We start from the raw sequence: 57,671 nt of genomic DNA on the forward strand, positions 1-57,671 counted from the left end.
TCCAAAACCAAATCCTTCGGATGGTACGGTTGATATTGAGTATGCTGTTGAAGAGAAACCTTCTGATCAGGTAGAATTATCAGGTGGTTTTGGTGGTGGCCGTGTGATCGGAACAATTGGTTTAACTTTCAATAACTTCTCTTTAAGAAATATTTTAAATCCAAAAGCTTACAGACCGCTTCCTAAAGGTGATGGTCAGAAATTAAGTCTTCGTGGACAGACTAACGGTAAGTACTACCAGTCTTACAGTTTCTCTTTCTCTGAGCCTTGGTTAGGTGGAAAGAAACCAGTTAGTTTTGGTGTGAGTGCATTTACTTCACTTTCATCTGCAAATGGTCTTTCTTCTGGTCCGAATGTTCAGCGTATCCGCCTAAACGGTGTGACTTTCAGTTTGGGTAGAAGATTGAAATGGCCTGATAACTATTTCCAGATCTCACATGCGATCAACTTGCAGCAGTATATCCTGAATAACTATCCTGGATATTTATTCTCTACTGGTACATCATATAACTTAAACTTAACACAGGAGATCAGCAGAGATTCAAGAAATTCTCCGATCTTTCCAACCGAAGGTTCTTATTTTAAATTCACTATACAGGCAACTCCTCCTTACTCGTTGTTAAATAATACAAACTATGCAACAGCATCAGATAAACAACGTTATAAGTTCACTGAATACCACAAATGGAAATTTGAAGGTCAGTGGTTCCAGAGAGTTGGTGGTAAATTGGTCTTCAAAGGTCAGGCTCAGTTTGGGTTCTTAGGATCATACAACCAGGCTGTAGGCCAGTCGCCATTTGAAAGATTTAAACTGGGTGGTGATGGTATGCAGGGATTTGACTTCCTTCAGGGTTCTGAGATTATTACAATGCGTGGTTATGCGAATAACGTAGTTACTCCGGCAACGGCTACTACCGCTCAGCAGATCCAGACAGCAACAAACTCAGGAAGTCCGGTATATGCTAAATATGTAATGGAATTAAGATATCCGGTTATTGCAAGTCAGCAGGCAACTGCGTATCTTGTGGGCTTTGCTGAGGGTGGTAATACCTGGAACAAGTTCGCAGAATTCAATCCTTTTAACGTGAGAAGGTCTGCGGGTATTGGAGCTAGGATATTTTTACCGATATTTGGTATGCTGGGTATTGATTACGGATTTCCGTTTGATAGCATTCCTGGTCAGGCTAACGGAGGTAAACAAAACTTCACGTTTAGTATTGCTCAGCAATTGGGTGGATTTAATTAATATAGAAATGAAGAAAATTATTTTAATCGGGGTTTTGGTTTTCGCAGGTTTTGGTGCCTTTGCACAAAAGTTTGCTTATGTTGATACAGAGTATATTCTTAAAAATTTACCTGAATATAAGTCCTCGCAAAACCAGTTGAACGTATTATCTCAACAGTGGCAGAAGGAAGTTGATGCTAACTTTACAGCGATCGACAAGATGTATAAAGCTTATCAGGCAGATCAGGTGTTATTAACTGATGATATGCGCAAACGCAGAGAGAATGATATCATTGAAAAGGAGAAAGCAGCTAAAGAATTTCAACGTCAGAAATTCGGTCCTGAAGGAGAGCTTTTCCAGACGAGAGCAAAGTTGCTTAAGCCTATTCAGGATAAAGTAACCGGTGTGATTGCCGATCTTGCAAAAACTAAGTTTCTGGACTTTATCTTTGATAAAAGCAGCGAAGCTACTATGATGATTTATGCGAGCAGCAATTATGATCTGAGTAATGACGTTATTATCAGATTAGGTTATAAACCAAACACCGTAAAATAAACACACCAAATAAATTATAAAAACAATTATTAAGAACAATAGAAATGAGAAAGTTAATTAACGTATTTTTTGTGGCAGCTGGCCTTATGTTTACTGCTAATGTTGCTAGTGCTCAACAAAAAATTGCACATTTGGATTCTGAAGCAATCTTTGCTGCTATGCCTGAAGCAAAAACTGCCTCAGCTACTTTAGAGACTCTTCAAAAACAAAAACAAGCTGAAATCGAAAAAATGAGAAGTGAGTATACTGTGAAATATGAAGCTGCAGTTGCTAAGAACAAAACTTTGAGTGAAGCTAATAAAGAAACAGTTGGTAAAGAATTACAAGCAATGGGTGTTGAATTACAGGATATGGAAAAACGTATCGGTGAAGCAAGCCAAAAAGCTCAACAAGATATCGCTACTAAACAAGGTGAGTTATTAGCTCCTTTAAACGCTAAATTCCAAACTGCAGTTAAAGCTGTAGCTAGAGAAAAAGGTTTAGCTTATGTTTTTGATAGCTCAGCTCAGAATGGTGCAAACAACCTGTTAGCATGGGAAGGTGGTGACGATGTTACTGCTTTAGTTAAAGCTAAATTAGGTATCTCTGCATCAGCAGCAGCTCCTAAAAAATAGTATTTAAAAAATATTTAAATTGCGGCACCGGGAAAATACCCGGTGCCGCTTTTTTTTGTTATGATGAGTAAGAAATCTATAGGTATTTTCGATTCGGGTTATGGTGGCCTGACTGTCTTTGAGTCAATCGCTAAGTTATTGCCTGATTATAATTATATCTATTTTGGGGATAATGCACGTGCTCCTTATGGTGACCATTCTTTTGAGACGATTTACCAGTATACACTGGAGTGTGTGGAATGGTTGTTTGCGCAGGGTTGCCCGTTAGTGATTCTGGCCTGTAATACGGCTTCTGCAAAAGCACTGCGCACGATTCAGCAAAAGGTGCTTCCGGTGAAGTATCCGGGGTACCGGGTTTTAGGGGTGATCAGGCCTACGGCCGAAGTGATCGGTTCTTATACAAAGACGAATAGTATTGGAGTGATGGGGACAAGAGGGACGGTGAAGTCAGAGTCTTATCTGATCGAGATTCATCATCAGTACCCGGAACTGAATGTGATCCAGCAAAGCTGCCCGATGTGGGTACCGCTGATTGAAAATAATGAGCATGTGAATGAAGGGGCAGATTATTTTGTGAAGAAGTATATTGATAATTTGCTGGAGAAGTCGGGAGATATTGATGCGATATTACTGGCTTGTACACATTATCCGTTATTAGTGCCTAAGATGAAAGATTATCTTCCTGAAGGGGTTTCACTAGTATCACAGGGTGATATTGTTGCAGATAGTCTGGTTGACTACTTAAACAGGCATCCGGAGATTGAAGGTGAGCTGACAAAGGAAGGGGAAATGAGTTTTTACACGACAGGGGATAATTTAGTGTTTGACCATAATGCTTCGATTTTTTTTCCGGGGGAAGTGGTTTCTTCTCAGGTTCGGTTGAACTGCGGATCTTCGAAAAAATAGAAAAAGCTGCTTCACATTTCAAGCTGCGCCCATCTGAAGAGATGGCCAATGCTTGAAATGTGAAGCAGCTTTTTCTATTTTCCATTCTCCACGCCTGGTTTGGTGGTTGGTTAGGAGGCGAGGTTGGTTTTTATTTCTGGATCTTGATTATAAGTTGTATTCTAAGGTGTTTAGATAATATTCTAATGTTCTGAATCTGGTGGTGTTTGCTCCAACTATGATTTTTTCGTAGTCGATTACCTGTGGGAAACTATAGGCTAACTGATCTAATACGTAAACCGTGCTTGATGGGTTATAAGGTTTGTTATAATCTGAACGTGTCTTGTCTGGCGCCCACCCGGTGTTGACAAATTCAATGTGTACGTTGTTAACCGGATCTATCAGGTAGGGCTCCCAGAAAGTTACGGTGTTTGGGATGCTGATGTTGATGTTATTGGCTTTGTTTAATAAGGTGTTTCCGGCTGTCTGACCTTCATATAAGCTGACTGCTCTTAGGGCTCTTGCATAGAAGTAGAGGTTGTAGGCATGGTAAGCAAAGGCATCTCTGTTTACGTAGTCTTCGGTTTTGCCTCCGGCAAACAAGTTTGCATTCAGCTGTACGTTATAGGCGTTTTTGACATGGGTAAGGATCGCTGTGTCGTTCAGGATATAGCCGATGTCAAAAAGGATGTTTAATCTGATGGTTTCCCAATTGTTCTTTCTGCTGGTGAAACCGGATGCATTACTGATGTAGTAGTTTGCTGTCTTTTTTAACCACGCGTCTATGGTTGCTTTATTGGTGTCAGGAATGCTTGCCCTGATGATTGAATAAGCTTCGAAGATTTCTATAAAGGCCGCCTCTGTCGGGGTACTGCCTGATGGACTGTTTACTGCTGCCCATGCGAGCAGATTGGCTTTTGCCTTGTCAAGATATTTGGTCGCGGTATCTCTTCCGGGAGAGATGGTGTATTGCAGCGCAAGGCATTTTAGTTCGGTACCCTGAGTGCCTACTGTTGTTGTGTTTGGCGTTTTTGTGAGTGCAGCATAGGCAGGATTGGTGATTAGTTTTTGGATTTGTCCCTGGTTTGGCCCAGCTAGATCTGATGCAATTTTGTTGAGTCCGGTGGCACTGAATACAAGGTTTTTTGTAAAGGGTGCCGTGTCTCCGGTACCTTGTGTTTCTGTGAGTGGATCTGAAGATCTGTCTTGCTGGACTGACTGTTTTTTACAGCTTGTAGTGCATACCGTTAATGCGATAGCTGCTGAGTAGATTAATTTTTTCATCGTTGTTTTATTATGAATTTGATATTGCAAATTCGCCAGATCATTGGGATCAGAGAGGATGAAATTCTAATTAAAGAGGGGTGAAAATCTAAATAGTTGAATTGATATTGTTGCTAAGTACAGGTTTGCTGGCCAGGAGAATTTTCTTTTCTTTGCCATGAGGAGATAAACTATGATGGACGAAGTTAAAAAAGAGAAAGATGAGCAGTTTTGCCCAGCCTGTAAACGTGGTGTCGTGGTGTCATCACGTTATCCAAATTATGTTTGCAGGGACTGTGTTTTATTGGCAACTGATGAGGAAGGGAAAGCCCTGGAGTTTTTTAACTCAGATATATTTGGGCATGGATGTGTTGGGAGCTATAAGGATAGTGAAGAGGTTTATGGTTCCAATATTTGCTATATCAAGGGGATTAAATTTGAGGCTAATGAAGCTTATATGGGCGGGATTGTAGTTACACCGGTTTTGTCGCTTCAATAGCCTCAATTATTGTCTTTGTTTTTTTAGTGGGTCTTGATATACCTGAAAAGCAAAATTGCAATTGAAATAACCCCCCATGCGATGCCCCAGTATTGTAATGGGATAAAATAAAGATCGTTAACTGATTTTTTGTTTAATCTTAGACCCGTGATATAAACCAGGGGTGCTGAACACAGTAGGCTATACAAGAATATTTCGAGACTTGCATTTCCATTGGTGCCAAAAAAGAATATTCCAATCAGAATTGTGCAAACTGGTGTCAGAAGGGCTAGTGGCCCCCAACCTTTGTAAATAATCATATTGTTTTATAGGGATTGTTTTTATGCTTTGTTGATGAGTTGATCCAGTAGGGAGACGAAACTTCTGCCACTGAAAATACCGTTGGTAGATGTACTGAAAACAATGTTGTTTTCTTTGTCCTGTAAACTGATCTGACTAATCCAGTTGTTTACTGAGAAATGATTGAGATCTGAAATCATGATCTTTTTTGAATCGATTACCAGGTAATCTTTATTGACAGCAATTTCTTTTGGTTGTACGTTTAAGAAGGAGTTTGTACCTGTAGCAAATAGCTTTTTGCCCATTGCTGTACTGTAGTTGATGTATTGAAATGTAATGGTCTTATTCTGCTCCAGTTCCTTTAGTACTTTGGGTACATAGAATTTTTCGTGCTGGGTAGTCATCAAATTAATTGCGCTGATGACATTGGTGTAGCGAGGGGTAATAGTTTCCCAACTGTCTTCTTTCCCGGAACGGAAAGCGATGTTATTAGTTAAGAATGAACGTCCGGAACTAAATAAGTAAAGGTCTTCTAAATCTTCAAAAAGCTGTACTTTGTTTTGTCCTTTTCCTGCTGTCAGGATACCTTTTTCATATAAAGTATAGGTCTTGCCCTGGCTAAGTTTTAAGGCCAGCAATAAGATGGCAATTCCCATTCCCATGATGAATGCAATGCACCAGTAAAGTATGCTGATGTCTCCTGAGAAATTCATCTTTCCTTCTTTAACTGCAAGTATGGCTCCGAAATAAATGAAGGCTGAAATGGCTGAAAATAAAATAAGGATAAAAACTGCGAAGTAAGTGAAGCCTTTTCCGGGATTGTGTTTGCTTTTTAAGGCACCCAGCTCTTGTACGTTATTTATTTTAAATGATAAGGTGTTTATTATTAGTTAATTGTAGTTTAATTACTATTTTGTAAATTTCATGAAACTATCGTTGCGCAAATTGTGTACCAATATGGAGCTATTCCGCATCAGTTGATGAGATGGGAATTGAATGTTGGATAGGATTAGGGGTAGGATTTTTAAGGTAATTGCTAGCGGATTATTTCAAAAGCAGTTTTTCCTTTGGGGATATGGAGATAGAGTTTATAGAAATTTCCTATAGTACTCCCTTTTTTATTTTTGTATTTACCCCATAGAGCAGACTCACCTCTAAATCTGATATCCATTGAATTTTGTTCTAAACATACCAGGTTACCATTTCCATATAATGAAGAAGTCTTCAGTTTGATGTTCATCTAATAGCACCCATAAAAGTCATCCCATCTGGTTTTTTAGGGCTATGATGTTCTGGTAACAACTTTTTACGCAGATAAGGATCTTTTCCTGTTTTATCTATTTTTAACAAAATAAGTTCCACGCCTGTCCAATCGGGTAAAGTATGAATAGCATCACCATTTTCTTTGACCAATAGGATATAACCTATATGTTATTTTCTGAGGTCCGCTTTTTAAAATATAATGCTGGATATCTATTTGAGAAGTTACCTGGCCATCATCGTAATACTTAAAAACAGGTACATCGTTTATTAAAATTTCCTATGCACAGCCAACTACTTTATTGAGTTCCAGAAAGTAATAAGGTTCTTCGGGATAATGCTTTATAGCTTTAGATATTGTCTCTATGTAATGGTGTGCTGTAAGATTTGACTTTGCAGGCAAAAAGACATTTGGAAGCTCCTTTTCCCGTTTACACGAAAAAAAGAAGCTTACTAATATTAGACAAGAGACAATTAGAGTTTTCTGCACAAGGTTATCTGATTATTTCAAAAGCAGTCTTCCCTTTGGGGATATGCAGGTAAAGTTTACGGAAATTTCCAATAACACTTCCTTTATCATTTTTGTATTTACCCCATAGGGCCGACTCACCTCTAAATCGGATATCCATAGAATTTTGTTCCAGGCATACCAGTTTACCATTTCCATATAATGACATTTTGTAATTTGCCAACGGTTCCAGCTTATAACTTGATTTTGTGAATGGTTTTAAGTAAGCATCTAATGTCTCCTTTAAGTCTTCGTTTGAACTATATTCACTTTGGCAAGTTTCGATTTCCTTGGCATATAGATATCCGAAGAAGTCTTCAGTTTGATGTTCATCTAATAGCTGCCATATTAACTTATAAGCTGTTTCAGTTTTTTGAAGTAATTCTTTCTGGTCCATTTTACTTAAATCGACACTGTTGGCCCATCCTTTATTTTCATAAGGTAATTGGGCATCGAAAGTGAAACTATTTTCATAATATTTGAGCCCAGCACCCATAAAGGTCCTCCCATCTGGTTTGTTAGGACTGTGATGTTCTAGTAAGACCTTTTTACGCAAATAAGGATCTTTTACGGTTTTATCTATTTTTAACAAATTAAGATCCACGCGTGTCCAGTCAGCTAACGTATTAATAACATCACCATCTTCTCTCTTACCAATTGGATATAGTTTATATGTTATTTTCTGAGGGCCACTTTTTAGCATATAGTATTGTATATCTATTTGAGAAGTTACCTGCCCATCATCGTAATACTTAAAAACAGGCACATCATTTATTAAAATTTCATATGCACATCCAACTATGTTGTTGATCTCCAAGAAGTAATAAGGCTCTTCGGGATAGTGTTTAACAGCCTTAGACATGGTCTCTATGAAGTTTTTACTGGTAAGTTTAGGGTTTGTAGACATAAGTGTGTTTTTATCATTAATTGTTTTCGTAGGTTCTGTACAGCCCATAAGCATATAAATAACCCCCAAAAAGAAGAACATTTTTTTCATAATCGTTTAGAATTTTTAATACAATTGGACATCAGCAATATCAATATTTTGAGGCTCAAATAATACAAAGTCCAGTTTCTCATCATCTGGATTTAATTCGAGCACTTTTTCACCATCAACTGTTAATTTTGATTTAAGAGTAACGTATCCTTTTATACCAGAAAAATAGATTTGATCTTTATAGTAAGGACCCCTGCTAACATCAACACCATAAGTTCTTTTATGTGTAATATAGCCCTCTAAATTGAGCTTCAATGCTCCGTCAATTCCTATTGGAGGAACATATTTTCTTAAGGGCTTCCATATCTGAATTACTCTTTTACCAGTGGCTTCAAGGAATATTCTAGCTTTAATTGTATCCTCGCCAATAACTTCACCACTACTATTGCTTAATGCACTATTCAAAAGATTAAGTACTGTGATTTTTTTATCTCCTGCATTAGCAGTCATTGGAAGTGCAATTTTTAGTTCATAATTGGCCTCAATCCTTCCTATAAATTCTAAGGTGAGCTCTGCATCCCCCCCAATTTTATTTAAAACTGCCTGAACTTCTTTACTTATTTCTGTTTTAGCCGCAGCATTCTCTTCAATGGTTGCTTTAGCATTTTTTTTATGCTTAACAGATGCAACAAGATCAGCCAGTTTAAACGTCTTCTTATATTGAATGGCAATCAAAGGTTTTGCGCTCACATTATCTTCTATCATATAATAGATATTGCCATCACTGCCTTTCTTAAGATATAGGCCTCTGTTCATCGCTACTTTAGGGAAGATGAATTCAAAGCCAAGATCCTCCATTTTATCTTTTACAGCTTTTGCCTCTTTTAAGAAACGGGCTGCCTTTTTTAGTTTCGGTAATTTGGCTGCTGCAGTCTCTCCACCAGTTAATACCGCAATAACTACTTCGACTACGATTACGAGTATGGTCAGGGTCAGGATAGCGATCTCAGTTACGATTCTGTGTTTCTCTGTATAGTCGTCTTCTCTGGCAAAACCATCAAAAGACCCGCCTGTCCAGTTCCATCTCTTGTGATAACCTAAACCATACATTTTAGATTCTTCTCTGATATAATTTACCAGCCATTCCTGGGCATATGCACTTATTGTAAACATAGGTACCCATTTAATTGCACTGAAGTACATTTCCAGGTATTTCTCTACTTTACCATATAGTGTCTCTATGCCTTTTACAATCTTTACCTTTTGCTCTTTTCCTTCTTTTTTAAAGTAGAAAGATTCATCATAGTCATAGCTTGCATGAAAGATCCATAAAGCATCTGTAAATGCTTGTACAATAACGGTTGGCTTAGTCTTATCAGGAAAATAGTTACATGAATTAATCGAAACCTGAAAACGGTTTGGGGTCAGTGTTCTTAAAGGGGGTAGAACAATGGGTAACATCGGTGCGATATCAGCAAATACGGGGATCTTTAATAATCCTCCATTAATATCTACATCCTTTGCAACGGTCCTGATAGATTCTTCGTTCGTTAATTCAAGATATTTTGCTTTCTTTTCATCATGTTTTTTTGCCGGATCACTGGCCATCATACAGTTTTTGATATTGAAATTCGTTATACGAAAGTCTAATACTGTCGGTGTTTCCAGTGTCGGAACAATGGTATTATAAAATATAGCCTTGATACCAGGGGTGTAAAAAGTAAGCTCGGTGTAGCGGTTCAATTTATGAATAGGGGTATCTATATTTGTTTCATAGATAAACTGCTTGGCCTTCGATGAGCCATACCATTTTGTGGACAATTTATTGGTAACTCCATGTGTATTCAGGTAGCTTAAAACACCATTTGCACGTTTTTCGGTAAGATCCATATTGTACTGGGCATCTTTCCGGATATCTGCATACGATTCAATTAAAAGTGAAATCTGCGGATTTGATTTTAAAAGCTTTGCCAGGTTATCCATCACAGGTTTTGCATCTGCTCTGATATCGTACTGGTCAGTATCATAGTATATCTTCAGGTCGAATTTGAACTTAGGTTCATTAGAACCGAATGTCAGTTTCTCGCGTTCGTCAAAAAGTAGTTTAGGTTTACCGCGGTCGGTAACATTTATACTCTGGAATTTACAGCCATGCATCACATAAGACTCAGCCTGTTGCCCGGTTTTTGCCGGGGTACTGGTCTTGGCAGGCATGATCTGTTCAATAAAAGTACCCATTTTATTGTTGATGTAAAGATGAGTAGCATGTTTGTCCTGACCTTTTTCATCAGTTACATAACCTTTGGCGGGGTCTCCTTTTACCTTAATGAAAAAATGTTCTTTAGGTTTTCTTAGCCCTCCCAATTCATTGTACCAGGCCATGGTATCTACTGCCGGAATCTGAAGTTCGATATCTCCATTAACACATTTTATACCGTATGTTTTTCTCATACGTTTAATAGTCCCTAATGAAGTATTATAGATCTCTACTACACAATCATCGCCATTTAAGCCTTCTAATTCCAGATGAAGTTTAAGTGGTACACCATAAATAGTGGGGTTGTCTGTGGTAATCTGATTATCATTGCCAGGCTCATCAACTATCCATGATGATTTGATCAGTTTCTGTTCACAATATCCGCCAACTAAAAGCCCGGTATTGTTTTTTGCATCCTTAATACCTGACAAGGTAGCTTCTATATAAAAGTTATAACTGCCGCATTGTTTTCTGGTAATTTGATAACCATAGATGTCTCTTGCGGGAATTACTGTCTTCTTGAATTCTATCTTTTTGTCCCCGCTCTGTCTTACCCAGGTTACTGTCTTTTTTTTATCTTCCTCAGTGGTTCCGGGAAACCATTCGCCGACTATAAAATATACCCATTGATCAGGGGCTATTGTAAGCTTATAATTGGGAATGGACAGGTTTCCGAAAACCTTACCTGTACCTTCCCATTTAATCTTTTTTACACCTTTTAACATAATTATTATACCTGAGGATTTGTTATTGCTTTTTCAGTATTTCCGGCGTCATTAAACTGAGGCTGGGTTAGTTCTTCTAGATCTACAGCAGGGTTTAATGCTTTGGATACTGCTGGTTTAGCACGCTGCATAGTCTGTTTACTTAATTCGGCAGTTTGTCCATGGTCAATGATCAGGATACAATCTTTCCCACCTACAGGACAAGTGGCCTTACTATCTTCTAATAAGATCTTCCCGCCATTGGTTAAAGTTGTCTTTTCATAAAAGCCTGTCCATTCAGTAATGATTGCAGTACATGGTTTCATGAGTTGTTTAGCGCAGTTGCCGAATGTGTTCTTCTCCAGTGTAGAACCAATATCCTTATTACTGGCAATGAGTTTCTTCCCGCTATCCTTATCATTAGCAAACTCTCTTTTATGTGTGAGTACTTTTAACTTGTCGGGGGCTGTACCAAAATTACACAGGCATGTGGCCCCTTGTACTACTAAATGTTTCTCTGCCATTGTATCTCAATTTCTGTTAACCCACTATTTCTTGAAGAATGAGCTAATTATACGTGTAATACTATTTTCTGATTTCTGAGAGTTGTTCCCATCTAAAAAGACAAGACTGCTGCCTTGCTGCTCTTCTGACATTAAATTATCGGAATCCTTCTCTTCATCAATCCTGAATAACCTGATCTCTATAGATTTGTTAATGGGCTCCTCTAAAACCCATTTGGCTACTATTGATTCTATTGATTTTGTGTTTGCAGCTAATTTATAAGTAGCATTATAGGTCCCGGAAATTGTCCGTGCACCCTGACCTTCGAGTATAAAATGATAACCATTCTCTATATTGAATTTAGTTCTTTTATCATTTACAGTGCCTTTATGGATGATTTCAATTTCTTCGTAATCATTTAATAAGGGCTTAACCAACTGACTGGTTTCAAAACTAACCTGGTTTCCTTTTGCAGCTACCGGAAAAAACACATCTTCCTGAATTTGCAGATCGGGAGTATAAGACTTATAAATATCATTGAAATAGGCCCTGAACAGCAGATCGTTCCTGAAACTATCGGCTAGCAGCTCTGATGAATTGATCGTAACATCCATCAGTTCGATATATCGGGTGACCAGATCTCCGAGAAAATACTTCTTTACGCGCTCTTTAACCTCTTTCCATCGCTCAATGATTTCCTGTTCGTTGTAAATGCCTGCAAACTGTCCGTTGAAGCCCACTTTAACATCAAGCGGATAAAATACTTTCCCGCATTCATAGGCAAGCTGATCTACTAAGAGGTCAGGAACAACATTGTTTATAAAGACTTCGGTAAGTCTTTCCAGTCTGAAAATTCTTATATCCTGCGAAACAGTTTTTATATATTTTATTTCTAACTCGTACTTGATTGCATTCTCTTCATCCTGGTTTTTGAAAATTTGCAAATAGCCATACTTTCTGGAAAAGAACGGAGGCTGTAATTTTAAATTCAGCTTATGGTTACCAGAGAAAGTTACGGGGAGGTGTTTTTTAATGAGGTCTTCAGTTTCCATTAAATAATACGGGCTCTAAATTTTCGGTCGGTACGCTCTTGGTCATCATGAATACCTTCTTCTAGTGTAATTCTGTTTTAAATATTTGATTTAAAGTCTAAAGACCTATTTCTTACTTCACAAAAATTTAGCCAATAAGAATAAGTTGAGATCTATTTGCGTAATAAGCATGCACTTATCTCCTGTATTGAATGAATGAAATTAAACTTTCGGGCATAAAAAACAGCCTTAAACTGTTTTTAGCATCTTAAAAGCTGTAATTAAGAAAGATCAGATTTTTGAATAGTAAAGGAAAAAATACAGCTGCAGGATTAAACGGCTGGTACAAAAACCTTTAATTGTCCTTTTCATTATAGTATTGTAGGTATTTCTGGTCTGGCAAGTATTGAACTTATTGCGTCGTTTAATTATCATTCGTAATCAAGCTTTAACCACTAACCAACAGAAGTCCGCAGAGTAAAAAACAAACTGTCTCTAAATTATATAATTCTTCATCTGCGCTATGTCGTTTTTTAACAACCTGCAAGGGATGGAATTTGAAAAAATAAAAGTATACCAATACAAAGAGCATAGCATGTCGTTACCCTTTTTTGGTATAAGTAAATGCAGCTCGGGCATAGTATGTTTTTATTTTTCCTCAAATCCCTTACAACACCCCCCAAAAACAAACATTTCGCTGATGAAAGATTGTATTTTTAGCTAGGTTCTGATTTTTATTAAAGGTAAATTTGCGGCTCAAACCACAAACAAATGAGTGACCAGATAAAACACGAGTGCGGAATTGCTTTTATCCGTCTTTTAAAACCTCTCTCATTCTACCAGGAAAAGTATGGTACAGCCCTTTACGGACTGAATAAACTATACCTTTTGATGGAGAAACAACACAACAGGGGACAGGATGGCGCAGGAATTGCAACAATCAAATTAGATGTAAAACCAGGTCACCGGTACATTAGCCGTTACAGGTCAATGGCGCAGAATGCCGTTGCCGATATCTTCGGATACGTCCAGGGTAAATTTGCAGACATTCAAAACGAGACACCTGAATTAATGCAGGATGCAGAATGGCTGAAACAAAATGTAAGTTTCATAGGAGAGGTATTGTTAGGACACCTTCGCTACGGAACACATGGTCAGAACAGTATCGAGAACTGTCACCCATTCCTTCGTCAGAACAACTGGATGACACGTAACCTTGTTATTGCCGGTAACTTCAACATGACTAACGTTGATGAGTTATTAGAGCAATTGTACGAACTGGGACAACATCCAAAAGAACAAGCTGATACAGTTACTGTATTGGAAAAAATCGGTCACTTCCTTGATGATGAAAATCAGGAATTATTTGATACCTACAAAAAAGAAGGATTATCAAATGTAGAGATTACCGCTAAAATATCTCAAAACTTAAACATCGCGAATATCCTTACCCGTTCTGCTAAGAACTGGGATGGTGGTTATGCTATTTCCGGAATCGTTGGAAATGGTGATGCATTTATTCTGCGTGACCCATCAGGAATCCGTCCGGCGTTTTTCTATCAGGATGATGAAATTGTTGTGGCAGCTTCTGAGCGTCCGGCAATTCAAACTGCATTTAATGTAGGCATCAACAGTGTTCAGGAAATAAAACCAGGACATGCACTGATCGTTAAAAAGGATGGTACAGTAACACAGGAAATTTTCAGAGAGCCTCAGGAAAAAAGAGCATGTTCATTTGAACGTATTTATTTCTCTCGTGGCAGTGATGCTGATATCTATAAAGAAAGAAAACAATTAGGAAGATTACTGATTGATCAGATTTTGAATGCAGTAAATTCAGATTTGAAAAACACAGTTTTCTCTTTTATCCCGAATACTGCTGAAATCTCATTCTACGGTTTGGTAGAAGGAGTGCATAAGCATATTAAAAAAATCCAGAAGAATACGCTTATTGAGCGTAAAGAAACGCTGACGGATGCAGAATTAGATGAACTGTTATCTATGGCTCCGCGTGTAGAGAAGCTGGCTATTAAAGACGTGAAGTTACGTACTTTCATTACCGCTGATGCTGACCGTAAAGAAATGGTAGCACACGTTTATGATACTACCTATGGGGTAATCAAAAATAATGTGGATACACTGGTAGCAGTGGATGACTCTATTGTAAGGGGAACTACACTGAAACAAAGTATTATCAAGATTATTGACAGGTTACATCCTAAGAAAATCATTATTGTTTCTTCTGCACCTCAGATCCGCTATCCGGACTGTTACGGAATTGACATGTCTAAATTAGGTCAGTTCGTAGCTTTCGAAGCAGCTATCCAGTTATTAAAAGAACGTGGATTGGAGCATATCATTGAAGAAGTATATCAGAAATGTAAAGCTTCTCTTTTATTGCCTAAAGAGGAAATTGTCAATCATGTAAAAGATATCTACAGACCTTTCAAACAGGAAGAGATCTCTGCACAGATTACAAAAATCATTACTCCTAAAGATACGGTTGCACAGGTTGAAGTAATTTACCAGACACTGGATAATTTACATATCGCTTGTCCTAATCATACAGGTGACTGGTATTTCTCAGGTAACTACCCAACTCCAGGTGGAAACAAAGTTGTTAACAAGGCTTTTGTGAACTGGAAAGAAGGAAATAACCAGAGAGCCTACTAATTACAGTATATTTTACTTAAAAGCCGGTGCTGTTTTCAGCACCGGCTTTTTTGTTCTTAAATAATTAATTAAAAGTTATTTAGCTGACATATATCGTTGGATCCCATTGATAATATCCATAAAGCTGCTGTGTTTCACCATCTCCGGCTAAAGTATAAAGCGCAAATTGAATGATATAAGATTCAGTTCCCTGTTTTTGTACTGTAGAGTTATAGGAATAGAAGGTTATACTTGTTGTTGTAGTATTAAAGCCATTGGAGGACTCTATAACAGGTACTACGGCATAAGCTCTGGTTACCATGTCATAATGGAATGGATTGAGTACGTTGCCTTTAGGGTCTGAATTCATAGGAATGATACCATAGATGATTATAGCATCGTCAGAATTATTATAGGCTGACACACCTCTAAAAGAAATCCTGTCATTTGGTTTGGCGCTAAATGTAATATCTGCTTTCCCCTGATTGGTGATATTATTTGCACCTGCAGCTACGACATATTCTGAATGATGATCGATGGCATATGGCTTGCTTTTGTCCTGGTCATTAATACCGTGGATACTGGCGCAGTTTTTTTTTATATAATCGGTATCGATTACAACAAGAATGTCAATAATTTTTCCTGTAGAGTCTGATTCTCCTGGATTCCCTTTGGTTGTCATGGTAAATAGTTTTAGGTAATTCGGCCTACTCTGTCTGGTTTTCGGCTTTCCCAATCTTCTGTCGCTGTGCTTCCAGATGACAATGTAAAGGAAGAAAGAATGGGTCTGATAAGAAAGAGTGTAAATACTGGCTTTAATAATTAAGTATATTTACGTTTAAGATTATATTTTTCTTGAAAATATGCTTTGTAGCTACTTTAGAGCTTTAAGGAGTAGGGTGATTTCACCCTTTTGAAATTAACTGTAATATTTGATTGCGACTTCGATAAACAATCTGATAGCGAAAATGATGATGACTGCGCCTGCAATCCGGTTCAGGATCTTGATGTTTTTCTCTTTAATCCGGTACCTCAGTTTAGCTGCATAATAGGTTTTAATGAAGTCTACAAAGAGTTGGGTACACATGGCTACTACAAAAAAGACTACTTTTTCGGCCATTGCATAATGCAGCTGACCAGAAACAATACCGCCTACCATAATCCAAAACATTAATGTAGTGGGAGAGAGCAGGCACATTAAGAATCCTTTAATGATATATCCGCGCTTGCGCACCTTTACTATTTCAGAAGTTTCGTAATTTACCTTGACTTTATTGATCAGGTAATACAAACCAATTCCTAAAAGAAAAAGACCCCCGATAATGCCTATGTATTGATTATAATCTGCATTATAATCTACAAACTGTGAGCTGAAAATCGTGAGGCTGATAAATATAATGTCACTTAAGATCACGCCAATGGCCAAAGAAAAACCAGCTTTAAAGCCCTTTTCAATGCTGGTTTTGATCATGGAAAAGAAGACTGGGCCCGTTAAAAACGAAAACAAAATACCCGCACCTATCCCTTGTAATATTGCTTCAATCATTCAACTTACATATAATTCGCGCTAATATCTGATTTTAAAGTATAATACCGCCTATTTTTTTTGCTTCATTTATTGTGTACACTATACACAATATTTTAATTATGTTTATGCCTTGTATTATCGACACTAAGTATTGATAATATTATAGCTATAATTATACGGAACAATCATAACCATAAGATAGTTTCAGACAACCAAAAAAAAACTTGCATAATCAATGGAAAACCAAAAACAAAAAAACTATGGAACGGCGTTGTATTCAATCATCACCGTGTTCTTTTTCTGGGGCTTTGTGGCCGCATCGAACGGTATTTTTATACCCTTCTGTAAGTCACATTTTAACCTGACACAATTTGAATCGCAACTGATTGACTTTACGTTTTATGGCGGATATTTTATTGGTTCATTAATTTTATACTTTGCTTCTCAGGCTAGCAAGGTCGATATCCTTAACAAAATAGGTTATAAGAAAGGTATTATTCTGGGGCTGATTATCTCGGCAGGCGGTGCTTTATTAATGGTTCCTGCAGTTCACTCAGGGTCATTCCTGTTTATTCTGGTAGCTTTCTTTGTGATTGCCATAGGGTTTTCTTTACAACAAACAGCTGCACAGCCATTCGTGGTAGCTTTAGGTGCCCCTGAAAGTGGTACACACCGTTTAAACCTTGCTGGTGGTGTAAATAACTTCGGTGGTTTAATGGGACCTGTAATTGTAAGTCTTGTGCTTTTTGGTTCTGCAAGTGATGCAGTAGCTAAAACAGTAGAAATTTCATCAATCACTACCTTATACTATGCATTATCTGGTTTATTCTTATTGGTTGCTGGTTTCTATGCCATCACTAAATTACCAGAAGTAACGAGTAAAGAAACAATGGAGGCAAGTCCAAAGTCAAACGGACCGCTTTTAGTGATCATTCTTGGATTTTTAATGGTACTTGCAGCTAAACCATTAGCTGGTTTAACTAACCTGCCTGAAGCAAATTTTGTATATTCTTCACTGGCTATTATTGTTGGTGCATTAATCTTTGTACTGCTTAAAAAGAAAGAAAATGGCAATCAATGGGGAGCAATGCAATATCCTCAGCTGATTATGGGAATGATCGCCATCTTTACTTATGTAGGGGTTGAGGTAACTATTCAAAGTAACCTGGGTGCTTTATTACACCTGAAAGAATTTGGTGGTTTCCCTGAATCTGCAATTAAACCATATATCGCTTTATACTGGGGAAGTATGATGATTGGCCGTTGGACAGGTGCTGTGAGTGCTTTCAACTTATCAAAAATTACTAAAAATATATTAACGGTTATTGTTCCTTTTGTTGCTTTTGGCGTGATCCTTTTAGTAAATCATTTTACAGGAACGGACGTAGGTAACTTATATATTTATGGTGTTTGTGTGGCTGTACTGATTGTAGGCTTCTTCCTGGGTCAGGAGAAACCAGCTAAAACACTGGCAATTTTTGCTACTCTGGGCGTAGTTTGTATGCTGGTTGGTTTAATGACTACTGGCGAGGTTGCTACTTTCGCATTTATCAGCGGTGGTTTATGCTGCTCAATTATGTGGCCTTCTATATTTGCCTTATCTATCACCGGACTGGGAAAATATACAAGCCAGGGTTCATCATTCCTGATTATGATGATTTTAGGTGGTGCTATTTTGCCACCGGTACAGGGACAGTTAGCGGATACACATGGTATCCACCATTCATATATTATCCCGCTGTTTGGGTTTGTTTACCTGATATTCTTTGCATGGAAAGTGAGTTCGGTATTGAAAAGACAAGGAATTGATGTAGAACATATCGAAGCAGAAGGAGGCCATTAATTTTATGACAGTTAAACCTGGTTTTAATGATATTTATATGAATCTGGCGGTAGATCTTGCCGCCAGATCTCATTGTGTAAGGGCACAGGTTGGTGCTGTATTGACAAAAGATACCCGGATCATTTCTATCGGGTATAACGGGCCGCCGTCGGGTACCCATAATTGTGATGAAGAATGGCCCGGTCAGGGCTGTGAAAAAGATTCCCGGGGTAGTTGTTCGCTCGCCCTGCATGCAGAAGAAAATGCAATTCTTTATGCTTCCAGAAATGGTTCTAAGATTGAAGGCGCTACTTTATATACGACGCTTTCCCCTTGTATTGCCTGTGCACGATTAATCCTTTCGTCTGGGATAAAAGTTGTTTATTTTAAAGATTCATATGCAGCCTATAAAGGTTTGTCCAGTGATGAGGGTGTGGATTTCTTAAAAAGATTCGGTGTTGAAGTGAATAAATACTAACTTTGGCCATGCTAGAAAAAATCATCATTATCGATTTTGGATCTCAATTCACACAACTGATAGCCCGCAGGGTACGTGAGCTAAATGTTTATTGCGAAATACATCCATTTAATAACATTCCGGAAACCTTATCAGATGTTAAAGGTATTATCTTTTCAGGTAGCCCGTATTCTGTGCGTCAGGAAGATGCACCTCAAATAGATTTAACACGCTTTCACCAGAAATTTCCGGTGCTGGCTGTTTGTTATGGTGCACAATATCTTGCGCAGCATTCAGGTGGTGAAGTTCAGGCTTCTTCAACACGTGAATATGGCAGGGCAAATCTGAATTTTGTTCAGTCAGATAATAAATTATTAAAAAACATAGGTTTGGATTCTCAGGTTTGGATGTCACATGGTGATACCATCACTGTAGTTCCTGAATCTTTTGAGATCATAGCAAGTACTGAAAGCGTAAAAGTTGCCGGTTTCCATGTGAAAAATTCGGATACTTATGCAATTCAGTTCCACCCTGAGGTAACACATAGTACTGACGGAAAACAATTACTGGAAAACTTCCTGGTAGATATTTGTGGCTGCAGCCAGAACTGGACACCAGATGCTTTTGTTGAAACTACAATTGCAGACCTGAAAGAGAAACTAGGCGACGATAAAGTTGTTCTTGGTCTTTCTGGTGGTGTGGATTCGAGCGTTGCAGCAATTCTATTGCACAAAGCTATCGGAACTAACCTGCACTGTATTTTTGTAGATAATGGCTTATTACGTAAAGATGAGTATGAAGCTGTTTTAGAACAATACAAACACTTAGGTTTAAATATTAAAGGGGTTGATGCAAAGGACCGTTTCTTAAGCCAGCTTGCTGGTATTAAAGATCCTGAGCTGAAACGTAAAGCTATAGGCCGTGTATTCATCGAAGTATTTGATGATGCAGCGCATGAAGTACAGGATGTAAAATGGCTTGCACAGGGTACGATCTATCCTGATGTAATTGAGTCAGTTTCTGTAAAAGGCCCTTCAGCAACAATTAAATCTCACCATAACGTGGGTGGTTTACCTGATTTCATGAAACTTAAAGTAGTGGAACCTTTGAATACTTTGTTTAAAGATGAAGTAAGAAGAGTAGGTAAATCATTAGGCTTAGAAGACTTTATCTTAGGCCGTCACCCTTTCCCGGGCCCAGGTTTAGCGATTCGTATTCTGGGTGATGTAACCGCAGAAAAAGTAGCTATCCTTCAGGAAGCTGATGCAATCTATATTAATAATCTTAAAGAAGCAGGCTTATACGACCAGGTTTGGCAGGCAGGAGCAATTTTCCTTCCGGTTCAGTCTGTAGGTGTAATGGGCGATGAACGTACTTACGAAAACGTAATTTGTCTTCGTGCTGTAGAGTCTGTGGATGGAATGACTGCTGACTGGTGTCATTTACCTTATCCGGTTCTTGCGAAAATTTCGAATGAAATAATCAATAAAGTAAAAGGTATTAATAGGGTTGTATATGATATTAGTTCAAAACCACCTGCAACGATTGAGTGGGAATAGATTCTGGTGTCTGATATTTATTTGTTTTTGTCTGGCGGCCTGTTCGCCAAAGACAAGAACAAATAAGTCACCTAAAAAAGAAATCGGAAAAACGGATGATAAAAAAGATATGGCGTCAGAGAAGAAATTCACTGAGGCTAATATCTCTTTACTGATTCCGCTGAACCTGAATAGTGTCAGAATAAAATCGGGTACTAAAGCTGAACTGGAGAAATCTGCCATGTCCATTGATTTTTATCAGGGCTTTAAAATGGGCGTTGATTCTGCAGCCGCAACAGGGATGAATTTTAAGCTGAAAGTGCTGGATACACGTGATAATAATGTTCAGATTACTTCTTTAATTAAGTCGGGCCAAATTAAAGGCACTAACTTAATTGTTGGCCCTGTATTTCCTGATGGGGTTAAATTTATTACCAACTATTCTATCGTGAATAATGTTCCTGTGGTTTCGCCTCTGGCAGCTACACATCCTGCTGAATTTAATAATCCAAATCTGATCTCTGTTGTGAATAATATCGATCTGCACGCTGATAAAATCGGGGATTATATCAGAAGGGAATATGACCCTGGAAAGGCTATTATTGTGCTGATTAACCCAAAGAAATCGGGTGATGAAGTATTAGGTGATCCTTTGCGTGATTATTTTCAGAAGGGCAGGGGCTCACGTTATACGTTTCAGGAATATAGTTCTGTGTATACCATGGAAACTAAAATGGTGCCTGGTAAACAGTATGCAGTGCTGATTTCTTCGTCTGACAGAGCTTTTGTTGTAGCAAGTTTAGATAAACTGGCTAAAATGCAGGGTGCTGGCAATGCGATTGAGCTATTTGGTCATCCAAACTGGATCAAACAGAATTATAATACAGAAAAGCTGCAATTACTGCGTACAAAAATCACCACCTCTTACTGGGTTGATTACAAAAGCCGGGATGTCATTAATTTTATCAAAAAGTACCGCCAGCTTAATAAATTTGAACCTGCTGAATATTCATTTAAAGGGTTTGATATAGGATTTTTCTTTGGAAAACTCTTCGCTGAATATGGTGCCGGATATCTGAAACACCTGACCACAGAACGGTATAACGGATTGGGTAACTCTTTCCGTTTTATAAAAGATGAAAAGCTGGGTTATATCAATACAAGCCTGTTTTTGCTGGAGTATAAAAACTATACTTTAGACCCGATAGAATAGGGTGGGCTTCATTACCGTTGAAAAACAATAGATACTAAATGAAACCTGCATAGTTCATGCAAGCTTCATTACCGTTGAAAAACAATAGATACTAAATGAAAATCGAATATCAGATACGTTCCTTTGAGGATGTCTTCAAACAATATGACGGTATTTTACCTTTGCACAGGTTCCTGGTTACTTATTTTAAGCAGCACAAGCAAATGGGCTCGTCAGACAGACGCTGGGCTACCAGGTATCTGTATAGCTATTTCCGTTTAGGCCAGGCTTTAAAGAAAGAAAAACAGCTGTTGCGTCTGGCTATTGCCGACTTTTTATGCAATCAAACAGACAGTCTGATGATTGATCATTATCTGCCTCAGTTTAAAGAACAGCTGTTATTGCCGATACAAGCTAAACTGAAGCTCGTTGAAGATGCCTTCCCGAAATTTAAGTTAACGGATGTCTTTTCTTTTGGCGCTGAATTATCTGAGGGGATCGATCAAACGGAGTTTTTACAATCGTTCTTTATCCAGCCAGATTTATTTCTGCGGATTAAGTCTGTACATCATCAAAAGATTTTCGATCTGCTGGTTGCAGCAGAGGTTGCTGTCAGAGAGATCAGTGAGCAAACACTGGCCTTGCCTAATGGGACCAAATTGGAGAAACTGCTTCCGGAAGATCAATATTATCAGGTGCAGGATTTGTCTTCTCAAAAAACAGGTGAATTGTTCGCTCCGCAGCCCTATGATTATTGGTGGGACTGTTGTGCTGCTTCGGGCGGAAAGTCTCTTCTGCTCCACGATATGCAACCTAAAATAGAACTGCTGGTTAGTGATGTCAGAGAGAATAGCCTGCATAACCTGGATGAGCGTTTTGCTGCTGCGGGTATTAAGAAATATCATAAGAAGGTACTTGACCTGCTGCAGAATAATGAGCAGGATTTACATGATTATAAATTTGACGGGATTATCCTGGATGCACCTTGTACAGGTTCCGGAACCTGGGGCCGTACACCAGAAATGCTGGTTCATTTTGATACCCACAGAATTGAGTACTTCTCTAAATTGCAGAAGGGGATAGCCGAACGTATAGTGAAATACCTGAAAGTTGGTAAACCACTGATTTATATCACCTGCTCGGTTTTCAAGAAAGAGAATGAAGAGGTCATTGCTTACCTGCTGGCTAACTTACCGCTTACTTTAGAAAGTATGCAAAGTGTAACAGGTTATAATGATAAGGCCGATACGATGTTTGTCGCAAGGCTGATTAAAAAAGATTAATGATTGGAAAGGTCTGTCTGAAATTTTTTAGGACAGACCTTTTTTATAGGTTCCCTGTTTTATAAACCTGTGTTACTTCTGAAAAGCTTAATCGCAATAGCTAATAAGATCACTCCAAATGCCTTTCTCAATACGTTTAAGCCTGATTTTCCAAATAGCTTTTCTAAGCGTTCTGTGTTTTTCAACACAAAATAAACGAACATCATATTGATTAAGATACCTACGATGATATTCTGAGTTGCATATTCAGTTTTAAGGGATAATAAGGTGGTCATTGTTCCTGCACCTGCAATCAGCGGGAAGGCAAGGGGAACGATAGAAACTGTTTCAGGGGCCTCTTCATGAAATAAGGTTAGCCCCAGTACCATTTCCATAGCAATACAAAAGATCACAAGAGAACCGGCAATCGCAAATGATTCTACATCCAGTCCGATAACTTTCAATAAGGTTTCTCCGGCAAAAAGGAAAATGATCATCAGGCAGGTAGCTACAATTGTCGCTTTTTCTGATTCGATATGACCTGCTTTACGACGCAGCTGAATAACCACGGGAATTGCACCTAATATATCAATGATTGCAAACAAAACCATTGAGGTGGAGAGTATTTGACTTAGATTGAATTCCATGGTATATTTTTGTGTAAATGTAAAATGAATTAAATAAAAAAGCCACTTATAAGTGGCTTTTTTATTTAATTCATTTTATAGAGAGCTTACTTTAATAAGCTGTCATTATATTCATTTCTGATCTTGCTATGTTTCTTACTGTAAGCATAATAGATGATTACGCCTAAGGCCATCCAGATCGCTAAACGCTCCCAGCTTACAATAGGTAAAGAAGCCATCATCAGTACACAAACCACAATACCTAAGATAGGGATTAATGGAACCCATGGGGTACGGAAAGGTCTTTCTAACTCTGGATTGGTTTTTCTTAAGATCAATACACCAATACAAACCAGTGAGAAGGCAAATAAAGTACCGATACTCACCATGTGGCCTAAGTCTGATACAGGTACAAATCCAGTGAAAATACTTACAAAAACCATGAACACAAGATTGGTTTTCCATGGAGTCTGGTTTTTAGGGTGTAAATCAGAGAAGATTTTAGGCAATAACCCGTCTTTACTCATGCTATAGAACACACGGCTCTGACCTAATAACATCACCAGGATTACTGAAGTATAACCAGCAAGAATAGCAATCATTAAGAACCTGTTTAAGAAAGTATAGCCTGTTTGTGCAAAGGCAGTCGCAACCGGTTTAGCATCACCAGCAAATTTGGTGTAGTTTTCCAGTCCTGTCATTACATAAGAGAACAGTACATATAATAAGGTACATACAACCAATGAACCGATAATACCAACTGGCATACCTTTTTGCGGGTTCTTAGCTTCCTGCGCAGCAGTACTTACGGCATCAAAACCGATAAAGGCGAAGAAAACAACCCCTGCACCACGCAGAACACCACTGATACCGAAATGTCCGAAATCATCACTTGAAAAGAATTCCATGAAACCTCTTGTACCAGCTTTTACAGCATCTTCTCCCGGGTTAACAGGAATAAAAGGATGATGATTGGCAGGGTTGATGAAACTCCATCCTAAAACAATAAAGATCAATACAACAGCTACTTTCACAATAACCAAAACGTTATTTACAGCTGATGAATCCTTTGTACCTTTCATTAATAAAAGGGATAAAAGACAAACAATGACGATTGCCGGTACATTGACAATTCCACCTTCCCATGGACCGTGTAAAAGGTTTTGCGGGAAATGAATACCGAATTCTAAGAGGAACTGCGAGAAATATTGTGACCAGCTGGAAGCTACTGTAGCTGCACTTAATGCATATTCAAGAACTAAGTCCCATCCGATGATCCAGGCCATAAATTCTCCCATAGTGGCATAAGAGTAAGTATAGGCACTTCCGGCAACGGGAATCATAGAAGCGAATTCTGCATAGCAAAGACCTGCGAAACCACAACCAACTGCAGCGATGATAAAGGAAAGTATTACTGCAGGGCCGGCATTATCTGCGGCTGCAATACCTGTAAGGGAAAATAAACCTGCACCAATAATAGCACCGACGCCTAAGGCTACAAGATTGAAACTGGTTAGGGAACGTTTCAATGTACCCTCGCCACTCTCATTTGCTTCAGCTAATAATTGTGGAATAGATTTTTTAAATAACATAAGTTAATTGATAGTTTTTTTAAGATTGTTTTGTTTTTAGGATTGGATTAATTGAATCTCAAACCTAATTAAAATATATTTAAAAATAAAAGGGATTCTCGTTGAAAATCCCTTTTATTCAATATAATATATGGAGTGGTTAAAGATTAACCTTTTGTCTGTCACACAGATAACCTTTAAGAAATATGTTCGTTTCTGATCTTACTATGTTTCTTACTGTAAGCATAATAGATGATAATACCCAGCGCCATCCAGATCGCTAAACGCTCCCAGCTTACAATAGGTAAAGAAGCCATCATCAATACACAAACGATAATACCCATGATAGGCACCAATGGAACCCATGGGGTACGGAAAGGTCTTTCTAACTCTGGATCAGTTTTTCTTAAAATCAATACACCAATACAAACCAGGGAGAAGGCAAATAAAGTACCGATACTTACCATGTGGCCTAAGTCTGATACAGGTACAAACCCGGCAAAAATACTGACGAAAACCATAAAGGCAAGATTGGTTTTCCAGGGGGTCTGATTTTTAGGGTGCAGCTCTGAGAATACTTTAGGCAATAACCCGTCTTTACTCATACTGTAGAACACGCGGCTCTGTCCTAATAATAAAACCAGGATCACTGAGGTATAACCAGCAAGAATGGCAATCATTAAGAACCTGTTTAAGAAAGTATAACCTGTTTGTGCAAAAGCAGTCGCAACCGGCTTAGCATCACCGGCAAATTTGGTGTAGTTTTCCAGTCCTGTCATTACATAAGAGAACAGTACATATAATAAGGTACATACAACCAGTGAACCGATAATACCAATAGGCATACCTTTTTGCGGGTTCTTGGCTTCCTGCGCAGCAGTACTTACGGCATCAAAACCGATAAAGGCGAAGAAAACAACTCCTGCACCGCGCAGAATACCACTGATCCCATAATGTCCGAAATCATCACTGGCGAAGAATTCAAAGAAACCTTTCGTACCCGATTTCACTGCTTCTTCACCTAAGTTAACAGGGATGAATGGATGATGGTTAACAGGATTGATAAAGCTCCATCCTAAAGCAATAAAGATCAATACAACAGATACCTTCACAATAACCAATACGTTGTTTACTGAAGAAGAGTCTTTTGTACCTTTCATTAAAAGCAGGGATAACAGGCAAACAATGATAATCGCTGGCAGGTTAACGATACCGCCTTCCCATGGGCCATGAAGCAGGCTGGTGGGGAAATGGATACCGAACTCTAACAGGAATTGTGAGAAATACTGTGACCAGCTGGAGGCGACTGTTGCTGAGCCTAATGCGTATTCCAGGACTAAATCCCATCCGATGATCCAGGCCATAAATTCTCCCATAGTGGCATAAGAGTAAGTGTAGGCACTGCCGGCAACGGGAATCATAGAAGCGAATTCTGCATAGCAAAGACCTGCAAAACCACAACCAATTGCTGCAATAATAAAGGAAAGTATGACTGCGGGGCCGGCATTATCGGCTGCAGCAATACCTGTAAGGGAGAATAATCCAGCACCAATAATAGCGCCGACGCCCAGGGCCACCAGGTTGAAACTGGTTAAGGTACGCTTTAATGTACCTTCGCCACTCTCATTCGCCTCAGCTAATAGTTGTGGGATTGATTTTTTAAATAACATAAGTTAAGTTGAGTTGTTTTATTTTAGGGTAAGGTTAGTTCGAAATCAAACCTAATTAAAATATATTTAATAATAAAAGGGATTTTTGTTGGAAATCCCTTTTATTCAGAACAATATATGGTTTACTTAAGGGTGAACCAGGGTATCTGTCACATTTTTGACAGTATCTATCTTTATTTTTCCTTTAGAATCGGTTGATTTGCTGATTTGTATCTCTTTTCTAATCTCTGTTGTACCCGGATTACTGATTCCAACGGCAATATGAGGGGCAATGATGAGTGAAACGATAGACATCAGCTTAATCAGGATGTTCATGGATGGGCCTGAAGTATCTTTAAACGGATCTCCGACAGTATCACCGGTGACAGATGCCTTATGAGGATCTGATCCTTTATATTCCATTTTACCTTCGATCATCACTCCTTTTTCAAAGGATTTTTTAGCATTATCCCATGCTCCGCCGGCATTGGACTGGAATATTCCCATCAGTACGCCCGAAACTGTTACGCCTGCAAGCAATCCGCCCAGCACTTCGGGACCAAATGTAAAACCTACTATAATCGGTACGATTAAAGCGATTGCCCCGGGCAGCATCATTTCGCGAATAGAAGCTTCGGTGGAAATAGCCACACATTTTTCGTATTCAGGTTTAGCTTTGTATTCCATGATTCCCGGAATTTCTTTAAACTGCCTTCTCACTTCCTGTACCATCGCCATTGCCGCCCGGCCTACTGCGGCAATGCAAAGAGAAGAGAAGATGAAAGGGATCATCCCGCCTACAAATAACCCGGCAAGTACATTTGCTTTATAAATGTCAATCGAAGTGATACCCGAAATTCCTGCGAATGCAGCAAATAACGCAAGAGAGGTTAATGCGGCAGAAGCAATAGCAAATCCTTTTCCTGTTGCTGCGGTTGTATTTCCTACAGCGTCGAGCATATCCGTTCTTTCTCTTACTTCTTTTGGTAATCCGCTCATTTCTGCAATTCCGCCTGCATTATCTGCAATTGGCCCGAAAGCATCAATAGCGAGCTGCATGGCAGTAGTAGCCATCATCCCTGCTGCGGCAATAGCCACACCATAGAAACCTGCAAAATAATAAGAAGTATATATTCCGGCTGCAAGTACAAGGATTGGTAATACCGTAGATTCCATACCTACAGAAAGACCACCGATAATGTTTGTAGCATGGCCGGTTGAAGATTGCTGGATGATTGAATTGACAGGGCGATTGCCCATTGCGGTATAGTATTCTGTAATCAGGCTCATCAATGTCCCAACGATCAGGCCAATTAAGATGGCATAAAAGACGGACAGGGATGTAAATTCGAATCCGCGGATGGACATTACCGGGGGCAACAGCCAGCGGACAGCGAAATAAGAAGCAATAGCGGTCAGTATAATAGATAACCAGTTGCCCATATTCAATGCGTTTTGTACGCTGTCAGTCTCGTTCTTGATTTTGACAAACAGGGAAGCAACTATAGATAAGATTAGCCCTAATCCGGCAATCAGCATAGGTAACAGGACCGGAGCCATCCCGCCAAACATATCTTTAGAAACGATTTCCTGTCCCAATACCATGGTGGCCAGGATTGTGGCTACATAAGAACCAAATAAATCGGCCCCCATACCTGCTACGTCGCCAACATTGTCTCCGACATTATCTGCAATGGTTGCCGGGTTACGTACATCATCTTCGGGAATTCCTGCTTCTACTTTCCCAACAAGGTCAGCGCCAACATCTGCTGCTTTGGTATAAATCCCTCCGCCAACTCTGGCAAACAGGGCGATACTTTCTGCACCTAAAGAGAAACCTGCTAAAACTTCAATGGTTTTTTTGAGTTCTGCTGATGATTCCGGGCCTCCGGGATGTACGAAGGTATGATAGAGAACGATGAATAAGGTTCCTAAACCCAGAATGGCTAATCCGGCAACACCGAAACCCATCACTGTGCCGCCTCTGAATGAAACTTTTAATGCTTGTGCTAAACTGGTTCTGGCTGCCTGTGTGGTTCTTACATTGGCCTTTGTAGCGATCCGCATACCTAAATAACCTGCAAAGGCTGAAAATACTGCGCCTATCAGAAAGGCGATAGCGATAATCGGACTGGAATGAATAGGGCTTGCGGCACTTCCTGTCAATGTGCCTGACCAGGCTAACAGGATGCCTGCAATGATGACGAAATAACTAAGGACTTTCCACTCTGCTTTTAAAAAAGCCATAGCACCGTCTGCTATATAACCTGCAAGTTCAGACATGTTTTTGTCTCCTGCTTCCTGCCGGGTAACCCAGGCACTCTGGAAGGCCATAACGAGTATCCCAATAAGGCCAAAAAGGGGGATGAAATAAATTAAGTTCTGCTGTAAAAAAATCATATGTTGTTTAAATTTGGTTTCGCGGTAGATGGCTTTCTGGCCGTTATACAAAATAATCAGAGTTTCTGACATTGCCAAATTAATCGTCTATGTCTGAAAGATTTACAATATGATTGTGTAAAGTTTTTTAGGGTAATTTATTTTGATAATTTAAATATATTAGCACCCACAAAACTTCTTTTACAGATTTAAAATCAACAACCAAAACTAATGAATAAAGAAATTGAGGATGCCTCTTTTAAGAGAGAGCTTGGTCTTTTAGACGGAACTATGCTGGTTGTAGGCTCCATGATCGGCTCGGGTATATTTATTGTAAGTGCTGATATTGCAAGGCAGGTGGGCTCAGCCGGATGGCTGATCCTGATCTGGGTACTGACCGGACTGGTTACTGTTGTCGCAGCAGTAAGTTACGGTGAACTGAGTGCAATGTTCCCTAAAGCTGGTGGACAATATGTGTATCTTAAAGAAGCATATAATAAACTGATTGCATTTTTGTATGGCTGGAGTTTTTTTGCAGTGATACAAACAGGTACGATTGCTGCGGTAGGTGTTGCTTTTTCTAAATTCGCGGCTTATCTCTATGAACCTTTAAGTGATACTAATATATTATATAGTGTAGGATCTTTTCACCTGAATGCCGCTCAGCTGGTTTCTATTGTAACGATTATCCTGCTTACTTATATCAATAGCAGAGGGGTGAGAGAAAGTAAAATTCTCCAGACTTTCCTGACTATTATTAAGATTTTCTCTTTACTGGGTTTAATTGTTGGTGGGTTTTTAATCGCAGCGAATACTGAAGTGTGGAACGCAAACTGGGCTGATGCCTGGAGTACGAGGTCTTTTGACGCGCAGCATGGTTCGTGGATTTCTATTGGCGGCACCGCTTTGCTTTCGGGAATCGCTGCAGCGATGGTAGGTTCTCTTTTTTCGAGCGATGCCTGGGTAGGGGTTACTTTTATTGCAGGTGAGATTAAAAAGCCGGAACGTAATGTTGGACTAAGCCTGTTCTTCGGGACTTTTATTGTAAGTGTGATTTATATTTCGGCAAATCTGATGTATATATCTGTAATGCCTTTAAATGAGATTGCTTTTGCTAAGTCCGATCGCGTAGCGGTAGCAGCAGCACAATATATTTTTGGTGATGTAGGTACGATTACGATTGCAGTGATGATCATGGTTTCAACTTTTGCCTGTAATAATGGACTGATTATGGCTGGTGCAAGGGTTTATTATACGATGGCTAAAGATGGGCTGTTTTTTAAGAAAGCAGCTGAATTGAATAAGTCGAGTGTACCAGGCTGGGCTTTGTGGTTTCAATGTTTCTGGGCTTCTTTTTTATGTCTGACAGGTAAGTATGGCGATTTACTGGATTATGTGGTGATTATTGTAATGATCTTTTATATTCTGACTATTTATGGGATTTTTATTCTTAGAAGGAAACGCCCTGATTTAGTAAGACCTTATAAGGCTTTTGGATATCCGGTGCTGCCGGCGATTTATATGGTGGTTGCAGCAGCTATTTGTGTGGCGCTGCTGGTGACAAAGTTTAGTACGTGTGGATGGGGAGTACTCATCATGATTGCAGGAATACCGGTCTATTACTTATCTAAACCTAAACAAGAGGCCACCCAATAAGAAATAAAAAAAGCTTTACCATGTTCGGTGGGCATTGCCTTCGCTTGAAAAAGCTCGGAACGCTATACCCTCACATTGGTAAAGTTTTTTTTATTTTTCTAAGGGGAGAAGGAACCTGTTTAGGAGTAGAAAAGAATAGAATAGCTTTCCTGAAGGCATGACTCGTTGTTAAGGAAGACTGGTTGGCTTTTCAGAGTTGCCTGTCAGGATAGCTGATTTAGGATAGCTAGTTGGATAGCTGGTTTTCAGAGTTGCCTGTCAGGATAGCTGATTTAGGATAACTGTTTGGATAGCCTTAAAGGATGACTTTTAGGGTTTCTTCCGGGATTGCTTTTTCATAGCTGATTTGATTTGTCATTTTGTGTTAACTTTTCACTGTTATTATTGTTTTGTACATTATAATAATCAGAAGTTGCTTAAATTTAGATCATAAAATTATTTACACCTTACTAAATCAACAGGCATGAAATATATATGGACTTTAGTGTTTGTTTTTTGTTCTTATCACCTCTTCGCTCAGCGCATAACAGGAACTGTTCTCGATAAGGACACCAGACTTCCAATTGAAAATGCTACGATAACTACGGGATATGGGATTGTATTTACCAATCCGAAAGGGGATTTTGGTCTGTCGGATATTAATGCGGGTGAAGTTATTAAGGTGAGCCGGGCTAATTATGTGACTTACTATTTCACGCTGAAAGCCAATAAAGGGAATATGGTGATTATGCTTGAAGCTGTTCCGCTTATTTTACAGGAGGTGAGGATTGAAGCTAAGAATAAATATCAGTTCGATTCGCTACGAAACAGACAGGATTTTAGACCGGTGTTTGCCTATAAAGGACCCAAAATACAGAATATACTACTCTCTAAATCAGCTTATGTCAGATCACCCCGCTTTGTTGACCGGAACTTAAACCCCGGCAGTACTACTTCTATAGCAGGTATTGATGTACTCCAGTTTATTAACTTACTGGGTAAGGATAAAAATCAGACGTCAAGACTACAAAAGACACTCCTGACTACCGAAGACAATAATTATGTAGATAAGATATTTTCAAAGTCGAAGATTTCCAGGGTTACTTCTTTAAAAGGGGACGCACTACAGCAGTTTATTAACAGGTACAGACCTTCGCGCACGCAGGCCGAAGAGATGTCGGATTATGAACTGATTATTTATATCAAGAAAAGTTATAGCGATTTCACCAAGACTGGTACAGATCTGCCAGCACTCAAGTAATTGAGCTTTTCATTTCTTAGAGATGTTGCTTTCCTGTGGCTTGAACTTTAAATTAAAAGGTGTATTTTTGCAAAAATAATAATACACAAGAAATTTGGGAACTCCATTAGATTCAGGCATAAAAGGTTATAATAATTACGGTACTCACCTTAAGGAAAAGTATAAGGGACAACGTGTGTTCAAAGTGATTGTTGACGGTGGGTTTACCTGCCCTAACCGGGATGGCAGCAAAGGTTATGGAGGATGTACCTATTGCAATGTTGACTCTTTTACACCTGAGCTTTCCAGAAAATTACCTACCATCAGAGAACAACTGGAACAGGGAATGGAACGCGGTAAAGGATTTTATAAAGCTGATAAGTTTATCGTTTATTTTCAGCCAAATACCAATACCTACGCTCCGGTGCATTACCTGAAAATGATGTACGATGAAGCTTTATCTATTAATAGTGAAGATGTCGTTGGGTTTTCTGTAGGCACACGCCCTGATTGTATTGATGCCGAAAAAGTAGCCTTACTTGAAAGTTATACTGATCGCTTTGACGTGGATCTGGAAATGGGGATGGAATCTATTTATGATGATACCTTAAATCAGATCAACAGGGGCTGCAGTCATGGAGAATTTGTAGAGGCTGTTAAATTATTGGATAACAGCAAACTGGATCTTTGTGTACACACGATTTTTGGTTTCCCATGGGAGACTGAAGATATGATGCTGGAATATATCCATGAGATTAATAAATTCCCAAAAATTAAGTTTGTTAAATTTCACCACCTTCATATCGTGGAAGGATCTATTATGGGTGCTAAATACAAGAAAGAACCTTTCAAGCTGTTTAGCCTCGAAGAATATACTGACCTTTTATGTAAACTGATTCCTCTGTTAAGACCTGATATTGTTATTCAGCGCCTTTTTGGTATTTCTGACTGGGATTTATTAATAGCTCCAAACTGGGGATTAAATAAATCAGCTATTCAGACTTATATTGACAAGGAAATAGAAAAAAGAGGAATAGTACAGGGTTCTGCTTATATACCTGCTGTTTCTTTGGTGTAATCCCCGAATAATTCAATTGTTTTCTGCTTTCTGAAATTAAAGATCTGCTGTAATTTGTGGGCTACAAATACACTATTGGCTATATTTCCGATTATTCCAAAGGGTAATCCATAAGTAAGCAGATCTGTCATCTCCACACCTCCTGGTACCTGCTTGAAATGATGCTGGTGATGCCAGAATTTATAAGGGCCGAAACGCTGCTCATCAATAAAATACTGATGATCTGCTACATGTGTAATTTCTGTCATCCAGTTTAGCTTAATGCCCGCTACCGGAGATACCTTATAAGTAATAATCATTCCCGGATACATCTTTTCTTCTATCTGTAAAGGAGAAGTGACTGTAAAGGCCATTTCTTTTGGGGTTATTTTGGCCAGATTAGCTGGTGAAGAAAAGAAATCCCATGCTTCATGCAAACTTATCGGAAGAAACTGGGAGAATTTTAGATGGAAGGCTTTCATATCTTAATTATAGAGGCTGCAATCTAGTGATAAACAGTTTAAAAGACTTCTTGTTTGTGATTTTTACCATAAAACCCAATTAAAACAATTGTTACATATTTTTAGGCTATTTTTTGAATTTATTTTAAATAATAGTTCTGATTATGGTCTGAAATTAGAATAATTGATTTTTATTGTAGTTGTTTTTGTTTTTTTTTAAGTGTTTTTGCTCTTGTTTTGATTCTTGTTTTAGTGTTATTGTGATTATTTATTGTTTTTTATTGAAGTTTATTCATATTTTTATATTAATAACAAAATAAATCAACTAAAAAACCAATAATAATATAATTTATATGAATAAAGTATCATTTAAACAGGTAATTCCGTTCGTTGTTCTTGCGATTGTCGCAATTGCGGCGCTTTTTGTCCCGTTACATGCCGATTTTTCTGCAGGAAAATACAATGCAGCTGATATTGCATGGATTTTAGTTGCAACTGCATTGGTGTTTTTGATGACACCAGGTCTTGCTTTCTTTTATGGTGGTATGGTTCACAGAAAAAATGTGCTTTCCACAATGATTAAAAGTATAGTCTCGGCTGGTATCATCAGCGTACTGTGGGTAACAGTGGGTTTTAGTCTTGCATTTGGAGAAAGTATCCATGGTTTGATAGGAAACCCATTGACTTTCCTGTTTTTTCAGGGAGTTAATTCCGGACCGTCATGGAGCCTTGCGCCAACCATTCCTTTAACCTTATTTGCGCTGTTCCAGCTGATGTTCGCCATTATTACTCCGGGACTGGTAGTAGGAGCGGTAGCAGAACGTATTCGTTTTACTTCCTATATTTTGTTTATTGTACTGTTTGCCATATTTGTTTACTCTCCACTGGCACACTGGACCTGGCATCCTGATGGTATCCTGTTTAAAATGGGCGTACTGGATTTTGCAGGGGGTACAGTTGTACATATTTCGGCAGGTATGGCCGCATTAGCGGGTGCGCTGGTACTTAAAAGAAGAAAAGTTCACCAGGATCATCAGGAAATTCCACCAGCAAATATTCCATATGTATTAATAGGTACAGGCCTTTTATGGTTTGGCTGGTTTGGCTTTAATGCAGGTTCTGCCCTAGGTGCAAACAGTTTAGCAGTGTCTGCTTTTGCAACTACAAATATAGCTGCAGGTGCTGCAGGTCTTTCATGGATGTTTTTTGATGTATTGAGAGGTAAAAAGCCATCAGTACTTGGGTTTTGTATCGGCGCAGTAGTTGGTCTGGTTGCAATTACTCCCGGAGCAGGTTTTGTAGCTATCTCACATAGTATTTTCATAGGTGTCGCTGCGGCAATTATCTCCAACCTGGCAGTCATGTGGAAATCTAAAACGAGTCTGGATGATACACTTGATGTATTTCCTTGTCATGGTGTTGGTGGTATTGTAGGGATGTTGCTGACAGGTGTATTTGCGACTAAAACAGTAAATCCTGCAGGTGCAGATGGTTTATTTTATGGGAATGCCGACTTCTTTCTGACACAGCTAAAAGGTGTGCTGATTGTGGCGGTATTCAGTTTTGTAGTGTCCTTCGTGATTTTTAAACTGATTAATGTAATTCAGCCAATCCGTGTAACCTCCGAAGAGGAAGAAGAAGGTCTGGATGCAAGTCAGCATAATGAGAAATATTCTCAGGGTACTTTGATTGTTGCTTCAACTGGCGTTGAAATGGAGCATTCTTCATTGGTCTGACCAACCATACCCTTCGCATCGCAACCAACCTAACCAACCCATATGAAAATGAAATCTTTATTCACGCTTTCTGCCCTCACCATGAGCGCTGCCACTTATGCTCAGGAAACGACTACATCAACGCCGCTGCAGATTTCGGGATCTGCTGATGTTTACTACAAGTATGATTTCTCTAAAAAGCCGAATATTGGGACGAGCTTTGCGAATGATCAAAATTCAGTATCAATCGGAATGATCGATCTTGCTTTAAAAAAGACTACGGGAAAAGCTTCTTTTGTAGGGGAGCTGTCCTTTGGGCCTAGGGGACAATATGGGTCCATCCCGAACGGTGAAGGAGAAACTGGAAATGCGGATAACTCTTTTCATATCCAGAACCTGTATATGTCTTATGCTGTGACCGGCAAGCTGGCTTTGACGGCTGGTTATATGAGTACATTTATAGGATATGAGGTGATTGTTCCGACAGGTAATTTTAATTACTCCACTTCTTACCTGTTTACCAGCGGGCCTTTTCAGAATGCAGGGATAAGAGCTAATTATGTCTTCTCCCCAAAAGTTGCCTTAATGGTAGGTCTGTTTAATGACTGGAATGCGTACAAAGATGTGAATGGAGTCACACACTTCGGGGCCCAGCTGACTGTTGTTCCTGTAGAAGGCTGGACTGCCTATTTTAATGTATTGAGCGGAAGAGCTTCCGGAGCCACAGGAACCGGAACGATCTATGACCTGACTTCTGCCTATCAGGTCACTGAGAAAGTAAAAATCGGACTGAATGCTGCCGATTACGCCGTAACAAATGATAATGGAGGATATAGTGGCGTTGCACTTTATTTGCAAAATGCCTTTACCCCTAATTTTTCTTTAGGACTGAGGGGAGAGTATTTTCAGACTAAAGATGTTCCTGATTTGAAAGGATCTAATGTTAAATCGATCACTTTAACTGCCAATTTAAAGTCGGGCGGATTAACATTTATTCCTGAGGTCAGATTTGATAACGGTTCTACTGCCAGATTTGTTAAGAATAATCTGGACCCTACAAAAAACGCTTCACAATTTTCATTAGCTGCGGTATATGCATTTTAAATTCAACTATAACCATGAATTGTATCAGGCCATTTGGCCTGGTGCATTTCTATTTTTATTCCTGCTTATGACGGTATCACCCTCTGCTGCCCAGAATAAGGAGAAAGTAGAAGAATTGAAAAAGGATGAAAAAGGGAAGTATATCTATTATGAAATCGTTAATGAGATTACTGCACCTGCTGATTCTCTGGTTGACAGGGCACATGCATTCTTTAAGCTAAAAAAAATGAGCCCCCTGACAGCTGATACTATACCAGCCGGGTTAAATGATCAATTGATGAGAAGCGGAAAGTTTATCATTAGCAGGACTGCGTTCGTTTTGTCGCATCCTTCGGGCGAAATACTGTATAATCTTGTCTTTGAAACCAGGGGGAGTAAATACAGATTCTGGCTGACAGATTTTCAATTCATCCCTTATCAGCGGGATCGATACGGTAATTTTGTCCCTTCAACAACTAAAGGAATTCCTTTGGAAAAAAGTCCCGGTAAATTAAATGCGGGAGAGTGGTCTGACTATGTAAGTGACGCGGGCAGACAATCGGCTGCCTTTGCTGCCGGGTTCAAAGAATATCTGTCTGCATCGCAACAAGCCAAACCGCTTCACAAATCCACTAGTATAATTTCTACTAAAAGCTGGTAAGCCTGTTTTGCTAATGAACCATTTTATCTGCACAGGTTGAGCTGGCAAAAGCCTCTGGTTTAGCTTTGAAAATAAACCCCATACTTAAAATATAACCCATAGCCTCATTCAATGCCTTATTGGACTTGAACATAGGATTGGTGTTAATGTCTGCATGAACTTCCAGATCTACATCATATAAGTCCAGAAGATCACATACAGCATAAGCTGTTTCTATAGATTTCTGCACTTCAATCAGCATTCTTTCTTTGATGCTCATTTTCTGTGTGGTTTTTTCCTGATGGATGTACATAAATCCACCATGCTGTTCTCTTAATAGAACAATCACGGTAGCAAAGTCTGTGGAAGGACCTTTAACCTGCGAGTCTGTACCAACACATACTTTAAGATGGTAGCCATTTTGGGTTTCTCTGATAATAGCTTTTTCTACTTCTTCTAAGATCGGCAAGTGGATCACTTCGCCATTGAATTTTTTCCAGGTCATACGTTATTGGTGTTAAAGAACAACCCGTATTCAGGTTTCCTAAAATTAAGGTGATTATGTTAAAGATACGTTAATTATTTGTTGTTTATTTGCTAACAATCAGGTAGTTGTCAACATTTCCTGCCTGTTTTTGTGAATTAGTGTAATTTCTTTAATACATAAAAATTAAAACAATATGTAAGAAAACAGGTTATTTAAGCTATAACATGGTGAATAAAACAATTATAGTTTCGAACAGATTACCCGTTAAAATAGTTGAAGAGAATGGGGAATACATTCTGAGTCCAAGTGAAGGGGGGCTCGCAACCGGTTTAGGATCGGTATACAAAAAAGGACATAATATATGGGTAGGATGGCCCGGAATCGAGGTTCCCGAACACCGGCAGCAGGAGGTAACTGAAAAGCTCGCTGCATTAAACCTGATCCCTGTCTTTTTAACTCCTGATGAAATCAATCTTTATTACGAAGGGTTCTCTAATGAAGTTTTGTGGCCTGTTTTTCATTATATGGTCACCTATGCACATTTCGAACAAACCTACTGGGACTTTTATCAAAGTGTAAATGCGAAGTTCAAAAATGTAGTGATTTCACATCTTAATAAGGGAGATACGGTCTGGGTACACGATTACCAGCTTTTATTATTACCTGAACTGATCAGAAGTTTTCAGCCTCAGGTAACCATTGGCTTTTTTCAGCATATCCCTTTCCCGTCTTATGAGATGTTTCGTCTCATTCCCTGGAGAGAAGAGCTGATCAGCGGGATGTTTGGGGCAGATCTGTTAGGCTTCCATACTTTTGATGATGTCAGACATTTTCTGAGTGCAGCTTCACATTTATCCACGGCCAAAGTATCAAATAATGTAATCACTTATAAAGACCGGCAGATTGTTGTAGAAGCATTCCCTATGGGAATTGATGCCGCGAAATTTGAAAACCTGACCCACGATCCGCTGGTAGCTGAACATGTTTTATCTCTTAAAGAGACTATGCATGGCTGTAAAGTTATTTTAACGATTGACAGGCTGGATTATAGTAAAGGTATTCTCCAGCGTTTACAGGCCTATGAACTATTACTGGAAAGTCATCCTGAATATATAGAGCAGTTATCATTGTATATGATTGTTGTTCCTTCAAGGGATACAGTCGCACAGTATAAAGAATTAAAAGATCAGATTGATCAGCTGGTTGGAAATATCAATGCACATTTCAGAACCTTAAACTGGTTGCCGGTACATTATTTCTATCGCTCTTTTCCTGTAGAATTTTTATCTGCACTTTATTCTACTGCAGATATCTGTCTGGTTACGCCTATGCGCGATGGAATGAACCTGGTCAGTAAAGAATATATAGCCAGCAGAGCAGACCAAACCGGTGTACTTATTTTAAGTGAAATGGCCGGTGCGTCTAAAGAACTAAATGATGCACTGATTGTGAATCCTAATAATATTGGGGAAGTCATGCGGGCAATCGTAGAAGCGATAAATATGCCTGTTCAGGAGCAAAAGACAAGGATGTCTGTATTGAGAGGCATCGTAAGGAAATTTGATATACACCTTTGGGTAAAGAATTTTATGGATAAGTTAGAAGAAGTCAAAAATATGCAAGAGTCATTGTTAACTAAATATGCTGCAGCAGAGGTTAAAGAACAAATTGGAATAGCGTATAGAAAAGCTGCAGACAGATATATCTTTTTAGATTATGATGGTACACTTGTCGGCTTTAACGGAGATATAGATAAGGCTGCGCCCGATGAAGAGTTATATCAGATTCTTCAGCAGCTGACTGCTGACCCGGGCAATCAGGTCGTTATTGTCAGCGGACGCAGGCATCAGACACTGGAAGCGTGGTTTGGACACTTAAAACTTGGTTTAATCGCTGAACATGGCGCGTGGCAAAAACACGATGGGCAGGAATGGAAATCACTGCCATTGCTTACCGACAAATGGAAACAGGAAATCAAAACAGTACTGGATAGTTATACTGACCGGACTCCGGGTTCTTTTACAGAAGACAAAAGTTATTCCCTGGTATGGCATTACCGCAAAGCAGAAGAGGGTTTAGGGGAACTCAGAGCTAATGAAATTGTCAATCACTTGGAAGCAACGGTTGCAGATCATGGGCTGCAGATGATGCCGGGTAATAAAGTTATAGAGTTTAAAAATATAGAGGTTAATAAAGGGAAAGCTACTTTAGCCTGGTTACATGACCACCATCCTGATTTTATTATCGCCTTAGGCGATGACCATACAGATGAAGATATCTTTAAGGCATTAAAACCGGAAGATTATACAATTAAAGTAGGCAGTAATCTCTCAGCGGCAAGATATTATCTGAGAAATTTTATGGAAGTCCGTGAATTCCTGAAAACATTATCAGAAATAGCATAGAACCCTCAAAATTCCTCAGTAGACAAGCCCATTTTCTATAAGAAAACGGGCTTGTCTAGTTTAATAGCTATTCTGTGTGCGGCATTCATCAGTCCTACATGGCTGTAAGCCTGCGGAAAATTACCCCACTGACTGCCATCTTTTTCATCAACATCTTCTGCGAAAAGGTCAAGGTGATTGCCATAACCAATCAATAACTCAAACTCTCTTACCGCATCATCCAGTCTGCCTACTATCGCCAGTGCTTCTACATACCAGAAAGCACAGATCAGGAAGGTTGTTTTAGGTTTACCAAAATCATCCGTATGCCTGTAGCGGTAAAATAGTCCGTTTGCACCTTTAAGCTCCTGCTCTAAAGCAATAAGATGGTCTTTTGCCCTTTGTGAATCTGGGGCAAGATAATTCATCAGGATCAGCTGTAGTGTGCTCGCATCCAGGTGCGCACTGTCAACCGCATGGTTATATACTTTTCTCTCGGGGTCGTAACAAGCTTCTATATGTGCAGCAGCGCGGTCTATCAGCAGGCTTGCCCTTTTTTCAAATTCTTTATTTCCAATGGTTTTTGCCATTTTTAATGCGGCACTGGCACCTGCCCACTGAAATAAATTGGTATAACAATGCATATTGGCCAGGTTCCTGAATTCCCATATCCCTGCATCCTTCTCATCTATCGTACTTTCAATTTTGGATAACAAATAATCCAGCCAGATAGCAGAGTCCTTACGTTCAGTAAAAATGAACCGGTTATCAGTATATAAAGGCAGCATAGAGATCAGTACCTGTCCATAAATATCATTCTGGATATGTTCATAAGCCTGATTACCTACACGCACAGGCTGATTGCCCATATAACCTTTCAGGTTAGTCAGTATTCTTTCAGTGAGTACACGTTCACCGGCAATACCAAAGAGCGGCTGATACCTTTTATCATCCCGGAATGAAATATCCGTGATATAATTAAAGTATCTTTCCATTTCTTCAAAATGGCCAATATGGTTTAGAGAAGTAATCACATAATAAGTATCTCTCATCCAGCAATAGCGGTAATCCCAGTTACGTGTGCTTCCTGGAGATTCGGGCAGGCTGGTTGTACTTGCGGCGATAATTGCCCCGGTGTCTTCGTACTGGTGGATTTTAAGGACTAATGCTGAACGGATAACCAGCGACTGATGAAAACCGGCAATCGTAGAGTGTTTGATCCAGGTTCTCCAGTATTTTCTGGTCTCCGTTAAAAACCGTTCTGCTGTACTTTCAATCGGCGCATTCAGGTCGTGGCCGTAAGTAAGAATCAGATATTTAGTATCATTCAGTGCAAAGTGTTTTTCATCCTCAATATAAGAAAGTGAGATATTGGTACTCAACTGCATCTCATATTCATCTCCGGTAAACTGGATATGATTACTTCCTCTTGAGCCCTGCTGTTTTCCTTCCCCATAATTAAAAACAGGATTACAGGTTACCTTAATCCTGGGGTTGCCCTCCAGCCGTTCAATTTTGCGGATGAGCATTAATGGTTTATAAAAGCGTTCGTGCTGATAAAATCTTGGTGCAAAATCAGTAATCCGGTATTTTCCTTCTTCGCTGGTAATTTCAGTACATAGAATATTGGTGTTCTCCATGTAATACTGTTCCGAAGTATATGCTCCGTGAGGGAGGATAGAAAACTCCCCGCCTTTCTCCTGATCAAGCAGTCCGCCAAATACGAACGAACTGTCAAATCTTGGCCAGCATAACCAATCAATATTAGTGTTTTTGTTGATGTGCGCAAGAAATGCACAGTTTCCAATTATTCCTGTCTGATAGGTATGTCTCTCCATTAAATGTTGGTTTTACGCTATTTTTATTGTGTTTGATATCAATAGAACAAATTTTCAGACTATTTGTTGGCGTAAAGAAATTATGTATATTTATGAGAACATAGGTGATACTATTGTGTGGTTACCATGCGTTAAATTAACAATAAACCGATTCCTCACTTAAAGCTATTAAAGATGAAAACAGAACTGTTGAATGAATTCTTCTTACTGCAACAGAGCAGATCTAATGCTAAATATCTTGATATTCTGGAGGAAAGGATCTATTCCCCAATTCAGAAGGCGAATAATAAAGTAACTTCATGGATGACTAAGAGGGGCACTATGCTCATGAAGCTGGAAAAGAATGCACAGCTGCGCATGAACAAAATCAGAAAAAAGTTCCTAAAATACTAGTCAATTCCCTTTTGCGCTAATCTTTGCTTAATTCCCTTATCTTTGCTGAATGATGGTAGAAAAGGTATTGGGTAATTTAAAAATCGCTTCTTTAAATGAAATGCAGCAGGCAGCAATTGCCGCTACAGATAAAGGGAAAGATGTGGTTTTACTTGCACCAACAGGTTCTGGTAAAACTCTCGGCTTTTTATTGCCGGTTTTAAAAAATTTAAATGCTGCTACAAAAGGGGTGCAGGCGTTGGTATTGGTTCCTTCAAGGGAACTGGCTTTACAGATTGAGCAGGTATTTAAACAAATGGGTACTGGTTTTAAAGTGAACTGCTGCTATGGCGGGCATCCGGTGAAAACCGAGAGAAATAACTTTGAACAACCTCCTGCGGTTCTTATTGGTACACCTGGAAGGATCGCTTATCACCTTCGTAAAGAAAACTTTGATGAATCCTCTATTACCACTTTGGTACTGGATGAATTTGATAAGGCCCTTGAATTTGGGTTTCAGGAAGATATGGCTTATATTATAGGTAACCTGCGTTCTTTAAAACAACGGATGCTGACTTCTGCAACACAGATGGAGGCTATTCCAGATTTCACGGGTCTTAAATCTCCTGTAGAGATCAATTTCCTGAAAGATGTTAAGGTTGCACCAGATTTGAAACTGAAAAAGGTAATGACTACTGCAGAAGATAAACTGGATACGTTATTTGAACTGATCTGTAAAATAGGGAATAAAACTACGCTGCTTTTCTGTAATCACCGGGAAACTGTAGACAGGATCAGTGACCTGCTGATTGATAAGGACCTTGCGCATGATATCTTTCACGGAGGGATGGAACAGGACGAGAGAGAGCGTGCTTTATTAAAATTCAGGAATGGAAGTATTAAAATATTAATCACTACCGATCTTGCTTCCCGCGGACTGGATATTCCTGAGGTAGAATATATCATTCACTATCAATTGCCTTATACGGAAGATGCGTTCCTGCATAGAAATGGCCGTACCGCACGGATGAATGCTAAAGGAACAGCTTATCTGATGATGACTGAGGAAGATAAGTACCCTTTCCTGAAAAGTGATATAGAAGTTGAAAAACTAAAAGGTAATTATCAGTTACCAAAAGATAGTCAGTGGCAGACATTATATATTGCTGCGGGTAAAAAAGATAAGGTGAATAAAATTGATATCGTTGGTTTACTGCTAAAAAAAGGTGGATTAGAGAAAGATGATGTAGGATTAATAGAAGTAAAGGATCAGAGTTCATATGTTGCCGTCAAACGTAATATGGTTCATAAAGTTCTTGCTGCACTGGCCAACGAGAAAATAAAAAACAAGAAAGTGAAGATAGAAGTAGCGATGTAATTATGAGCAACAATGACATTTTAAAGAAACTCCGCGTAGCGCTGGAGCTGAATAATGAAGATATTATTAAAATCCTTGAACTGGTAAATTTTAAGGTAACAAAAAGTGAGCTGGGGTCGTTTTTCAGAAGTGAAGATCATCCTAATTTTAAACCATGCGGTGATCAGATCCTGCGTAACTTTCTCAATGGATTAGTGATCTTCAAAAGAGGTCCGAGAGTTGAGAAACAGACTCCGCCAGCTATAGATTAATTGCCTTTTGAATGCTAAATCCCGGGAATTTCCCTGTATTTTTTGAAATTAGGTTAATTTACTCCAACAAACAGTTATACTTGTGAAAAGAAGGCTGAGTATAGCCTTCTCACAAGGATTGCATTTTTGAAAATGGCCAATAGGATTGCATGACGAATGATTAGATTTTTAAAATTTACTGGAAATTCAGGTCATTTAAAATGCATAATTTTATTCCATGCTTTTATTTTTCTTTGTTCCTATACTGTCAAAGCACAAACAGCACACAGACTGACAGGAACTGTAATTGATTCCTTAAAAGATGTCGTTTCTGGAGCTGATGTTTTTATCATTGCAGATAAAGACACACTCTCTTCGGTCACCAATGCCCACGGAAGATTTGTTTTTTCAGGTTTTAAAGCCGACAAAATCTCTCTGCTCGTTATGAGTGTGGGTTTCAAACCTTATACCAGATCTTTTGAATTTAAACCCGATCAGCAGAATCTTGATCTGGATATGATTATACTTGATCTGGAATCTAATCTGCTGAACGAAGTTGTGATTAATGGCAGAGACAAGCCGATCAAGGTTAAAAAAGATACAATTGAGTATAATGCTTCTTTTTATCAGATCTCAGAAAATGACAGGGTAGAAGATTTACTGCGGCAATTGCCCGGTATAGAAGTTGATGAACATGGAAATACCACTACCATGGGCAGGCCATTACAGAAATTAAGGGTAAACGGAGAGGATTTCTTTACAAGTAATGTGAAAGATTTTATCAGTCAGCTTCCTGCCAGTGTCATAGATAAAGTAGAAATCATTAATGATTATGGCGATGAGGCTAATTTTACCGGAATGAAAACCGGAGAGCCTCAAAAAATGCTGAACCTGGTTACTAAAGCAGGACAGAATAGGGGGACATTCGGTAATACACTGATTAGTGGTGGGTCAAACAAGCGTTACGGGCTTCAGGGAAATGGAAATTTGTGGGAAGGCAGCCAGCAGATCGGGTTTAGCAGCAGTTCCAATAATACCAACAATGAAGCAGGGGTGAATACAACCACGGCTGCGGGGGTAAATTACCGGGACAAATTATCAAACGAAGTTACAGCGAGTGCAAGTTATAATTACAACTACAATAAAAATATTTCACAGCAGCAGAACTCTACTGAAACTGTAACCACAGAAGGAACAATTAAGAATATTGCAGAATCTGGTGCCAAAGCCGAAGACAACAGTCATAATGTGAACTTTAATTTACAGTCCATTGCAAATAAAAGTTATTTTCAGGCTTCTCTGGGGGCTTCTTTAGCTACAAAAAACAAGGATGGGAATATATTGTCCAAGCAGACCGGTCTTATCCTGCAGGATTTACAAAGTGAAAGCGGCTCAAATGCTAAAACGCCTAATCTGACGGGTAATTTTGTATGGGCAAGAAGTATGGAGAAACCTGGCAGAAGTATGGCTGCGGGGGTCGTAGTGAGTAGCGGGGTCAACCAGGTGAATGATGATTTGCGTAATAAGATCAGTTATTATGACAGGGAGACTGGTAAATTGGCAAAAGACTCTTTAGTGAACAGGTTTGTCGATACAGAGAACAGAACAAATTCGATTACTGCCGATTTCAGATATAGTGAACCTCTAAAATCCGGGAGTGATTCTTTAGTAAAAAGGAATATCGACTTTTCCTATTTCTTCTCCCTGAGTAAAACCAGGAATAGTTTATATACCAAGGTTGATAATAGTACTGGTAAGACTACTGTAGTAGATTCGCTGAGTTCTATTTATTCTTCTGCATTTATGTTTCAGCGTTTTGCAGTGAGTTATCGTTATCAGGCAGAGCGTCTCAACTACAATCTGGGGGTAACTGCACAGCCTAGTCTGCTGACCGGACAATATGCCGGTAATGATAATAAGATCAGTCATTTTGAGCTTAACGTTTCTCCTATTGTAAATGTGAGCTATAATTTGTCAAACTGGGATAATGTTGGTTTTGTATATACAGGCAGCAGTACTGCTCCTGATTTTTATCAATTGCAGCCGGTACCAAATATTAGCAATCTCCAGAATGTGATCATTGGTAATCCAAATCTGAAATCCAGCTTTACGCATTCCGGAAACCTGAGCTATCAGCATACTGATGAACAGGATGGTTCTACTTTGCAACTGGCATTAAACGGATCTGTCGTCGAAGATCAGGTAGTCAGCAATGTCGTACTGGTCAAAGACACGCTGGGAAGCTTAAAACAGGAAACACATTATGCAAATGCCAATGGGGCATATATGGTTGGAAGTATGTATTCTTATTCCCTGCCTTTTGCAAAGAATAAATTCAATGTAGAGTTAAGAGGGATATTTGATTATGTGAATATGATCTCTTATGCGAATGATGATCTGAATCAGAATAGAAATATCAATCTTTCGCAGACATTGAAACTAAGGATGAATCAGCGGCGTTTAACTTTATCAACTTCTGCAACTTATAACTATAGCAGTAACCGCTATTCTATTGAACTGCTGAAATTGAGGAATATAGAAACATGGCAGTTTAACTGGAGCGGCCGCGCCTTTCTGAATAAAAACTTTTCGCTGAATGCCGATGTGTCGAAAAAGATAAACTCAGGTTATTCACTTGCAGTTGCGAACCCATTGCTGATTAACCTTAGCCTGGAGAAGATCCTGTTTAAAAACAGGCAGGGGACAATCTCTTTGCAGGCTTATGATTTACTGAACCAGGGAAATAACCTGGTTAGAAGTATATCTGATAATTCGATTACCGATAGTCGGTATAATCAAATTACCAGATATTTCCTCGTTAGTTTTAATTACCGTTTACAGAACTTCGGTCATAAAAAGTAAATCAGCTTAGCTTAACTTTTTATATCTGATTCTGTGAGGTGTTACATCACCTAAACGTTTCTTACGGTTCTCTTCGTAATCACTGTAGTTACCTTCAAAGAAGTAAACCTGTGAGTTACCTTCAAACGCAAGTATATGCGTACAGATACGGTCTAAGAACCATCTATCGTGACTGATGACTACCGCGCAGCCACCAAAGTTTTCCAATGCTTCTTCCAGTGCACGTAAAGTATTTACGTCGATATCATTGGTTGGCTCATCCAGAAGTAAAACGTTTGCCCCTTTTTTCAAAGTAATGGCAAGATGCACCCTGTTACGCTCTCCACCTGATAATACAGATACTTTTTTCTGCTGATCACCACCATTGAAGTTGAATTTCGAAACATAAGCACGTCCGTTTACAGCTTTATTGCCTAACATGATGTTATCAAGTCCGTCAGTAATATTTTCATAAACTGTTTTGGCTCCGTCAAGGTCATTGTGCATCTGGTCAACATAACCTAAAGCTACTGTTTCACCTACTCTGAATGTTCCTTCATCTGGTGTTTCCTGCTCCGTGATTAAACGGAATAAAGTGGTTTTACCCGCTCCGTTAGGACCTACAATACCTACAATTCCTGCTGGTGGTAAAGAGAAACTCAGGTTTTCGAAAAGAATCTTATCTCCGTATGATTTAGTGACATTATTCGCTTCGATCACTACATTACCTAATCTTGGGCCTGCCGGGATAAACAGCTCCAGTTTGTCTTCTCTTTCTTTAGAATCTTCTGAGGCCAGTTTATCATAATTAGATAAACGTGCTTTAGATTTAGCATGTCTGGCTTTTGGCGCCATACGTACCCATTCCAATTCGCGCTCTAATGTTTTCTGACGTTTACTTTCAGTTTTTTCTTCTTGTGATAAACGTTTCGCTTTCTGATCTAACCATGAAGAGTAATTACCTTTCCATGGAATACCTTCTCCACGGTCAAGTTCAAGTATCCATCCGGCAACATTATCAAGGAAATATCTATCGTGGGTTACTGCGATTACTGTTCCTTTATAGTCTTTCAGGAACTGCTCAAGCCAATCGATACTTTCTGCATCAAGGTGATTGGTTGGCTCATCCAGTAATAAAACATCTGGTTCCTGTAATAACAAACGGCACATCGCTACACGGCGGCGTTCACCTCCTGATAGTACACCAATTTTAGTGTCAGGATCAGGGCAGCGTAAAGCATCCATTGCACGCTCTAATTTGTTGTCCAGTTCCCATGCATTTACTGCATCAATTTTATCCTGCAGCTCACCTTGTTTAGCCATCAGTTTATCCATTGCATCTGCATCTTCATAAACTTCTGGTAAGCCAAACTGCTCATTGATTGATTCGTATTCTTTTAAGATAGCTGTAATCTCTGCAACACCTTCTTCTACAACCTCACGTACAGTTTTGTTCTCATCCAGTTCCGGCTCCTGTGCAAGATAACCTACTGTATAACCTGGTGAAAACACCACTTCACCCTGAAATGCTTTGTCAATTCCTGCAATAATTTTTAATACAGATGATTTACCTGATCCGTTAAGACCAATAACACCAATTTTGGCTCCGTAGAAAAATGAAAGGTATATGTTTTTTAATACTTGTTTTTGAGGGGGGTAAATCTTATTTACTCCCGCCATTGAAAAGATTATTTTTTCGTCTGACATAATTGGTTTTTAATATTTTACACCTTTAAAAGGATTTTTGATTTATTGCCTGGATAGCGGGAGCAGAGCGATTGCAGTTTGCTCTTCCTCCTGATTAAAACAATAGCAGGCGCAAAGATAAACAAGGTAAGGTAGTAACGAAATGATTTCTTCTATATTAAGCAAGAGTTCTGCATTTTTTTCTACCTGTTTCCATGTTATTCCCAACCGTCAAAATATCTCCATTTCCTGATCTTGTGTTTGCCAATCATTTCTCCAACAATTTCCTCAGTCCATTGATCGGCCTCTTCCTGTGTGGCGTTTTCTCCGAAAAGATCAGATTGACCAAAAATCAGGCAGTCTTTGATATAATCGTCAACGGTGCTGAACATTTTATATATATAAGGTGCCTCGTCATGGTCAAAATAATAGATCTCTTTGGTTTCACTATGGAAACAGAACATATTTCCGTTGCCCAGGTAGTCACTGAACGTTATCAGATAAGGTAAAACTGCCTGCTCTTCTGCAGTGAAGTCCACTCCGTGTTCCGGATCGGTAGCATCGGTATCTTTTAACCAGCCAATATCTTCAAAAGCCTGCAATTCTTCACCAATGTTAGCCAGGCCGAAGGTCTGATAGAAAATACTTAAAGATTCTGGCAGGGTGGTACCCAGTTTATTTTCCAGTTCAGAGATTTCATCTGCAGCAACCGGGGCTGTTAATTCATCATCCCAGTTATCAGCAATAGCTTCAATAATCTGACTGGTTCTGATCTTCCAGTCATCGTCTCCAATTTGATCAAAGGGTATAATGATATCTTCTTTTTTATTAATTTCAAGCATGGTATAAAATGATTGTTAAAGGCAAATATGGCCGTTCAAAATAAGGGTTTTTAACCATTAAACGGTTTATGTTTATTTTTAAGTATCAAATATTTCTATTTTAAACGTTAATTGGTATTGATCAGGATTGAAAAGATCACCTTAATTTTTATATTTAAACCATGAAATACAAATTATTGTTTCCATTAAAAAAGGCTTTTTTACTTTTGCCGTTTTTGGGCTTGCTGACTTCATGTAGTTCACCGGTAGAGGTAAAAGAAGGATTTACTTTTGAGACTACCTTACGTCCGGGCAATGGCAGGGTTTCAGATTTAGCAAACAAGCTAAATGGGGCATTAATGGAGCAGGCGCAAAAGGCAGGGAAGGACAGTGTGCTGATATTTCAGTCAGACGATAAGACAAAGCTGCCTTTTTATGAAGATATTGCATTTTTACCCATAGTGAGTGCAGAAGAATTGGATAACGTAATGGGCGATTATACAGCAAAGCGTTTCGGAATAAACAGGGAGGATTTTTCAGCACAAACAGGAGCCATTGACTTTAGGAAAAACTTTGTATTGCTTGTTGCACATCCTAAATCCACCCCATCAATTGTGCTGGGTGAGGTGAATACAAATCAGGCAATTTATGTGGATAAAGTAATGGATGATGGTCTTGATGATAAAAAACGCAAAGTTGAACTCATCTCCAAACGTTTAGGGGATGTAGCTAGTGGTATGGCTTCACTCCTGCAAAAATGGGAGTCAAAAGTTTATATACTGGATTATAAAGACTGTGATAGTTTATTGCTCGAAATAGATAAGAACGTTTATCCATTCAGTCTGAAAAAACAGGTAGTTTCTGAAAAATCAGGTCGCTTATAACAGGTACGCTTTTCTTGTATGAAGATGGGGACAGTAGCTGTCCCCAAAAAGATAATATCTTTATTTTTACTCTTCTGCATGCGGTACATCTTCCAGACGATAGTACACTTTTAGTCCTCTTTCTTTAGCAATTCTTACATCCTCATCTGCTCCTTTTGAAGCGCCTTCCAAACGAAGAACAGCGTCACATTTTAGAAGTAAACGGTGCGCCACCGGATATAAAATCTCTTCATAGGCTTCATCACCAGGTTTCATAGAGCCTGCAAGCCTGAGTAATGGTAATGCTGCCCATTCACCAATCATTGGAATATGCCCTAATCTAAATAGGGGAAGGGCAGCTGCTTCTAATCTGCTTAGATTTTGCCGCATTAATTCAGGATTATCATTTGTCCCGCTGCGGTAAGGTCCTGCTATAAGTATTAACATATCTTTTTTTTATTTATACAAAACAAGTAAACAGCGGCTTTGAAAAAAATAAGGTAGTTTAAGAAATTCAGGAATATTAAAGCAATTACTTTTTGTGTTTATGACCGCGGATTGTACTTAAGAACTCTGGGGTAATTCCTAAATAAGACGCAATTTGTTTCTGAGTAACCTGTTTAACTACCTGGGGATATTTATTCAGAAATATATGATAGCGTTCCTCGGCCGAAAGCGATAGATTCTGTATCGTCCTGAGCTGTTCCCTGATATAGGCGTTTTGAAAGATCACCCGGAAGAATCTTTCAAATTTTGGTATTTTTATATAGAGCCGGTCGAGCTCATCTTTTGATAGCTGAAAAATAATACTTTCTTCTACCGCTTCAATGGTCAGCATTGCCGGCTGCTGATTGATAAAACAAAATATATCAGTTATCCACCAGTCGCTAACGGCAAACATAATCGTAGATTCTTTACCGGCTTTGTCCAGGTAATATGCTCTCAATGTACCCGAATGAACAAAGTTGATATACTTACAGACTTCCTCTCCCTGAAGTATGAATTCTTTTTTTGATACTTTTCTTTGTTTTAAAGATGAAATGAAACAAGCTGTTTCCTCTTTATCCAGCGAAATATGTCTGGCAATGTTTTTAAGAATAAGGTCGTTTATCATGTTCTCAGTTAAGGGATCAGTCTCTGAAATAATTTCCGGTTCAAGAATAGGGAAAATTTAACAATATGACCGGCAGGTTTAATATTTATAATATTCTGCACAGACAGGTTATAACTGTGAAATTTTTAGAGATTTGATGCGTTAAATATATATCAACGCCTAATTATGGAGCAGTACATCTACGAGGATGAGTATCGTGGTCAAAAAAGAAAATTATTAATCTTATCCGTAGAGGACGGTTCAGGTTACAGAGTGTTTTTAGAGGCCAAATTTATAGGATTAATCACCCCGGTAGTCAATGAAGAAACTTTAAGCTGGCAAACTGATTACAATATATTGAAGCCTATTGTAAAAAAAATAGGGGAATGGATAGAGAAATCTAATTAATGACTGCCATTTTGTTGCTTTTAACTGGGTCTAACTAACAAAATGACAGGTGGTTTATGGCATAATAATCATTACATTTTAGGGACAATTCTCCCAAAATAGGAGGTTTTTTTTCTCTAATGATTATTTAAACTACTTTAGGACTTATTATATTTTTCTAAGACAATTAAAATAATATTGCTATTAGTGTCAAAACTTAGTAAGTTTAGTGAAATAAGGTCAGTAACGAAATCTATCTGCTGCCATATGGCGTAATTGTTGATAAAAATAAATCATATAGGTGACGCTCTTTTATAAAACATATTTTATAGTTTAGGGGCGTTGCGTTTAAGAAAAGGTATATATGGAAGCTAAATTTTCACCACAGGTAAAAGACGTGATTTCGTTTAGCAGGGAAGAAGCCCTGAGATTAGGTCATGATTATATAGGCGCTGAACATCTTTTGTTAGGTCTGATTCGCGAAGGCGATGGAATGGCTATCAAAATATTGAAATCGCTGGGGGTTGATACCTCTAAATTGCGCCGCTCAATTGAGGAAGCAGTAAGAGGTACTTCCAGTGTTACGGTTAATCTGGGAAATATCCCTTTGACCAAACAGGCCGAAAAAGTATTAAAAATCACATATCTGGAAGCCAAAATCTTCAAGAGTGATTTAATAGGAACAGAGCATTTGCTGTTGTCCATCCTTCGTGATGATGATAATATCGCATCTCAGATATTATTACAATACAGCATCAATTACGAAATCTTCAAACAGGAAGTAGAAGTAAATAAAAATGGTTTCAGAGATGAAACTCAAGGTAGCGCTTCAACTGGTGGTGATGACGATTATCGTGAAGAGGAAAGCTTTAGCAGTCCTAAAAAAGTGTCTGACATTAAATCTAAAACTCCGGTTCTGGATAACTTTGGAAGAGACTTAACGAAAGCTGCAGAAGAAGGCCGTCTGGACCCTATCGTAGGTCGTGAAAAAGAAATTGAACGTGTTTCTCAGATCTTATCACGACGTAAAAAAAATAACCCTATTCTGATTGGTGAGCCGGGTGTAGGTAAATCAGCAATTGCTGAAGGTCTTGCATTACGTATCGTTCAGCGTAAGGTATCAAGAGTATTGTTCAATAAACGTGTGGTTACCCTGGACCTTGCTTCTTTAGTTGCAGGTACTAAATATCGCGGACAGTTTGAAGAACGTATGAAAGCAGTAATGAATGAACTGGAAAAATCAACCGATGTAATCCTATTCATTGATGAGATCCATACTATTGTTGGTGCTGGTGGGGCTTCTGGTTCACTGGATGCTTCCAATATGTTCAAACCTGCTTTAGCAAGGGGCGAAATACAATGTATTGGTGCGACTACGCTTGATGAGTACCGTCAGTATATTGAGAAAGATGGAGCTTTAGACCGTCGTTTCCAAAAGGTAATGATCGAGCCTGCTTCTCCTGATGAAACTATTGAGATCTTAAACCGTATTAAAGAGAAATATGAGGAACACCATGGTGTTACTTACACAGCTGAGGCAATAAATGCCTGTGTTGCTTTAACTACAAGATATATCACTGACAGATTCCTTCCGGATAAAGCTATTGACGCGCTGGATGAAGCTGGTTCAAGAGTACATTTGACTAATATTCATGTGCCTGAAAACATCATTGATATTGAGAATAAGATCGAAAATATTAAGGTTGAAAAGAATAAAGTTGTAAAAAGCCAGAAATATGAGGAAGCTGCTAAACTGAGAGATACTGAAAAGAATCTTCTGGAAGAGCTTGACCGTGCAAAAATTGAGTGGGAAGCTGAAACTAAAACTAAACGTTACACCGTAACTGAGGATAATGTTGCAGAAGTTGTTTCCATGATGACTGGTATTCCTTTACAACGTGTAGGTCAGACTGACAGCGTGAAATTGCTGAATATGTATGATACGATCGCTACTAAAATTATTGGTCAGGACGATGCGATCAAGAAATTAAGTAAAGCTATTCAACGTACAAGAGCCGGATTAAAAGATCCTAAAAAACCAATCGGTTCATTTATTTTCTTAGGCCCTACAGGTGTCGGTAAAACTGAGCTTGCTAAAGAACTGGCGAGATTCATGTTCGATAGCGACGATTCACTGATTCAGATTGACATGAGTGAGTATATGGAGAAATTCGCTGTTTCACGTTTAGTGGGAGCGCCTCCGGGATATGTTGGTTATGAAGAAGGTGGTCAGTTAACTGAAAAAGTACGCCGTAAACCTTATGCCGTGATCTTGTTAGATGAGATCGAAAAAGCTCACCCTGATGTGTTTAATATCCTGTTACAGGTGCTGGACGAAGGTCAGCTGACTGATAGCTTAGGCCGTAAGGTAGATTTTAGAAACACGATTATTATCATGACTTCTAATATCGGCGCACGCCAGCTTAAAGATTTCGGTCAGGGTATCGGCTTCTCTACAAATGCTAAAACTAATCAGGTTGATGCACATTCAAGAGGGGTAATCGAAAATGCATTGAAACGTGCTTTCGCTCCTGAATTCCTGAACCGTGTGGATGATGTAGTTGTATTCAATACTTTAGGTAAAGAAGAGATCTTTAAAATTATTGATATCGAACTTAAATCATTGTTTGGCAGAGTTCATACACTAGGTTATGAAGTTAAACTGACTGATGTAGCAAAAGATTTTATCGCCGATAAAGGTTTTGATATTAACTTTGGCGCCAGACCATTGAAACGCGCAATTCAGAAATATCTGGAAGACCCTATCGCTGAAGAAATCCTGAAAGGTGAAATCAATGATGGAGATATACTTGAAATTGATTACAATAAGGAAACTGATCTGATTGTGGTTGAAAATAAGAGCCCAGGTAAGAAGAAGAAGAAAGAAGAAGGTAGTGTAGAGTAATCACTCCAAAACTAGCATCTAAAAGGCTGCCCCCAAAGGGCGGCCTTTTCTGTTAAAAAAACAGGTCTTGCTATTTCAAAGACTGCGCCCGTCCGAAGAGACGGCCAATGTCTTTTAAATAGCAAGACCTGTTTTTTTTCGTTTGTCTGACCTTTGAAGGAGCCAATTATATGATGTTCATTGGAAGGATTACAAATAGGGGGGTGGCAGGGAGGTGAAATTATTAAGAAGAAAGGTTTGTTGTTGCTTTGAGAGTTGCCTTTGCTTTAAGAAGAAAGGTTTGCTGTTGCTTTGAGAGTTGCCTTTGCTGTTGCTTTAAGAAGAAAGGTTTGCTGTTGCTTTGAGAGTTGCCTTTGCTGTTGCTTTAAGAAGAAAGGTTTGTTGTTGCTTTGAGAGTTGCCTTTGCTGTTGCTTTAAGAAGAAAGGTTTGCTTTTGCTTTGAGAAGAAACTATTGGGATAATTCTTTTTTTAATAGCCGGTATTTCTCTTTGTGATGATTTAATTAATTAGAATATCTTAGCGTAATTGTTAATCATAAAAAAATATAAACAGATGAAATTCCTATTTCTTAATGCATTAATAGTTGGGATTAGTGCTCAGATATCCATTGCTCAGACAAATACTTTCCCTCTGGATGGTAATGTTGGTATTGGGTTTTAAGCCCAGGTTCAAAGTTACAGGTCGCGGGAACATTAAGCGCCACTAACCTTTCCAGCACATTGGGTTCTTCTTCTCCTGTTATTTTTGGAAGTGTTGGTGTAGCATATCCTACATGGGGAGTCTCAATGAATCATATTGTAGAGGACGTTGGTGAAAATAAGTACGGAATGGCTCTCCTTACCCAGGATAGCTATTTAACAGGACGTACAGAAAAGATGAGAATTACCTCTGAAGGTAATGTAGGGATTGGAACTATTACACCGAATTCAAAGTTACAGGTTGCTGGAACCATAAGCACGATTAATATTGCAAATACAGTTGGTTCATCTGTTCCTGTTATTTATGGAAGTATCGGAGCAGCATATTCTACATGGGGAGTGTCAATGAACCATGTTGTAGAAGATGCGGGTGCGAATCATTATGGGATGGCTTTGCTAACTACAGATAGTTTCCTGACAGGGCGTACAGAGAAGATGAGAATTGCCTCGAATGGTAATGTTGGGATTGGTACAACAAACCCGGATGAAAAACTTGCAGTGAATGGCACGATACACTCGAAAGAGGTAAGGGTAGATTCAAATAATTGGCCGGACTATGTGTTTCATCCCCAATATAATCTTCCTGCTCTTGGTGAAGTTAAAGCATATATCGAAAAGAGTAAGCATTTGCCAGAAATGCCGTCTGCTGCACAAGTTGAGGCTAAAGGATTGAATTTAGGTGAAATGAATACACTTTTAACTAAGAAGGTGGAAGAACTCACACTTTATCTACTTGATAAAGAAGATGAAGTAAAAATGCTGAGATCTAATGTCAAATCACTAGTGAAGAATTATAAGGATCAGGAGGAAGAACTTAAAGCTGTCAGAAATATACTGAATAAGTTGAAAATTACAGCTCAATAGTTTGGATTATCCGGATTGATAAACTTTACTACCAGATCGACAAACAGAGCCCCCGGATTAATGAAAAATCTTAATTTATGATTCCGGCTTTAGAAAAGACTGAGCTGTTGTTTGGGTACACAGAATAAGCTGGAGTTCAGGTGGTTTCTTTTCACGTTTAAATGGTTGATTCTACAATGAAGCTTAAAGGTGTCGTGGATCATTTTTGCAATGTTACCTTCGCCTGTCATCCTATCCCCGAAACGGCTGTCGTTGACAGTTCCACCGTGGCAGGATTGAATCATATGCCAGACTTTATCGAAACGGTCAGGGAAGTTCTGACGCAGCCAGTCTTCGAAGATAGGGCTAACTGCACCGTTTAGTCTTACGATCGTATAGCCCGCATTTTCTGCTCCGCAGGATGCAATCGTTTTCAGGATACCAGGAATCTCATGATCACTCAGGCCCGGAACCAATGGAGCTACCATTACGCCAGTCGGAATACCGGCTTTACTGAGCTGCTCTACTACTTTTAGTCTTTGCCTGACAGTTGTAGTACGGGGCTCCATCTTTAATCTTAGTTTTTCATTCAGGCTATTGATAGAGATATATACCATGCAGAGGTTGTCCTTAGCCATTTCCTGGAGAATATCAAGGTCACGTAAGATCAGGGAATTTTTTGTGATCATACCTATGGGCTGCTTATAGGCAAGCGCAATCTCTAAGAGCTGGCGGGTAAGTTTATACTCACGCTCCGCAGGCTGATAACAGTCGGTATTTCCGGATAGGGAAATCGTCTCCGCATTCCACCCTTTACGCTCCAGAAATTTTTTAAATAGTTCTGGCGCATCTTTTTTTACAATGATCTTTCTCTCGAAATCCAAACCAGCACTGAAACCCCAGTATTCATGTGCATTTCTGGCATAGCAATAGGTACAGCCATGCTCGCATCCCTGATAGGGATTAAGTGAATAGGCCATGCCAACGTCAGGGCTGGTTACTTTATTGACGATAGACTTAGACTTCCCGATAATGAAGGTGGTCTTATGATTTTCATTTTCCCAGTCATCTATTCCCTCGTTATGTTCTTTAACGTACGAATGACTTAGAAAGTGATTGTGGGGATTAAATTGCGCGCCTCTCCCTTTCAAATATTGCTCTTCTGGCTTTTCCGCTGAAATCATCTCTAAAATTACTAATATTTTTAGTAATAAGGAAATGGTTTTTATCTTTTATTTATGGGGATGTAGTCCATAGGTACCATATCACCAATTTTTTCATAGGCCCAGAAGCCTTCAAATAGTATCGCTTTTGAATCGTGTATGGCCCCGTTCGGATAAAAACTTACCGGACCTTTTAACATACTAACTACCGAAATCTGATAATTTGGAACCGTTAGCGGCCGCATGATATAATGACCGGTATTAGAATAACCAATGCTTTCTTCTTCTTTGGTATACATCACATAAAGTTCATCTTTATAGTTGATGGTCTTCATGTTAGGATAGATACTTTTAACCAAGGTGTCTGTCGCTACTCCTGACATATCCAGAGTGGTAAATTCTTTAGGAAGATTATATAAACGCTGCATCATTAACAAAGAATCGCTAAATACTGAGCCTATAGTGCTGGCCCCATGCATTCTTTTCATCAGCCTTGCTTTTGTAGCCGCAATATAACCGTCCGACGGCCGGTTTGGATTAGGTACTTTAATCCGCTTGTAGATGATAAAGCCGTTTTCTTCTACCTTGTTCTGGTATAGGGATTGGAAGAAATGCTGCGGAGAACCAGCATAAGCAATCTCTCTGTTATTTA

General features: G+C 39.0%; 49 protein-coding genes (2 of these 49 only partly in view). 26 read left to right on the plus strand and 23 right to left on the minus strand.

Features of this window, described 5'->3' with window-relative positions; translation table 11 throughout:
• The 4 genes in view from bamA to murI are tightly spaced (at most 60 nt apart) and all read left to right on the plus strand, a layout consistent with a single transcriptional unit that may run on beyond the window.
• Positions 1-1,246, plus strand: partial view of an outer membrane protein assembly factor BamA gene (gene bamA / locus HDE68_RS10590; RefSeq protein ID WP_260171742.1) — the 3' end only. It extends 1,316 nt beyond the left edge of the window; only the last 1,246 of its 2,562 coding nucleotides appear in the window; its start codon lies beyond the left edge, outside the window; the stop codon is at positions 1,244-1,246.
• Positions 1,247-1,253: 7 nt separating this feature from the next.
• A complete protein-coding gene (locus tag HDE68_RS10595) occupies positions 1,254-1,781 on the plus strand; it encodes an OmpH family outer membrane protein (RefSeq protein WP_183881588.1) in 528 nt (175 codons plus the stop codon).
• Positions 1,782-1,825: 44 nt separating this feature from the next.
• On the plus strand, positions 1,826-2,395 hold the full coding sequence (locus HDE68_RS10600; RefSeq protein ID WP_183881590.1) for an OmpH family outer membrane protein: 570 nt from the start codon (positions 1,826-1,828) through the stop codon (positions 2,393-2,395).
• Positions 2,396-2,455: 60 nt separating this feature from the next.
• Complete coding sequence (gene murI / locus HDE68_RS10605; protein ID WP_183881592.1) at positions 2,456-3,301, plus strand: glutamate racemase; 846 nt, start codon at positions 2,456-2,458, stop codon at positions 3,299-3,301.
• A 147-nt stretch (positions 3,302-3,448) separates the two neighbouring features.
• On the opposite strand, the gene HDE68_RS10610 is transcribed toward murI, so the two are convergent.
• Entirely contained in the window at positions 3,449-4,564 is a 1,116-nt protein-coding gene (locus HDE68_RS10610) for an alginate lyase family protein (protein WP_183881595.1), read from the minus strand.
• A 172-nt stretch (positions 4,565-4,736) separates the two neighbouring features.
• Between HDE68_RS10610 and HDE68_RS10615 the strand changes: the two genes are divergently transcribed.
• The gene (locus HDE68_RS10615) at positions 4,737-5,042 is read left to right on the plus strand and encodes a hypothetical protein (RefSeq protein WP_183881597.1); all 306 of its coding nucleotides are present in this window, start codon (positions 4,737-4,739) and stop codon (positions 5,040-5,042) included.
• Positions 5,043-5,362: 320 nt separating this feature from the next.
• On the opposite strand, the gene HDE68_RS10620 is transcribed toward HDE68_RS10615, so the two are convergent.
• From HDE68_RS10620 to HDE68_RS10650, 7 genes are all read right to left on the minus strand, one after another.
• Complete coding sequence (locus tag HDE68_RS10620) at positions 5,363-6,034, minus strand: hypothetical protein (protein ID WP_183881599.1); 672 nt, start codon at positions 6,032-6,034, stop codon at positions 5,363-5,365.
• Between the two features lie 323 nt (positions 6,035-6,357).
• Positions 6,358-6,561: a hypothetical protein gene (locus HDE68_RS10625; RefSeq protein WP_183881601.1), complete on the minus strand. Its 204-nt coding sequence runs from the start codon at positions 6,559-6,561 to the stop codon at positions 6,358-6,360.
• Entirely contained in the window at positions 6,558-6,734 is a 177-nt protein-coding gene (locus HDE68_RS10630; protein ID WP_183881603.1) for a hypothetical protein, read from the minus strand. The genes HDE68_RS10625 and HDE68_RS10630 overlap by 4 nt, the downstream gene beginning before the upstream one ends.
• 341 nt (positions 6,735-7,075) lie before the next feature.
• On the minus strand, positions 7,076-8,086 hold the full coding sequence (locus tag HDE68_RS10635; protein WP_183881605.1) for a hypothetical protein: 1,011 nt from the start codon (positions 8,084-8,086) through the stop codon (positions 7,076-7,078).
• A 15-nt stretch (positions 8,087-8,101) separates the two neighbouring features.
• Positions 8,102-11,008, minus strand: a complete 2,907-nt coding sequence (locus HDE68_RS10640) for an OmpA family protein (protein ID WP_183881607.1) — start codon at positions 11,006-11,008, stop codon at positions 8,102-8,104.
• Between the two features lie 5 nt (positions 11,009-11,013).
• Positions 11,014-11,511: a DUF4280 domain-containing protein gene (locus HDE68_RS10645; protein ID WP_183881609.1), complete on the minus strand. Its 498-nt coding sequence runs from the start codon at positions 11,509-11,511 to the stop codon at positions 11,014-11,016.
• A 24-nt stretch (positions 11,512-11,535) separates the two neighbouring features.
• Positions 11,536-12,543: a hypothetical protein gene (locus HDE68_RS10650; RefSeq protein WP_183881610.1), complete on the minus strand. Its 1,008-nt coding sequence runs from the start codon at positions 12,541-12,543 to the stop codon at positions 11,536-11,538.
• Between the two features lie 750 nt (positions 12,544-13,293).
• On the opposite strand from HDE68_RS10650, the gene HDE68_RS10655 reads away from it, so the two are divergent.
• Positions 13,294-15,195, plus strand: a complete 1,902-nt coding sequence (locus HDE68_RS10655) for a class II glutamine amidotransferase (RefSeq protein WP_183881613.1) — start codon at positions 13,294-13,296, stop codon at positions 15,193-15,195.
• A gap of 79 nt (positions 15,196-15,274) precedes the next feature.
• On the opposite strand, the gene HDE68_RS10660 is transcribed toward HDE68_RS10655, so the two are convergent.
• Positions 15,275-15,856 (minus strand): inclusion body family protein, encoded by a 582-nt coding sequence (locus HDE68_RS10660; RefSeq protein WP_183881615.1) that lies wholly within the window; start codon positions 15,854-15,856, stop codon positions 15,275-15,277.
• A 237-nt stretch (positions 15,857-16,093) separates the two neighbouring features.
• Positions 16,094-16,720: a LysE family translocator gene (locus tag HDE68_RS10665; protein WP_183881617.1), complete on the minus strand. Its 627-nt coding sequence runs from the start codon at positions 16,718-16,720 to the stop codon at positions 16,094-16,096.
• Positions 16,721-16,937: 217 nt separating this feature from the next.
• Between HDE68_RS10665 and HDE68_RS10670 the strand changes: the two genes are divergently transcribed.
• The 5 genes from HDE68_RS10670 (at position 16,938) to HDE68_RS10690 (ending at position 22,994) form a co-directional block, all read left to right on the plus strand.
• The gene (locus HDE68_RS10670) at positions 16,938-18,545 is read left to right on the plus strand and encodes an MFS transporter (RefSeq protein WP_183881619.1); all 1,608 of its coding nucleotides are present in this window, start codon (positions 16,938-16,940) and stop codon (positions 18,543-18,545) included.
• 4 nt (positions 18,546-18,549) lie between these two features.
• On the plus strand, positions 18,550-19,002 hold the full coding sequence (locus HDE68_RS10675) for a deoxycytidylate deaminase (RefSeq protein ID WP_260171743.1): 453 nt from the start codon (positions 18,550-18,552) through the stop codon (positions 19,000-19,002).
• Between the two features lie 8 nt (positions 19,003-19,010).
• A complete protein-coding gene (gene guaA, locus HDE68_RS10680) occupies positions 19,011-20,540 on the plus strand; it encodes a glutamine-hydrolyzing GMP synthase (protein WP_183881621.1) in 1,530 nt (509 codons plus the stop codon).
• Positions 20,497-21,732 carry an ABC transporter substrate-binding protein gene (locus HDE68_RS10685; RefSeq protein ID WP_183881623.1) on the plus strand — a complete coding sequence of 412 codons (1,236 nt, stop codon included), beginning with the start codon at positions 20,497-20,499 and terminating at the stop codon, positions 21,730-21,732. Before guaA ends, HDE68_RS10685 begins: the two co-directional genes overlap by 44 nt.
• Positions 21,733-21,827: 95 nt before the next feature.
• A complete protein-coding gene (locus HDE68_RS10690; RefSeq protein ID WP_183881625.1) occupies positions 21,828-22,994 on the plus strand; it encodes an RsmB/NOP family class I SAM-dependent RNA methyltransferase in 1,167 nt (388 codons plus the stop codon).
• A gap of 59 nt (positions 22,995-23,053) precedes the next feature.
• On the opposite strand, the gene HDE68_RS10695 is transcribed toward HDE68_RS10690, so the two are convergent.
• The 4 genes from HDE68_RS10695 to HDE68_RS10710 form a co-directional block, all read right to left on the minus strand.
• On the minus strand, positions 23,054-23,620 hold the full coding sequence (locus HDE68_RS10695) for a MarC family protein (protein ID WP_183881627.1): 567 nt from the start codon (positions 23,618-23,620) through the stop codon (positions 23,054-23,056).
• Positions 23,621-23,706: 86 nt separating this feature from the next.
• Entirely contained in the window at positions 23,707-25,191 is a 1,485-nt protein-coding gene (locus HDE68_RS10700) for an amino acid permease (RefSeq protein ID WP_183881629.1), read from the minus strand.
• 176 nt (positions 25,192-25,367) lie between these two features.
• On the minus strand, positions 25,368-26,840 hold the full coding sequence (locus HDE68_RS10705; RefSeq protein WP_183881631.1) for an amino acid permease: 1,473 nt from the start codon (positions 26,838-26,840) through the stop codon (positions 25,368-25,370).
• A gap of 126 nt (positions 26,841-26,966) precedes the next feature.
• Complete coding sequence (locus HDE68_RS10710) at positions 26,967-29,219, minus strand: sodium-translocating pyrophosphatase (protein ID WP_183881633.1); 2,253 nt, start codon at positions 29,217-29,219, stop codon at positions 26,967-26,969.
• Positions 29,220-29,429: 210 nt separating this feature from the next.
• Here HDE68_RS10710 and HDE68_RS10715 point away from each other — a divergent pair, with 210 nt between their 5' ends.
• The 3 genes from HDE68_RS10715 (at position 29,430) to HDE68_RS10725 (ending at position 33,151) form a co-directional block, all read left to right on the plus strand.
• Positions 29,430-30,854, plus strand: a complete 1,425-nt coding sequence (locus HDE68_RS10715; protein WP_183881635.1) for an APC family permease — start codon at positions 29,430-29,432, stop codon at positions 30,852-30,854.
• 463 nt (positions 30,855-31,317) lie between these two features.
• Entirely contained in the window at positions 31,318-32,094 is a 777-nt protein-coding gene (locus HDE68_RS10720; RefSeq protein ID WP_183881637.1) for a hypothetical protein, read from the plus strand.
• A gap of 94 nt (positions 32,095-32,188) precedes the next feature.
• Positions 32,189-33,151 carry a TIGR01212 family radical SAM protein gene (locus tag HDE68_RS10725; protein ID WP_183881639.1) on the plus strand — a complete coding sequence of 321 codons (963 nt, stop codon included), beginning with the start codon at positions 32,189-32,191 and terminating at the stop codon, positions 33,149-33,151.
• Here the strand turns inward: HDE68_RS10725 and HDE68_RS10730 are convergent.
• Positions 33,124-33,612 (minus strand): SRPBCC family protein, encoded by a 489-nt coding sequence (locus tag HDE68_RS10730; RefSeq protein ID WP_183881641.1) that lies wholly within the window; start codon positions 33,610-33,612, stop codon positions 33,124-33,126. The two genes, HDE68_RS10725 and HDE68_RS10730, sit on opposite strands and share 28 nt — an antisense overlap.
• A gap of 332 nt (positions 33,613-33,944) precedes the next feature.
• Between HDE68_RS10730 and HDE68_RS10735 the strand changes: the two genes are divergently transcribed.
• The 3 genes from HDE68_RS10735 to HDE68_RS10745 are packed head-to-tail and all read left to right on the plus strand — an operon-like array spanning position 33,945 to position 37,050.
• Positions 33,945-35,327 (plus strand): ammonium transporter, encoded by a 1,383-nt coding sequence (locus HDE68_RS10735; protein ID WP_183881643.1) that lies wholly within the window; start codon positions 33,945-33,947, stop codon positions 35,325-35,327.
• Positions 35,328-35,369: 42 nt separating this feature from the next.
• The gene (locus tag HDE68_RS10740) at positions 35,370-36,410 is read left to right on the plus strand and encodes a porin (RefSeq protein WP_183881645.1); all 1,041 of its coding nucleotides are present in this window, start codon (positions 35,370-35,372) and stop codon (positions 36,408-36,410) included.
• A complete protein-coding gene (locus HDE68_RS10745) occupies positions 36,400-37,050 on the plus strand; it encodes a hypothetical protein (RefSeq protein WP_183881647.1) in 651 nt (216 codons plus the stop codon). The genes HDE68_RS10740 and HDE68_RS10745 overlap by 11 nt, the downstream gene beginning before the upstream one ends.
• Positions 37,051-37,060: 10 nt before the next feature.
• Here HDE68_RS10745 and HDE68_RS10750 read toward each other — a convergent pair whose 3' ends face one another.
• Positions 37,061-37,534: a ribonuclease H-like YkuK family protein gene (locus tag HDE68_RS10750; RefSeq protein WP_183881649.1), complete on the minus strand. Its 474-nt coding sequence runs from the start codon at positions 37,532-37,534 to the stop codon at positions 37,061-37,063.
• Between the two features lie 206 nt (positions 37,535-37,740).
• On the opposite strand from HDE68_RS10750, the gene HDE68_RS10755 reads away from it, so the two are divergent.
• Complete coding sequence (locus HDE68_RS10755; RefSeq protein ID WP_183881650.1) at positions 37,741-39,921, plus strand: bifunctional alpha,alpha-trehalose-phosphate synthase (UDP-forming)/trehalose-phosphatase; 2,181 nt, start codon at positions 37,741-37,743, stop codon at positions 39,919-39,921.
• A 35-nt stretch (positions 39,922-39,956) separates the two neighbouring features.
• On the opposite strand, the gene HDE68_RS10760 is transcribed toward HDE68_RS10755, so the two are convergent.
• Positions 39,957-41,738 carry a glycoside hydrolase family 15 protein gene (locus HDE68_RS10760; protein WP_183881652.1) on the minus strand — a complete coding sequence of 594 codons (1,782 nt, stop codon included), beginning with the start codon at positions 41,736-41,738 and terminating at the stop codon, positions 39,957-39,959.
• 174 nt (positions 41,739-41,912) lie between these two features.
• Here HDE68_RS10760 and HDE68_RS10765 point away from each other — a divergent pair, with 174 nt between their 5' ends.
• The 4 genes from HDE68_RS10765 to HDE68_RS10780 all read left to right on the plus strand — a co-directional run bounded on the left by HDE68_RS10765 (position 41,913) and on the right by HDE68_RS10780 (position 46,580).
• Positions 41,913-42,131: a hypothetical protein gene (locus HDE68_RS10765; RefSeq protein WP_183881654.1), complete on the plus strand. Its 219-nt coding sequence runs from the start codon at positions 41,913-41,915 to the stop codon at positions 42,129-42,131.
• A 49-nt stretch (positions 42,132-42,180) separates the two neighbouring features.
• Complete coding sequence (locus HDE68_RS10770) at positions 42,181-43,488, plus strand: DEAD/DEAH box helicase (RefSeq protein WP_183881656.1); 1,308 nt, start codon at positions 42,181-42,183, stop codon at positions 43,486-43,488.
• A gap of 2 nt (positions 43,489-43,490) precedes the next feature.
• Positions 43,491-43,739 carry a DUF1456 family protein gene (locus tag HDE68_RS10775; RefSeq protein ID WP_183881658.1) on the plus strand — a complete coding sequence of 83 codons (249 nt, stop codon included), beginning with the start codon at positions 43,491-43,493 and terminating at the stop codon, positions 43,737-43,739.
• A gap of 156 nt (positions 43,740-43,895) precedes the next feature.
• On the plus strand, positions 43,896-46,580 hold the full coding sequence (locus HDE68_RS10780) for an outer membrane beta-barrel protein (RefSeq protein WP_183881660.1): 2,685 nt from the start codon (positions 43,896-43,898) through the stop codon (positions 46,578-46,580).
• Between the two features lie 6 nt (positions 46,581-46,586).
• Here the strand turns inward: HDE68_RS10780 and ettA are convergent, their stop codons facing one another.
• Together ettA and HDE68_RS10790 are read right to left on the minus strand one after the other, a co-directional pair.
• Entirely contained in the window at positions 46,587-48,266 is a 1,680-nt protein-coding gene (gene ettA / locus HDE68_RS10785) for an energy-dependent translational throttle protein EttA (RefSeq protein WP_183881662.1), read from the minus strand.
• 197 nt (positions 48,267-48,463) lie between these two features.
• Positions 48,464-49,087, minus strand: coding sequence for an SMI1/KNR4 family protein (locus tag HDE68_RS10790; RefSeq protein WP_183881664.1), 624 nt, complete (start codon positions 49,085-49,087; stop codon positions 48,464-48,466).
• A gap of 161 nt (positions 49,088-49,248) precedes the next feature.
• Between HDE68_RS10790 and HDE68_RS10795 the strand changes: the two genes are divergently transcribed.
• Positions 49,249-49,950, plus strand: coding sequence for a hypothetical protein (locus tag HDE68_RS10795; RefSeq protein WP_183881666.1), 702 nt, complete (start codon positions 49,249-49,251; stop codon positions 49,948-49,950).
• Between the two features lie 66 nt (positions 49,951-50,016).
• On the opposite strand, the gene HDE68_RS10800 is transcribed toward HDE68_RS10795, so the two are convergent.
• Positions 50,017-50,376, minus strand: a complete 360-nt coding sequence (locus tag HDE68_RS10800; RefSeq protein WP_183881668.1) for a DUF4406 domain-containing protein — start codon at positions 50,374-50,376, stop codon at positions 50,017-50,019.
• A gap of 85 nt (positions 50,377-50,461) precedes the next feature.
• Complete coding sequence (locus HDE68_RS10805) at positions 50,462-51,043, minus strand: Crp/Fnr family transcriptional regulator (RefSeq protein ID WP_183881670.1); 582 nt, start codon at positions 51,041-51,043, stop codon at positions 50,462-50,464.
• 165 nt (positions 51,044-51,208) lie between these two features.
• Here HDE68_RS10805 and HDE68_RS10810 point away from each other — a divergent pair, with 165 nt between their 5' ends.
• The 3 genes from HDE68_RS10810 (at position 51,209) to HDE68_RS10820 (ending at position 55,877) form a co-directional block, all read left to right on the plus strand.
• Positions 51,209-51,430 (plus strand): hypothetical protein, encoded by a 222-nt coding sequence (locus HDE68_RS10810; RefSeq protein WP_183881672.1) that lies wholly within the window; start codon positions 51,209-51,211, stop codon positions 51,428-51,430.
• Between the two features lie 343 nt (positions 51,431-51,773).
• Positions 51,774-54,314, plus strand: coding sequence for an ATP-dependent Clp protease ATP-binding subunit (locus HDE68_RS10815; RefSeq protein ID WP_183881674.1), 2,541 nt, complete (start codon positions 51,774-51,776; stop codon positions 54,312-54,314).
• A gap of 720 nt (positions 54,315-55,034) precedes the next feature.
• Positions 55,035-55,877 carry a hypothetical protein gene (locus HDE68_RS10820; RefSeq protein WP_183881676.1) on the plus strand — a complete coding sequence of 281 codons (843 nt, stop codon included), beginning with the start codon at positions 55,035-55,037 and terminating at the stop codon, positions 55,875-55,877.
• 89 nt (positions 55,878-55,966) lie between these two features.
• Here the strand turns inward: HDE68_RS10820 and HDE68_RS10825 are convergent, their stop codons facing one another.
• Together HDE68_RS10825 and HDE68_RS10830 are read right to left on the minus strand one after the other, a co-directional pair.
• Positions 55,967-57,040, minus strand: coding sequence for a PA0069 family radical SAM protein (locus HDE68_RS10825; RefSeq protein ID WP_183881678.1), 1,074 nt, complete (start codon positions 57,038-57,040; stop codon positions 55,967-55,969).
• Positions 57,041-57,081: 41 nt separating this feature from the next.
• On the minus strand, positions 57,082-57,671 hold the 3' portion of the coding sequence (locus HDE68_RS10830; RefSeq protein WP_183881680.1) for a carboxypeptidase-like regulatory domain-containing protein. 640 nt of this gene lie beyond the right edge of the window; the window shows 590 of its 1,230 coding nt (coding positions 641-1,230); the start codon falls outside the window, past its right edge — the gene reads right to left on this strand; its stop codon occupies positions 57,082-57,084.

Origin of the sequence: Pedobacter cryoconitis (genome assembly GCF_014200605.1) — a bacterium.
In the GTDB taxonomy this organism is placed as follows: Bacteria; Bacteroidota; Bacteroidia; order Sphingobacteriales; family Sphingobacteriaceae; genus Pedobacter; species Pedobacter cryoconitis_B.

Coding starts and splice junctions, on each gene's coding strand:
- HDE68_RS10595 (WP_183881588.1), top strand. CDS start 1,254: ATGAAGAAAATTATTTTAATCGGGGTTTTGGTTTTCGCAGGTTTTGGT.
- HDE68_RS10600 (WP_183881590.1), top strand. CDS start 1,826: ATGAGAAAGTTAATTAACGTATTTTTTGTGGCAGCTGGCCTTATGTTT.
- murI (WP_183881592.1), top strand. CDS start 2,456: ATGATGAGTAAGAAATCTATAGGTATTTTCGATTCGGGTTATGGTGGC.
- HDE68_RS10610 (WP_183881595.1), bottom strand. CDS start 4,564: ATGAAAAAATTAATCTACTCAGCAGCTATCGCATTAACGGTATGCACT.
- HDE68_RS10615 (WP_183881597.1), top strand. CDS start 4,737: ATGATGGACGAAGTTAAAAAAGAGAAAGATGAGCAGTTTTGCCCAGCC.
- HDE68_RS10620 (WP_183881599.1), bottom strand. CDS start 6,034: ATGAATTTCTCAGGAGACATCAGCATACTTTACTGGTGCATTGCATTC.
- HDE68_RS10625 (WP_183881601.1), bottom strand. CDS start 6,561: ATGAACATCAAACTGAAGACTTCTTCATTATATGGAAATGGTAACCTG.
- HDE68_RS10635 (WP_183881605.1), bottom strand. CDS start 8,086: ATGAAAAAAATGTTCTTCTTTTTGGGGGTTATTTATATGCTTATGGGC.
- HDE68_RS10640 (WP_183881607.1), bottom strand. CDS start 11,008: ATGTTAAAAGGTGTAAAAAAGATTAAATGGGAAGGTACAGGTAAGGTT.
- HDE68_RS10645 (WP_183881609.1), bottom strand. CDS start 11,511: ATGGCAGAGAAACATTTAGTAGTACAAGGGGCCACATGCCTGTGTAAT.
- HDE68_RS10650 (WP_183881610.1), bottom strand. CDS start 12,543: ATGGAAACTGAAGACCTCATTAAAAAACACCTCCCCGTAACTTTCTCT.
- HDE68_RS10655 (WP_183881613.1), top strand. CDS start 13,294: ATGAGTGACCAGATAAAACACGAGTGCGGAATTGCTTTTATCCGTCTT.
- HDE68_RS10660 (WP_183881615.1), bottom strand. CDS start 15,856: ATGACAACCAAAGGGAATCCAGGAGAATCAGACTCTACAGGAAAAATT.
- HDE68_RS10665 (WP_183881617.1), bottom strand. CDS start 16,720: ATGATTGAAGCAATATTACAAGGGATAGGTGCGGGTATTTTGTTTTCG.
- HDE68_RS10670 (WP_183881619.1), top strand. CDS start 16,938: ATGGAAAACCAAAAACAAAAAAACTATGGAACGGCGTTGTATTCAATC.
- HDE68_RS10675 (WP_260171743.1), top strand. CDS start 18,550: ATGACAGTTAAACCTGGTTTTAATGATATTTATATGAATCTGGCGGTA.
- guaA (WP_183881621.1), top strand. CDS start 19,011: ATGCTAGAAAAAATCATCATTATCGATTTTGGATCTCAATTCACACAA.
- HDE68_RS10685 (WP_183881623.1), top strand. CDS start 20,497: ATGATATTAGTTCAAAACCACCTGCAACGATTGAGTGGGAATAGATTC.
- HDE68_RS10690 (WP_183881625.1), top strand. CDS start 21,828: ATGAAAATCGAATATCAGATACGTTCCTTTGAGGATGTCTTCAAACAA.
- HDE68_RS10695 (WP_183881627.1), bottom strand. CDS start 23,620: ATGGAATTCAATCTAAGTCAAATACTCTCCACCTCAATGGTTTTGTTT.
- HDE68_RS10700 (WP_183881629.1), bottom strand. CDS start 25,191: ATGTTATTTAAAAAATCTATTCCACAATTATTAGCTGAAGCAAATGAG.
- HDE68_RS10705 (WP_183881631.1), bottom strand. CDS start 26,840: ATGTTATTTAAAAAATCAATCCCACAACTATTAGCTGAGGCGAATGAG.
- HDE68_RS10710 (WP_183881633.1), bottom strand. CDS start 29,219: ATGATTTTTTTACAGCAGAACTTAATTTATTTCATCCCCCTTTTTGGC.
- HDE68_RS10715 (WP_183881635.1), top strand. CDS start 29,430: ATGAATAAAGAAATTGAGGATGCCTCTTTTAAGAGAGAGCTTGGTCTT.
- HDE68_RS10720 (WP_183881637.1), top strand. CDS start 31,318: ATGAAATATATATGGACTTTAGTGTTTGTTTTTTGTTCTTATCACCTC.
- HDE68_RS10730 (WP_183881641.1), bottom strand. CDS start 33,612: ATGAAAGCCTTCCATCTAAAATTCTCCCAGTTTCTTCCGATAAGTTTG.
- HDE68_RS10735 (WP_183881643.1), top strand. CDS start 33,945: ATGAATAAAGTATCATTTAAACAGGTAATTCCGTTCGTTGTTCTTGCG.
- HDE68_RS10740 (WP_183881645.1), top strand. CDS start 35,370: ATGAAAATGAAATCTTTATTCACGCTTTCTGCCCTCACCATGAGCGCT.
- HDE68_RS10745 (WP_183881647.1), top strand. CDS start 36,400: ATGCATTTTAAATTCAACTATAACCATGAATTGTATCAGGCCATTTGG.
- HDE68_RS10750 (WP_183881649.1), bottom strand. CDS start 37,534: ATGACCTGGAAAAAATTCAATGGCGAAGTGATCCACTTGCCGATCTTA.
- HDE68_RS10755 (WP_183881650.1), top strand. CDS start 37,741: ATGGTGAATAAAACAATTATAGTTTCGAACAGATTACCCGTTAAAATA.
- HDE68_RS10760 (WP_183881652.1), bottom strand. CDS start 41,738: ATGGAGAGACATACCTATCAGACAGGAATAATTGGAAACTGTGCATTT.
- HDE68_RS10765 (WP_183881654.1), top strand. CDS start 41,913: ATGAAAACAGAACTGTTGAATGAATTCTTCTTACTGCAACAGAGCAGA.
- HDE68_RS10770 (WP_183881656.1), top strand. CDS start 42,181: ATGATGGTAGAAAAGGTATTGGGTAATTTAAAAATCGCTTCTTTAAAT.
- HDE68_RS10775 (WP_183881658.1), top strand. CDS start 43,491: ATGAGCAACAATGACATTTTAAAGAAACTCCGCGTAGCGCTGGAGCTG.
- HDE68_RS10780 (WP_183881660.1), top strand. CDS start 43,896: ATGATTAGATTTTTAAAATTTACTGGAAATTCAGGTCATTTAAAATGC.
- ettA (WP_183881662.1), bottom strand. CDS start 48,266: ATGTCAGACGAAAAAATAATCTTTTCAATGGCGGGAGTAAATAAGATT.
- HDE68_RS10790 (WP_183881664.1), bottom strand. CDS start 49,087: ATGCTTGAAATTAATAAAAAAGAAGATATCATTATACCCTTTGATCAA.
- HDE68_RS10795 (WP_183881666.1), top strand. CDS start 49,249: ATGAAATACAAATTATTGTTTCCATTAAAAAAGGCTTTTTTACTTTTG.
- HDE68_RS10800 (WP_183881668.1), bottom strand. CDS start 50,376: ATGTTAATACTTATAGCAGGACCTTACCGCAGCGGGACAAATGATAAT.
- HDE68_RS10805 (WP_183881670.1), bottom strand. CDS start 51,043: ATGATAAACGACCTTATTCTTAAAAACATTGCCAGACATATTTCGCTG.
- HDE68_RS10810 (WP_183881672.1), top strand. CDS start 51,209: ATGGAGCAGTACATCTACGAGGATGAGTATCGTGGTCAAAAAAGAAAA.
- HDE68_RS10815 (WP_183881674.1), top strand. CDS start 51,774: ATGGAAGCTAAATTTTCACCACAGGTAAAAGACGTGATTTCGTTTAGC.
- HDE68_RS10825 (WP_183881678.1), bottom strand. CDS start 57,040: ATGATTTCAGCGGAAAAGCCAGAAGAGCAATATTTGAAAGGGAGAGGC.